Origin of the sequence: Brevundimonas sp. (genome assembly GCF_046293315.1) — a bacterium.
GTDB lineage: Bacteria > Pseudomonadota > Alphaproteobacteria > Caulobacterales > Caulobacteraceae > Brevundimonas.
The window spans coordinates 1-56,510 of record NZ_JBKBPF010000013.1; the positions used below are offsets into that span (position 1 = coordinate 1).

Sequence of the window (56,510 nt, forward strand, 5' to 3'; positions counted from 1 at the left end):
CCCCCCCCCCCCCCCCCCCCCCCCCCCCCCCCCCCCCCCCCCCCCCCCCCCCCCCCCCCCCCCCCCCCCCCCCCCACCCCGGACCCGGTGGATGGAGTGGCCCCCTCCACCATCCTTCGGATGGTCCCCCTCCCCCGCAAGCGGGGGAGGATGTTCAAACCGGCCGTCATTCGTCCCCCTCCGCCGCCGTGGACCATTCGGCCACCCGGGCCAGATGGTCGTAGTCTGACACCCGCGCCTGGGCGAACTGGGGCGCGATGCGCGAGCGATAGGGCTGGTCCGGGCTGGCGTACTGCCGGACCCGTTTCCTCAAGCCCTCCACCGCCTCGTCGGCCAGGGCCGCCGCCCCCGCCTCCCCGTTGCGGTCCATGATCTCGCCCGCCGGGTCGCGCCCGGTCAGGCGCACATACAGCAGGTCGTCGGGCTCGGCCTTCAGCACGGCGCCGAACCCGCCCTCGCGGGCGATGGCGGCGGTCAGGGACAGCTGCGAACTGAAGCCGCTCTCCACCTGCTTCTTCGTCGGCGGGGCGCCGGTCTTGTAGTCCATCACCGACAGCCGGCCCTCGGCCACCTCCATGCGGTCGGCGCGGGCGGTCAGCAGGAAGCCCTCGATGGGCGACCACTCGCCATAGGCCTCCAGCGCCACATGGGGCCGCCCGGCCCGGCGGTCGCGCTCGAACCCGGTCACCCAGTCCGCCATGCGCGCGCCCAGCGCCTTCTCCCGCGCCAGTGCGGCCGGGGTCATGCCCGCCGCCTCCAGCTCGGCCAGATAGCGGTTCAGGAACCGGTCCTGCGCCCCGGCCTCGCCCAGGGTCTCCCACTCGCGGGCGAACACCTCCAGGGCATTGTGGATGGCCGTGCCGCGCAGGCGGGCGTCGACCCGTTCGTCGGGCCGCTCCATCTGGTGCAGGTTCAGCACGAAGCGGGCGTAGGTGGCGTAGGGATCGCGCACCCACTCCTCCACCCGCGTCACCGACATCTTGTCAGGCCGCGCCTCGACCGGGGGCGTGGGGGCCGGGCGCGCGGCGGGCTTCAGGCTCTGGGGCGGATCGGCGTCGGGCGCGTCCAGCCGCCGGGCCAGCCCGTGCAGGTCCGCCCGCTGCGGCAGGCGTGGCGCGTCGGGGAATGCCCCGCGCACCAGGGTCTCCAGCCGCCACAGCCAGCGCGACTTCACCGACGGCTGATTGTCCCGCCGCTCGGTGTGCAGCAGATAGACCTCGGGCGCACAGGCGATCTGGGCGAAGTCGTGGGCCGACAGGCCGATGCCGCGCTCGGGCGGCGGCAGGCCCAGGGTCTTGCGCATGGGCCGCGACAGGAACGGATCGGTCCCCCCGCCGCGCGGCCAAACGCCTTCCTCCAGTCCGGCCAGAATGACCCGGTCGGCCCGCACCAGCCGCGCCTCGATGGCCCCCAGAATTCTCAGGCGCGGGTGGGCGTCGCCGCCCGTGCGCACCACCTCGGCGCCCATCAACCGCCCCAGCAGTTCGGCGAAGGCCGAGGCGATCAGCTTCCCCGCCTCCGCGCCCTCGGTCATCAGGGCGGCCATCAGCCGCGCCGCGCTCGCCCCGTCCGGCCCGCGCCAGACCCCGGCGCCCTCGCCCAGCGCTTCCGCCGCCTCGCAGAGGACCCGCGCCCACTCGGCGGGCGTCGCCTCGTCCATGCCGGTCAGGGCCGACAGCACGCCTTCCAGCCGGTCCACGATACCGTGGGCCGTGTCGATGCGCGCCTGATCCTCGTCCTTGCGGCGCTTGCCCGCCCGATACCGGTTGGTCTCCAGCCGCCGCCGCACCGCGTCCCAGTCAGCGGGTCCCGCCCCGCGCAGCCCCTCGCGCTCCAGCGCCTCGATCTCTTCGGGCCCCGCCAGGGTCGTCCACGGATGCTTCAGAATGCCCAGTAGCGGAACCGCCCCGAAGGCCTTGGCCAGTTGCGCCAGCTGGGCCAGCCGCACGCCCGCCGGTGTCTCCGACAGGGGCGAGCCCGCCGAGGAGTCGGCCATCAGCCCCCACCGCCCCAGCCGCGCCTGCACCCGCCGCGCGAACAGCGGATCGGGCGTCACCAGCGCCACAGTCCTTTTTTGTTGTCCTACCGCTTCGCTGCTTGAGGACGCGTCGGCCGTCTCCAGCCCTTCCCGCATCAGCACCGCAGCCAGCGCGGCGGCGGCCTCCTCGGTGCGGGCGGTGACGGCGGTCAGACCCTCCAGCCCCTCGGCGATGGGATCGCCCCCGCCCTTGCGCATCTCGTCGATGGCTTTCGTCCAGTCGGCGGTGGAGGCCGGCGGCTTCAGGGCCTCGGCGATCAGCCGGCGCCGCGCCCGGCCCAGCCGCGCGCTCTCGCCCGTGTCCCGCGCCGGCCACGCCCGCACCTCGGCCCGGTCGATCCCGTGTCGCCCGATCAGGCGCTTCAGCGCGCCCTGCGGATGCTGCTCGCCGTCGTCGTCGGCGATCTGGTCCCACGCCGTCTGGGACAGGTCCCGGTCCAGCCCCGGCAGCACCACGCAGCCCGACGGCGCCCGGGCCACGGCCCCCAGCACCGCTGCGGCTGCGGGCACCGTGCCTGTCGATCCCGCCGCGATCACCGGGAAGGCCGGCGGCTTTTCATCCCACGCCTCGGCCAGCCGCTTCAGCAGGGTCACCCGCCGCGCCGCCGGGTCGCTCAGGCCCAGTTCGTCCAGCCGCCGGGGCCATTCCTCCACCGCCACGGCGAGGAAGGCGGCGGTGGAGCGCCAGTGCTCGGCCAGATCGGCCTCCACCAGATCGGCCACCCGGCCCGGATCGGCCACCTCCTCGATCTGGCAGGAGTCCAGAAACGCCGCCAGCGCCTCGGCCATCTCAAGCGCGCGCAGAGGCTCCACCGTCCCGCCGTGGTGGGCGGCCACCAGACGCGCCAGCTCGAACCGGCGCTTCAGCGGCGAGATGGCAGGCTTCAGGTCGAGCTCCAGTTCGCCCGGCGCGAACGGCGGCTCGTCCTCCTCCAGATCGCCCAGCGGCCGCACCTGCGGCAGCAGCACCGGCCGGTCCCCCGACAGCAGGGTCAGGGCCTCGGTGAAGGCCCGCGCCGCGCGCCGGTTGGGCAGCAGGATGACCGCATCGCTCAGGGTCTCGGGCGCGTCCTCGCCCAGCCAGTCCAGCACCCCCGCCGCCAGATCCTCCAGAAACGGCCGGTGCGCCTCGATGGACCACCAGCGCGGCCCGGCGCCCGCAAAGGGATCGAACCGGCTCATGCGGTCGTCAGCCGGGCCTCGGCCTCATCCCGCGCGCCCGGGTCGCCCACATGCATCCAGTCCCCGTCCAGCACGCAGCCGAACAGGCGGCCCTCGGACGCCGACTGTCGCCACAGCCCGCTCAGGGAGAACGGACCCTCCGGCCCCTGACTGGCGTAATCCGGTCGGGTGATATGCACGCCCATGTAGGCAAACGGCGCGCTGGGCCTGTCGCCCCGGAACGTCAGCCGCCCGTCGTCGCCCAGAAGGAAATCCCCGTCGCCCTCGAAACCGATGGAGCCCTCGCGCCGCGCCAGCAGCAGGGCCGCGTCCATCCGCGCCGGGTCCCACAGCCGGACCAGGTCGCCCAGCGCATCCCCCCGGTCGATCCAGACGCTGTCGATATTGGCCACGAACACCGGGTCGTCGCCCAGCAGGCCTCGCGCCTTCTTCAGGCCCCCGCCCGTCTCCAGCAGCTCGGCGCGCTCGTCGGAAATGACGATCTCCGGCCCGCCCGTGCGCGCGGCCAGATGGACCTCCAGCCGCTCGGCGAACCAGTGCACATTGACCACCGCCCGCTCGACCCCCGCAGCGCCCAGCCGGTCCAGCACATGGTCGATCAGGGCCTTGCCGCCCACCTCCACCAGCGCCTTGGGCCGGTCGTCGGTCAGCGGCCGCATGCGGGTGCCCAGCCCCGCCGCCAGCACCATGGCTGTCTTGATTGATGTCATGCGGCGACACCTCGAATTCCTTCTCCCGTTGGGAGAAGGGGGAACCCGCGCACCGAAGCGCGCAGCGCGGAGGTTCTTGCGCGGGGGATGAGGGTCCGGTGCTTCAGCAGCGAACGCCCGACCCTCACCCTGCGCGCGAAGGACGGATGCTGACGCATCCGTGCGCGCAGCCCTCTCCCACAGGGAGAGGGAAGAGTTTGGCTCCATCTCATGTCCGCGCCTCCACGGGCACATGCCGCTCGAACCAGCGGCGCACCGCCTCCATGCCGGGCTTCTGCAGATTGGCTTCCAGATGCCGCCACATGCGCGGCATGAAGGCCCGGTAGCGGGGCTTGCCGTCCCGCGCGATCAGCCGGGCGAAAATGCCAAGGATGCGCGCCTCGTTGAGGGCGGCCAGGGCGGCGTAGTCGGCCAGGAACGGCTCCCGATCCACGCCCGGCATGCACTCGAAATAATGGTTCAGCGCCACCGCCTCGAGCTCGGGCGCCACGTCCCGGCGGGCGTCCTGCAGCAGCGAGTGCAGGTCCCACGACGGATGGGCCAGCACCGCGTCCTGGAAGTCTATCATCCCCACCCGCCGGTCGCCGGACCGCTGCGGCAACCAGATCAGGTTCTCGGCGTGATAATCCCGGTGCGCCACCGACCAGGCCTTCGCCTCGCCCATGGCCGCGATGGGCGCCCACGCCGCGTCCCACTCCGCCAGCGCCGCTTCGCCGAAATCCAGCGCCGGGTTCAGCTTCGGCATCCACTGCACGAACAGGTCCGCCCCGCCCTGCAGCGCCACGGCGTCATAGGTCAGCAGCGGCCAGTCCCCGCCCGGCCCGCTCAGCACATCGGGCAGCACCGCGTTCAGATGCAGCTTCGCCAGCGCCTCCACCGCCGCCAGATACAGCGGTGCGGCCGGCTCCCCGTCCTCGATCACCCGCGCGAACAGGTCGTCGCCAAAGTCCTCGATCACCGCAAAGCCCGACCCCGCGTCCACCGCGATGATCTCCGGCGTCGACAGGCCCGCGCCGCGAAACAGGTTGGACACTGCTGCGAAGGCCGCGATGCGCCCCGCCGACAGGCGCGCCGTGGCGTTCCAACCCGCCGCCCGCCTCTGCTCCGGCGTCCAGGCGGGATCGCACGGCGGGCTTTCCGCCGTCGGGGCCTGGTCCATCAGCATCAGGCTGGCCCCGGCCCCTGTGGTCAGGCGCTCATAGCGGCGGGTGGAGGCGTCGCCGGGCAAGGGGTCGCGCCGGGCGTCGGCCAGGCCCGCGCCCTTGAGAAATTCGATCCGTTCCGCCTCACGATCCGACATGCTAGATCCTGTCCTTCCACGCGCCTGCGCCGGAAACGGTCGCAACCCGGCCATTCCCATCTTCGGCGATCTCTATGACGAGTCGGTCCGGCCCGAGGAATCCCGTCGGGTCGTCCCCCAGCCGCTCGGGCCATTCGATGACCACGCAGCCCACGTCCAGGGCGTCGTCCAGCCCGATCTCCAGCGCCTCCTCGGGCCGGGTCAGGCGGTACAGGTCGAAGTGCGCCACCGGCGGGTCGCTCTCATAGAACTGCACCAGGGTGAAGGTGGGGCTGGGCACGTCCTCGTCCGGCGTGGTCAGGGCGCGGATCAGGCCCCGCGCCAGCGTCGACTTGCCCATGCCCAGCGGCCCGTACAGCAGCACCGCCTCGCCCGGCCTCAGCAGCGGCGCGATGGCCGCACCCAGACGCGTCGTGGCCTCCGCGTCGTCCAGCAGGATGCGGCGGGCCTCAGGCAAAATCCGCGTCCGGCTGGCTGGCCAGGGTCCGTTCGGTGAACGCCTTCAGGGCGTAGGTCGCCCGCGCCGCATCCGTATCCAGCCGCCGGGCATCCACCGGCTTGCCCACGACCAGGCGATAGGCCTTGCCGCGCTTGTTCAGCATCTCGTGGAACAGGGTGATGTCGCGCATCTCCGTGGAATAGCGGTCGAACAGGTGGAACAGCTTGGAATAGGGCCCCGACACATGGATCGGCACGATCGGCGCCTCATACTTGCGCGCCAGCGACACCGCCGTGGCCGCCCATTGGGGATCGGTCAGCGAGCCGTTCTTGCTGACCCGCGCGAGCCTCCCGGCCGGGAACATGACCACGCACCGCTCTTCCTCGAAGGCCCGCCGTGCGGCCTCCAGGGTGGCCCGGGTCTTTTCGCGGGTGCGCTTGGTCTCCACCCACTCCACCGGAATCACCACCTCGCCCAGACGCGGCGAGACCCGCAGGGCGTCGGCGTTGGCGAAATAGATGGCGTCGTCCCGCACCCGCCGCACCGCCTCGTGCACCGCCAGCCCGTCGGCGATGCCGGTGGGGTGGTTGGCCACCACGATGCAGCGGCCCGTCTGCGGCAGCCGCTCCAGCAGCAGGGCCGACACCTCCAGATCCAGCAGGTCCGCCACATAGCCCAGCGCATCGGCGCCCGAGCGCACCGCCACCGCATCGGCCATGCTGCGCGCGGGGGCATAGCTGAGCAGGCTGTACAGGACCGGCCTGACCACCGGCCAGACAAGCGACCGGGTCAGCCGCGGCGCACGCTCGGCGATCAGCTGGTCAACGATGTGAGGGGCGGCGGGGCCGGCCACAGCCGGGGCCGCCGGGGCGTCGGCGAGTACCATCGCGTGGAAGTCTCGCCTTTGCCGTGCGCCGGAGCAAGCGGGCGCCCGCACGATTTCCGCTCATCCCCGCGAACACGGGGACCCAGTCCTGTCCAGCTTGACGTCGGCGTTTCAGGACGGGCGAGCCCTGGATGAACTTGAGCCGCTGCAACACCCAAAGCACTGGGTCCCCGCGTTCGCGGGGATGAGCGGAGGGTGGACAGGGCGAGTCCAGTTTCCGCTGAGAGTACCAGCGTGCTAACCGTGGCCGCAAAGCTGGTCATGGGGAACCTGTCATGCGTCCAACCGCCCTCGTCTGCGCCGCCGCCCTCGCGGCCCTCGTCCTGCCCGCGGCCGCCGCCGCGCAGCAGCAGCCCTTCACCTACGAGCACATGCTGAACGCCAACCGCCTGTCCGATCCGCGCGTGTCGCCGGACGGGTCTCAGGTGGTCTACGCCCTGCGCTCCACCCCGCTGGCCGGGGGCTCCACCAGCCTCTACATGCTGGATCTGGAGGGCGAGGCCGAACCGCGCCGCCTGGCCATTTCCGGCGAGGGCGCCAACACCGCCCGCTGGAGCGCCGACGGCCAGCTGTATTTCCTGTCCAGCCGCTCGGGCTCGTCGCAGGTCTGGCGCACCGACGCCGACGGAAGCTTCGCGGTCCAGGTCACCGACCTGCCCGTGGACGTCCAGACCTATCGCCTCAGCCCTGCGGGCGACCGCATCGCCGTGGCCGCCGCCGTCTTCCCCGACTGCCCCGACCTGACCTGCACCGCCGCCCGCCTGACCGAGGAGCCTGACAACTCCGGAACGCTCTACACCCAGCTGTTCGTGCGCCACTGGGACCAGTGGAGCGACGGCACGCGCAACCACGTCTTCGTGCTGGACCTGAGCGGGCAGGGCGTCGCCGTCGGCGAGCCCATCTGGGCCACCCGCGACTTCGACGGCGACACCCCCTCGCGCCCCTTCGGCGACGAGAGCGCCTTCACCTTCACCCCGGACGGCAACGGCGTGGTCTTCGCCGCCCGCGAGGCCGGGACCAGCGAGCCCTGGTCCACCAATTTCGACATCTACCTGCAGCCCATCGAGGCCGAGGGCCTGGGCGAGCGGATCAATCTGACCGACAACAACCCCGCCTGGGACGACGGCCCGGTGTTCTCGCCGGACGGCCGGACCATGGCTTACCGCGCCATGAGCCGCCCGGGCTTCGAGGCCGACCAGTGGAAGATCATGCTGCGCGACGTGGCGACCGGTCAGGTGCGCCAGATCGCCGCCAACTGGGACCGCTCGCCCGACAGCCTGCAGTGGTCCGCCAACGGCCGCAGCCTGTACGCCACCGCCTATGACACCGGTCAGGTCCGCCTGTTCGAGATCGACGTCACCTCCGGCTCGGTAGTCCCGATCACCGGCGAGGGCCATGTGGCCGCCGTCCAGCAGACGCCGTCGGGCTTCATCCTGGCCCTGGACAGCCTGACCCACCCCAACGCCCTGTACGCCAAGACCTACCGGGGCCGCGAAATGCCCCGGCTGGTGCTGGACCCCAATCCGCAGCTGTCCGACCTGGCCTTCGGCGAGGCCGAGCAGTTCACCTTCGAGGGCTGGAACGGCAATACGGTCCACGGCTACCTGATCAAGCCGGCCAACTATGTGGAGGGCGGGACCTATCCGGTCGCCTTCCTGATCCACGGCGGGCCCCAGGGCTCCTTCGGCAACTACTGGTCTTACCGCTGGAACCCCCAGACCTATGCGGGCGCGGGCTATGCGGTGGTGATGATCGATTTCCACGGCTCGGTCGGCTACGGCCAGGACTTCACCGACGCCATCTCCGGCCACTGGGGCGACCGCCCGCTGGAGGACCTGCAGCGGGGCTGGGCCCACGCGCTCCAGACCTGGGACTTCCTCGACGGCGACCGCGCCTGTGCGCTGGGCGCCTCCTACGGCGGCTACATGATCAACTGGATTGCGGGCAACTGGGCCGACGCCTTCCAGTGCATGGTCAACCACGACGGCGTCTTCGACACCCGCTTCATGGGCTATTCCACCGAGGAGCTTTGGTTCACCGAATGGGAGAACCGGGGAACGCCGTGGGAGCGCGGCACGACCTATGAGGCCTTCAACCCGGTCAACCACGTGCAGAACTGGCGCACGCCCATGATGGTGATCCAGGGCGGCCGCGACTACCGGGTGCCCACGGACCAGTCCATCGCCGCCTTCACCGCCCTGCAGCGTCGGGGCATCGAGAGCCAGTTCCTCTACTTCCCCGACGAGAACCACTGGGTGCTCCAGCCGCGCAACAGCCTGCGCTGGCACACCGAAGTGTTCGGCTGGCTGGACCGCCACCTCGGCGAGGACGCGGAGTAGAACCCCTCTCCCGATGGGAGAGGGCTGCGCGCAGCGGGATGCGAAGCAGACCGCTTCTTCGTGCGCAGGGTGAGGGTCGGATGCGTCCTGGCGGCCCAGCGGACCCTCATCCCCCGCGCCAGAACGAAGCCGATGACGCGCCTCCGTGCGCGGGTTCCCCCTTCTCCCATCGGGAGAAGGGGAATGCCCCCGTTAATCCCGCATTTTCCACGCCCAATCCCTTGCCGCACAAGGCCTCACCGCTCCGGACACCCCCTTTTCCGCTCCCTGTCCGCCGGCGCTCGTAAACTGCCCCTTCAGCGACACCGCGCTGCGATGAACAGGAGAGGGCCTGAGATTAGACTCCCCACCCCCGCAAATTTCGCCTGGTTTGATTTCGCTGAACAATTCCGGCCGCATTAGACTCTCATTGCACTGTTTTTTCGTATCGGAGTCTCAAACCCCGGCCAAAGCCGGGGGCCAGATGGTGGACGTGGGGGGCCGGAAACCAGCGCCGCCCTCCCGTCCAGCCGCCGGCGCGATCGCCGGGCGCCCAGCCTTCGCCGGGAGCGGCTTTCGGGTCGGGGGGTGAGACTCCCCAAAACCGGCGCCTCTGTTTTTGCTGACCAATTCCGAAACGTTAGACTCCAATTGCACTGTTTTTCCGTCCCGGAGTCTAACGAAGCCCTTACCCCGCTCCGCTGGCCACGGGCGCCCGGCGGGTTTAAGACGGCGGCCAAACAACCAGATCAGGGAACACTCAGGACATGCGCGACATTCGCCACTTCATCGACGGCGCTTCCTTCGAGGGCGCCTCGGGCCGCTTCGGGGACGTCTTCAACCCCAACACCGGCGAGGTGCAGGCGCGGGTCCAGCTGGCCACCGAGGGCGAGGTCGACAGGGCCGTGCAGGCCGCCCAGAACGCCTTCGAGGCCTGGTCCTCCACCAACCCCCAGCGCCGCGCGCGGGTCATGTTCGAGTTCAAGCGCCTGGTCGAGGCCAACATGGACGACCTGGCCGAAATGCTGTCGGCCGAGCACGGCAAGGTCATCGCCGACTCGAAGGGCGACATCCAGCGCGGCCTGGAGGTCATCGAGTTCGCCTGCGGCATCCCCCACGCCCTGAAGGGTGAGTACACGCAAGGGGCCGGCCCCGGCATCGACGTCTATTCCATGCGCCAGCCGCTGGGCGTGGTGGCGGGCATCACCCCGTTCAACTTCCCGGCCATGATCCCCATGTGGATGTTCGGCGTGGCCATCGCGGTGGGCAACACCTTCATCCTCAAGCCGTCCGAGCGCGATCCGTCGGTGCCCGTCCGTCTGGGCGAACTGATGATGGAGGCGGGCGCGCCCGCCGGGGTGCTGAACGTGGTCCACGGCGACAAGACGGCGGTGGACGCCATCCTGACCCATCCGCTGGTCCACGCGGTCAGCTTCGTCGGCTCGTCCGACATCGCCCACTATGTCTACCAGACCGGCGCCGCCAACCATAAGCGGGTCCAGGCCATGGGCGGGGCCAAGAACCACGGCGTCATCCTGCCCGACGCCGACATGGACCAGGTGGTCAAGGACCTGACCGGCGCCGCCTTCGGTTCCGCTGGCGAACGCTGCATGGCCCTGCCCGTGGTGGTGCCCGTGGGCGAGAAGACCGCCGACGACCTTCGTGAACGGCTGGTCGCCGAGATTCCGAAACTGAGGATCGGCGTCTCCACCGACGCCGAGGCCCACTACGGTCCCGTGGTCAACGCCGCCCACAAGGCCCGCGTCGAGGGCTGGATCGACCAGGGCGTCAAGGACGGCGCCGAACTGGTCATCGACGGCCGCGGCTTCTCCCTGCAGGGCCACGAGAAGGGCTATTTCATCGGCCCGTCCCTGTTCGACCACGTCAAGCCGGGCATGGAATCCTACAAGGAGGAAATCTTCGGCCCGGTCCTTCAGATCGTTCGCGCCGGGACGTTCGAGGAGGCGCTGTCGCTGGCCTCGAAGCACCAGTACGGCAACGGCGTGGCCATCTTCACCCAGAACGGCCGCGCGGCCCGCGACTTCGCCGCCCGCGTCAATGTGGGCATGGTGGGCATCAATGTGCCGATCCCGGTGCCGGTGGCCTATCACACCTTCGGCGGCTGGAAGCGCTCGGCCTTCGGCGACACCAACCAGCACGGCATGGAAGGCGTCCGCTTCTGGACCAAGACCAAGACCGTCACCGCCCGCTGGCCTGACTCCGAGCTGGAGCACGCGGACTCCAGCTTCGTCATTCCGACGATGCGGTAAGACGGATCAGGCCGCGTCCGGGTCGGATGCGGCCTCGTCCTTGCCCGGCAGGGCGGTGAGGGTGCGGACGAAATCGTCCCGCCATATGGCCACGTCCGAGGCCCGCACCGCCGCCATCAGGGCGGTCCAGCGTTCGATGCGCTCGTCCCTCGGCATGGTCACCGCCCGGTGGATGGCCTGGGCCACCTCCTCGCGGGCGAAGGGATTGACGATCAAGGCGTCTCGCAGCTCTTCCGCCGCCCCGGCGAAGCGCGACAGGATCAGCACGCCGGGATCATCCGGGTTCTGGGCCGCCACATATTCTTTGGCCACCAGGTTCATGCCGTCGCGCAGGGGCGTCACCAGCCCCACCTTGGCCGCCCTGTAGATGCCGGCCAGCTGGTCCCGGCGATAGGTGCGGTTCAGATAGCGCACGGGCGCCCAGTCCATGTCCGCATAGGCGCCGTTCACATGGCCCGCCAGGGCGTCCAGCCGCGCCCGCAGATCCTGGTAGGTGTCCACCTCGTCGCGCGAGATCGGCGTCACCTGCAGCAGGAACACCTCGCCGCGCATGGAGGGGTTGTCCTCAAGGAACTGCTGGAACCCAAGCAGCCGCTGTTCCAGCCCCTTGGAGTAATCCAGCCGGTCCACCCCCACGATCATCGAACGGAACGCCGAGGACGCCGCCATGCGGTCATAGGTGCGCTGGCCCAGCGCCGAGTCCCGCGCCGCGACGAAGCCGTCCACGTCGATGCCGATGGGGAACACCCCGCCCTGCACCGTCTTGCCGAAGGCCTCCATGCCGTTGTCGCCCACCAGCTTGCCGTCGGCTTCGGACGTCACATAGTCGCGGAACAGGTCCAGCCATTCCTGGGTGTGGAACCCCAGAAGGTCGTAATCGAACAGGGACTCCACCAGCCTGCGGTGGAACGGCAACGTCACCAGCAGCTGGCGCACCGGCCAGGGCGTGTGCAGGAAGAAACCGATCCGGTTCCTGATCCCCAGCCGCCGCAAATCGCGGGCCAGAGGGATCATGTGGTAGTCGTGGATCCAGACGATATCGTCGTCCTGGATCAGGGGCGCCAGCACCTCGGCGAAACGGGCGTTGGTCCGCTCATAGCCCTGACCATAGGACCGCTCATAGGCGGTCAGATCGACCCGGTGGTGGAACAGCGGCCACAGGGTCTTGTTGGCGTAGCCGTTATAATATTCCTCGACGTCCTGGCCTTCCAGGTCCACCAGGGCCACGGTGACCCCGGCCCGGTCCTCCATCTTCAGCTCGCCCGTGAAGGTCTCGGTGGTCTCGCCGGACCAGCCGAACCAGATGCCGTCATACCGCCGCAGCGCCGCCGAGAGGGCCGCAGCCAGTCCGCCGGTCGAGCTTTCACCGGCGTCCTTCGGCGCGGAGACACGGTTCGATACGACGATCAGTCGGCTCATCTCACATCCGTCCAGGAACGGCTCAGCAACACCGCGCAGTTGATGATCCCCACAAGGGAATAGGTCTGCGGGTAGTTCCCCCACAGTTCGTCATCGCCCAGGGATATGTCCTCTGACAGCAGGCCCGCGTTGGTGCGGCGGCTCAGCATCTGCTCGAACATCTCGCGCGCCTCGTCCACGCGCCCGTTGATGTGCAGGGCTTCGATGAACCAGAAGGTGCAGAAGTTGAACGCCGTCTCCGGCTCGCCGAAATCATCGGGCTCCACATAGCGGAACAGATAGGGCCCCTTCTTCAGGTCCCGCTCGATGGCGGCGAAGGTGGCCAGTTGGCGAGGATCCTGCGGATCAAGGAAGCCCAGTTCCACCATCTGCAGCAGCGAGGCGTCCAGCTCGGTCCCGCCGAAGCTGGCGGCGAAACGGCCCTCCTCGGGCACGAAGGCTTCCTTCTCGATGCGGGCGCGGATGATCCCGGCGCGCTCGCGCCAGACTTCGGCCCGGTCGTTCAGCTTCAGCTGGTCCGCCGCCTTGGCCAGGCGGTCGCAGGCGGCCCAGCACATCATGGAGGAATAGGTGTGCACCCGCGCGATGGTGCGGAACTCCCACAGGCCCGCGTCGGTCTGGTCGTGCACGGCGAAGGCGCGCTCGCCCACGGTCTCAAGGGCGCGGAAATCCTCCACCGAACCGGGGCGCAGCAGGCGCTGGTCGTAGAAGGACTGCACCAGCGGCAGCACGATCTGTCCGTACACATCATGCTGCAGATGCTCGTGTGCCTGGTTGCCCACCCGCACCGGCTTCATGCCGCGATAGCCCTCGACCGTATCGACGATGCGCTCGGTGATCGCGCCTTCCAGCCCGACGCCGTAGACAGGCTGCACGTGCCCCCCGGCGGCGTTGTCCACCAGGTTGCGCAGATAGGCGAGATAGTTCTCCAGGATGTCGATGGCGCCGAGCCGGGTCAGCACACGCACCGTGTAATAGGCGTCGCGGATCCAGCAGAACCGGTAATCCCAGTTGCGTCCGCTCTCGGGAAACTCCGGCACCGAGGTGGTCAGGGCCGCCACGATGGCGCCCGTCTCCTCGTGGGCGCACAGCTTCAGGGTGATGGCCGCGCGGATCACCGCCTCCTGCCAGTCCAGCGGCAGATAGAGGGTCCGCACCCACTGCCTCCAGTAATCCTCGGTCCGCTCCAGCGCCGCGGCGACCCCTGCCCCCACTGCCTGATCATAGCCCTCGTCCGGCCCGAAGAAGAATGACAGGGTCCGTTCGACCCGGAAGGTGCGCTCGTCCAGCACATGGGACACCGGACAGTCCGTGGTCAGACGGAAGGTCAGGTCCGTGCAGTGATAGCGGATGTGGTTCGACCCCGAGGTGGTGGGCGCGCGCTGCGCGCCCCAGTCGCGAGCGGGCCTCATGCGGATCGTGACGCGGGGCACGCCGTGCAGGGGCCGGATGATCCGGGCCAAGGCGATGGGGCGGTAGGTGCGGCTGTGCTTGGCGTGGCGGGGCGCGAAGTCGATGATCTCCAGCGCCGCCCCGTCCTCGGCCGTCAGCACCGTGCGCAGCACCGGGGTGTTGCGCACATAGGCCTGTTCCACATGCTTCTGGCCTTCCAGGTCGATGGCCCAGAAGCCGTGTTGCGGATCATCCCCGTCCATCAGGGCCGAGAACACCGGGTCCCCGTCCACGCGCGGCGCGCACGACCACACATGGCGGCCCTGCCGGTCGATCAGGCTGGAGATGGCGCAGTTGCCGACCGGGGCCAGGTCCAGATTGGGTCGCTTGCCGTTCATGGGCGCTCCGTCAGGGTTTCGAGCCAGTTCATCACTGCCTCCGGGCCGGTCAGGCCGTACAGGGCCGCCGTCTCGCGCGGCGGGCCCACCAGCACCCCGAACCCGCCCAGTCCGGCGGCGGCGGTGAAGGCGAACTCATCGGTCAGGTCGTCGCCGGTCATCACCGGCACCGCGCCCTTGAAGGGCGCCTCCTCCATGAAGGCGGTCAGGGCCCGGCCCTTGTCGGCGCCGGGCGTCTTCAGCTCCTGCACCATGTCGCCGGGCTGCAGGGTCAGGCCGTGGGTCTCGGCCAGGGCGCGCGCAAATTCACCCGCCGCGCCCGCCTGTTCCGGCGTCTGACGGTAATGCAGGGTCACGCCCAACCCCTTGTCCTCGATCAGAATCCCCGGCCGGTCGCGCGCGAATTCCAGCAACGCGTCAAGCACCTGCGCCATGTCGGGATGGGGCGCCAGCCGCTGCACCTGCCCGTCGGCGCCGCGTCGCTCAAGCCCGTGGATTCCGGCTACGCACGGCACGACGCCTTCGCAGATCCGGTCGATCTCGGCGATGGTCCGTCCGCTGACCACCGCCAGCCGACCGTCAAACCGCTCCAGCAATCGGCTTAGCACACGGGTGCGGCGGCCATCGGGGCCGACCCCGCCGGGCGTGGCCGTGATCGGCGCCAGCACCCCGTCCATGTCCAGAAACAGAGCCGGGCGCTCCGGCAAGGCGAGCGGCGGCGACAGGGGTGGCACGGCAAGAGCGGCGTTTGTCGGCATGATCCTCATGAACGGTCTGGCTTGTCCCCCGCATCCTAACGCGTGACCGCCCCCGAAGTTGACCCCTTGCGGGGCATTTTTCTTCGCACCTGCGAAATCGCGCGCATCGGCGCCTGTTAAGAATTGTGTGGGGAGGCGCCGGGCTAGACTGACCCAAGGCGATTCGCGGTCCGGGGCGTAATTCACATGGTCGATCCCATCGCTTCCCTGAAGGGCAAGCGGGTGCTGGTCACCGGCGGCGGCGGCTTCATCGGCAGCCGCGTCTGCGAGCGGCTGGTCGAGGCCGGGGCGGAAACGCGCGCCCTCGTGCTCTACACCTCATCCGGCACGGCCGAGTGGCTGGACGGGTCGCCCGTGCGCGACCAGGTCGACATCCGGCGCGGTGATCTGGCTGACCGGGACTCGGTCATGGACGCGGTCCGGGACTGCGAGATCGTCCTGCACCTGGGCGCCCTGATCGCCATTCCCTATTCCTACGCCGCCCCCGAAAGCTATGTGCGGGTCAACACCCTGGGCACCCTGAACGTGCTTCAGGCGGTGCGCGACTGCGGCGTCGCCCGCATGGTCAACACCTCCACCAGCGAGGTCTACGGCACCGCCCGCTTCGCCCCCATGACCGAGGAGCATCCGCTTCAGGCCCAGTCCCCCTATGCGGCATCCAAGATCGCGGCGGACAAGCTGGTGGAGTCCTTCCATCTGTCGTTCGGCGTCCCGGCCGTGACCCTGCGCCCCTTCAACACCTTCGGCCCGCGCCAGAGCGCCCGTGCGGTGATCCCGGCGGTGGCGGTGCAGGCCATCAACGGGAACACCGTCAATCTGGGCGCTGCGCGCCCCACCCGCGACTTCGTCTTCGTGGACGACACCGCCGACGCCTTCCTGCGCGCCGCGGCCACGCCCGGGATCGAGGGCCGGACCCTGCACTTCGGCGGCGGACGCGAGGTGTCCATCGGCGACCTGGCCCTGATGATCGGCCGCGCGGCGGGCCGCGACATCGAGATCGTCACCGACCAGCAACGCCTGCGCCCCGAGGGCAGCGAGGTGGACCGGTTGATCGCCGACGCCTCGAAGGCCCGCGAGGCCCTGGGCTGGGCGCCGCGCGTGTCGCTGGAGGACGGGCTTGAGCGCACAGTCGCCTTCATCCGCGACAACCTGCATCTGTACCGGCCGCAGGACTACGCCACATGATGCGCGCCGCGCCCGGAAACGCCCCTTGGGACGACCGCGTCTTCATCATCGCCGAGGCGGGGGTGAACCACGACGGCGACATGGACAAGGCCTTCGCCCTGATCGAGGCCGCCGCGGCGGCGGGCGCCGATGCGGTCAAGTTCCAGACCTGGCTGCCCGGCGAGATCGTCGGGCGGTTCAGCCACAAGGTGGACTATCTGGAGCGCACCACCGGGGTTCAGGAAAGCTTCTACGACCTGCTCGAGCGCCTTCGCATCGGGCTGGAGGACACCGCCCGGCTCAAGGCCGCCTGCGAGGCGGCGGGCGTGATGTTCATGTCCACGCCCGAAGGGTTCGACACCCTGGCCCACCTGACCGGCGATCTGGACATGGCCGTGGTCAAGATCGGCTCCAGCGAGGTCAACCATTCCGCCTTCCTGACCGCCGCCGGCAGGACGGGCCGTCCCGTCATCCTGTCCACCGGCGCCAGCACCCTGAACGAAGCCCGCCATGCCCTGGCCGCCGTGCGCGCCGAGGGCCATCCGCCGGTCTGCGTGCTGCACTGCGTGTCGGAGTATCCGGCCCCGGACGCTGAGATGAACCTGCGCGCCCTGACCACCCTGACCGACGAGCTCGGCGTCGTGGTCGGGCTGTCGGACCATTCCCTCGGCGCCGAGGCCGCCGTGGCCGCCACGGCGCTGGGCGCGCGGGTGATCGAAAAGCACCTGACGCTGGACACCGCCGCTCCCGGTCCCGACCACGCGGCCTCCATGGCGCCCGACGATTTCGGCGCCCTGGTGCGCGCCGTGCGCCGGATCGAGGCCATGCTGGGGGACGGGATCAAGCGCCCCCGCCCGTCGGAGGCCGCCAATATCCCGGGCATCCGGCGCAGCGTTGTGGCGCTGGACGCCCTGCCCGCCGGAACCGTCCTGACCGCCGCCCATCTGGGCTGCAAGCGTCCCGGCACCGGCGCCCCGCCCGACGATCTGCCCCGCCTGATCGGCCATCGCCTGACGCGCGCGCTGCAGCCCGACGAGCCCGTGACCTGGGCCGATGTGGAGCCCGCAGGGACATGACGCGAACGGTCTGCGTGGTCTCCGTCTCCCGCGCCGACCGCGCCATGGCGGCGGTCGTGGGCCGCGCGCTGGACGAGGCCGGGGTTTCGACCCTGGCGATGGTGGTGGACGATCCGCTCGGCCCCGACAGCCTGATCGAGGACCACGGCGTGCGCACCTGCCGCCTCCCCGCCCACATGGAGGGCGACGATACTGCCGGTCTGGGACGCCGCATGGGCGCCCTGACCGCAGCCTTCGCCGGGGTGCTGGCGGACGAGCGACCGGACGTGGTCGTGCTGACCGGCGATCGCTACGAGACCCTGGCGGCGGCGGGCGCGGCCTCCCTGGCGGGCACGGTCATCGCCCACCTGCACGGCGGAGAACTGACCCTCGGCGCCATGGACGACGCCTTCCGCCACGCCATCACCAAGCTGGCCCACCTGCACTTCCCGGCCACCGGGGCCGCCGCCGCGCGCCTGATCCGCATGGGCGAGGAAGGCTGGCGCATCACCCTCGCCGGAGCGCCGGGGCTGGACCTGCTGATGCAGGCGCCGCACAGGCCGCGCGCCGACTTCTTCCGCGCCCTGAACATGGCAGATCCCGGCGACTTCATCCTCGCCACCTGGCACCCGGAGACCCTGACCACCGACGGCGGCGCGGCGGGGCTTGAGGCCCTGCTGACGGCCTTGGCGGAAACTGGCCGCCCGGTCCTGTTCACAGGCGTCAACGCCGACCCCGGCGGGGCGGGACAGGGGGCGCGCATCCGCAGCTGGGCCGAGGAGCAGGCGCCCATTCACCTGATCCCCAGCCTCGGCCCTCTCTACGCCCCGGCCCTCGCCCATGCGGCGGTGATGGCGGGCAATTCGTCCAGCGGCATTATCGAGGCGGCGGCCTTCGCCCTGCCCGTGGTCAATGTGGGCGACCGCCAGAAGGGTCGCGACCGGGGCGCCAACGTCATCGACGCCGCCGCCGATCCCGCCGCCGTGCGTCGGGCCATGACCCGCGCGCTTGACCCCGCCTTCCGATCCAGCCTGACCGGCATGGCCAATCTCTACGGCGACGGCTGCGCAGGCCCGCGCATCGCCACCCGACTGGCCGCCGAACCCATCGACGACCGCCTCAGGCGCAAGACCCTTCAGGGTGAGGAGCTCACAGCATGACCCGTCGTGAACAGGCCCCCTGGCTGCTGTCCGACCAGGCCACCCTGCGCGAGGCTATAGAGCGGCTGGACGCCGTGCGCGGCCAGCTGGTAGTGGTCATCGACGAGAACGGGCGGCTGCGCGGCTCCCTGACCGACGGCGACGTGCGCCGGGCCCTGCTGCGCATGACGCCCATGGAGGCCGGCGTCGAGACGGCCATGAACGCCGAGCCGGTTGCCGTGCGCCGGGGCCAGAACCCCGCCGAAATCCAGGCCGAGCTGGACGTGCGCGGCGCGACCCAGGCGCCCGTGATCGACCGGGCGGGCCGGGTGGTGGGCCTGTATCCCGAGCACTACGGCGAGGCGGGCCGGCGAGACAATCTGGTGGTCATCATGGCCGGCGGACGCGGCGCTCGTCTGGCTCCCCTGACCCGCCACACCCCCAAGCCCATGCTGACCATCTCGGGGCGGCCCCTGCTGGAGACCATCATCGAGCGCCTCCGTGATCAGGGGTTCGGGCGCTTCCGTCTGGCGGTCAACTATCTGGCCGAGGTGATCGAGGGCCACTTCGGCGACGGCTCGGCCTTCGACGTCGAAATCTCCTACCTTCGCGAGACCGAGCCGCGCGGCACCGCCGGGGCCCTGGCCCTGCTGGACGAGCCCATCGAGGAGCCCTTCCTGGTCATGAACGGCGACGTCCTGACCCGGCTGGATTTCGGCCAGCTTCTGGACTTCCACGGCGATCACGAGGCCGCCGCCACAGTCTGCGTGCGGGAGCATCGGTTCGAGGCCCCCTTCGGCGTGGTCGAGACCGAAGGCCACCGCCTGGTCTCCATCCGCGAAAAGCCCACCTTCCGCTGGTTCGCCAACGCCGGGATCTATGTGCTGGGCCCTGACGCCCTGAAGCAGGTGCCGGACAGCGGCCACTACGACATGCCCACCCTGCTGGCCGCTCTGGCGGACCGGGGCGACACGGTCGGCGCCTTCCCCATCCACGAATACTGGATCGACATCGGCCGCCCGCCGGACTTCGAGCTGGCGCGCAGCGACTATGAGGCGGTATTCGCCGCCGCAGCAGCCACATGAGCCGAAGCCGCGTCCTCGGCCTGATCCCCGCGCGCGGCGGTTCAAAGCGCCTGCCCGGCAAGAACCTGGCCGACCTGCACGGCCGCAGCCTGCTTCAGCGGGCCATCGACGCGGGGCTTGAGGCGCGCGGCATCGACCGCCTGATCGTCTCCACCGACGACCCCGCGATAGCCGAGGCCGCCCGCGCGGGCGGCGCCGAGGTTCCTTTCCTGCGTCCCGCGGAACTGGCCACGGACGAGGCGTCCTCGCTGGACGTGGTGCGTCACGCCATGGCCTGGGCGGATGAGGATGAGCCCAACGCCTTCTCCCACCTCGTCCTGCTCCAGCCCACCTCGCCCCTGCGCACCGCCGCAGACATCGACCAGACCCTGACCCTGTGCCGTAACAGGGGCGGCTCCACAGCCGTCAGTGTCGCCCCGGCTCCCAAGGCGGATCTTCTCATGATCTGCCGGAACGGGGTGCTCACCCGTGCTTGCGCGTATGGACAACCCCTTGTCCTCAACGGCGCGGTTTATGTCCTGACATGGGATCACCTGATGTCAGGGGGCGGTTTCATCGCGCCGGACACAGCCTGCCACGTCATGGATGAGCGTCGTTCAGTGGACATCGACACCCTCGGCGACCTCGAGCGAGCCGGGAAGACGCTGAAATCATGATTTCCAGACTGGCTGCCTGACGAAGACTTGCATCACCGGGATAAATGCTTGCGCCCCACTTCGGGATCAATACAGTCTCGCCGATCAAACCCGGGGCAAGAAGGGGCGGTCATGGTGATGGAAACGAGCCAGGACTTCCACAGGTCTGGGGCAGACGATCGGCCCGGCCGGGACAAACCGGCCGGGGATCGCCGCTCCGGGCCGCGCAGGCGGGGAGCAGGCCTTTACGCCGAGGTGAAGCCGCCGGTCGAGAGCCGCGCCCTCGCGCGAGACGCCCTCAAAGATTCAGGATGAAATTTGAAGGTTAGTCTGAGGAACCTTTTTGAATTCTCTGACCACAGCAGCTTTTGCTGTGGAGGGCGTGGCCGTTGCGGCACAGCTCTGGTCGCAATGCCCCTCCGGGACGCCATGCCGGTGGCCAATCACGCGCTCGTGTGACAGAAACGATCCATTAGGGACCTTCCTGCGAGGCACGGTTTGCCCGATAGCATCCACCGTTCGGCATCCACCCCGACAAATCGGTTACTTCAGGCGGGACCAAGGCCTCCGGCTGGCCCATCCGCTGAGGCCTCCGACGAACGGATGATGAAGCTTGCGGCCGAAGCGGCCCAGCTTCGCGTGAAGGTGATGACCCTGTCGGCCGAGAACGAACGGCTGAAGGAGACTATCTCGTTTCAACTCGGCAATCTGCTGGTGCGGGCCAAAACCTGGCGGGGCCTGGTCGATCTTCCGGCGGGGCTGGCGCGTCTGCGTCGGCAGTCGCTGGAACGTCGCGGACGGACAGCGGCTCGCGACCCCCACCTGAACCCGCAGACGGCGGCGCGAATTCAGGATCTGAGCCTGCGCGCCTTCGACATGCGCACGGATGAGATCGTAGAAGCCGCCCTGGCGGAATGCAGGGACCCGACGCTGGCGATGCGGGTGGTCGCCGACCTGTCCATGTCGCTGCAGCTGGTTGATTTCGACAAGAGCATCGCTCTGGCGCGCAAGACGGTCGAGCACGACCCGAGTTCGCACCGAATTCTCTGGCTGGCCACCGTGCTCTACAACGCCGGCATGATCGACGAGCCGCTGGCGCTGTACCGGCGGCTCGACAAGAGCCACGCCGCCATTCCCGCGAACGCCAGATTGCGCCGGGACATCATCGAGGGGCTGGCCCGGATCCAGCGGTCAGGCCTGACAGTCCCGCCCAGACGATCGCTCAAGCCGGTGAAGGAGCGGTCCCTGCTGTATGTGGCGGCCAGTTCCTTCCCGCACCACGTCACAGGCTATGCCGCGCGGACCCACTCGTTGATCAAGGCGATCAGCCGACAGGGATGGCGCGTGGAAGCCGTGACCAGGCCCGGCTACCCTGCTGACCGCAACGACGCCCAGCATGTGACCGGACGTCTTGGGGCCCACGATGTGGACGGCGTCGTCTACTCCCGTCTGGGGGGGCCTCCGTCCAACGCCACGCCCTTTGATCGATATTGCGACGAAGCCGGGCAGGCCCTTCTGGAACACATCCACAAGGTCCGGCCGGCCGTGGTCCAGGCGGCGTCGAACCATGTGAACGCCGCCCCAGCCCTCATGGCGGCGCGCAAGGCGGGCCTGCCTTTCGTCTACGAGGTCCGCGGGCTGTGGGAGCTGACCAGCGCAGCGCGCACGCCGCATTGGGAAGGCTCGGAGCGTTTCGAATTCCAGCGGCGTCAGGAGACCCGCGTGGCGCAGGAAGCCGACTCAGTGGTGGCGATTTCCAACGGCCTCAAGAACGAGTTGATCTCGCGCGGGGTCGATGGCCGAAAGATCATCGTGGTTCCCAACAGTGTCGACCCCCAGGTGTTCAGCCCCCGCCCGCGTGACCAGGCCTTGGCCAGCGAGATCGGCCTGGACGACCGGCGCGTGCTCGGCTTCCTGGGTTCCATGACCGGCTATGAAGGTCTGGTCGATCTGATCACTGCCCTGTCCCACCTTCGCAGTGACGGCCTGGATGTCTGCGCCCTTCTCGTGGGCGACGGACCGGCCTTCCGCGAGATCCGCGAGGCCGCCCGGCAACTGGGCGTCCTGGACCACCTGATCATGCCCGGTCGCGTGCCCCATAAGGAAGCGCCCCGTTGGTACTCCCTGATGAACGTCGCGGTTTACCCCCGGCGGCCGGCGCAGGTCACCGAACTGGTGCCTCCGCTCAAGCCGCTTGAGGCCATGGCCATGGAGCTCCCGGTGGTGGCCTCCAATGTGTCGGCCATCTCTGAAACCCTGATCCACCGGGAAAACGGTTTCCTTTTCAACAAGGGCGACGTGAGCGAGCTCACCGACCTTCTGGGGGAAGTCATGGGGGCCCCTGATCGGTCCATGGCGGTCGCGCGCAACGCCCGGCGCGATGTGGAGCGGCGTTTCACCTGGTCGCGGGCCGCGGCGAGCCTGGATGATCTTTACGGCCAGTGGGCGCTGAAGGCGGCTTGACGCGGTCTCGCCGCATTGACCCATGATCAAGCCCTCGATATCGGCATGGGGCGCATATGTACCGAGCGCTGAGCGACTTCAGCGCCAGCCCGCCCAGGAGCCGGCCGTTTGAAAACCATTCGCCGCCGCGCCGCGAGCCCCGCTCTGCGCTGGAAGCCCGCCGGGCCGAAGGTGCAGTATCGCGTGCTTGTGCGGAACCAGGATACGGGCGAGCGCCGCATCATCTACGAGGGCTTTCGTCCCGAATGCCGCCTGCCGCCCGAATTCCGGCTGGTGCCTGACCAGCTGGCGTTTCGGGTAATGGCGCGGATTTCCGACGACCCGGAATCCCGCTTCGAGCAGCTTTACGCCTACACGCCCATCCCCCGACTTGGGGACGACTACAAGACTCCCGCCGACGATCTGTTGATCGGGGAAGCTGCTGCAGGTGCGGACCAGTACCGCTTCCTTGTGAGAGCGCCCGGGGCCGACCGTCCGGTGATCGATATGGTGCGGCGCAGGCCCAGCTTCCTTCTGCCTCCCGGCCAGCTGAGAGACGGCGCATTCGAGTACGACATTCTCGCCCGGGTTCGCGGCCGCTGGCGAAACCGCAAGGGCCTTCCTGTCACCGCAGCCATGGTCGCCGCGGCCGACGCTCGCGCGGAGCGGCCTGTTCCCGTGGCTCAGGACAAGGTCAAGCAGCCCATAGGCGCTCAGGCCCGGCATGCGCCCGGCATGCCCCAGCGACTCGCCGTCGAGACGCGCGAGACGGGTCCCGTGCTTCTGGTGGCGGTTAATGTCACCGCGCGCCCGGATCTGTCGCCGATTGCAGACCCCCAAGACGTCGCTTCGCGCCAGTGGTGGGCCGGCGACGGAAGCGGCGCGGTCGAGAGTATCGCCCTGGCCCTTGAGGCCAGTAGCCTGAAGGGCTTGTTCTTCATAGACGTCCTGGCTGGCGAAGCGCTCGGCGACGATCTCGTCGCACGTCTGGGCGACACCCTGATACGGCGGGGTCATGGATTGGCCCTGCTGGTGAATCCCGAACCCTGGCGCGGCCTGTCCCAGGCCATGGCGGACATGGATGACGTGACCGCCACCGCGCTCGCCTTCACCCGCTATGCGTCGATCATGGGCCAGGCTCCGTCCATTCTTGCCTTCGCAGCGGGCGGACTGACCGATGACACCCTGGCCGAGGCCAGGCGGCTGGGCGTCCGTGCGGTTCTCAGCGACCGCATCGATGACGCCGGCCTGTCCGCCTGGATGCGGTGGCGGACTCGCCCCTTCGCCGCCTGGGACGATCTTGCAATCATCCCGTCGGCCATGGCGCTGTCGACTCCGGCCCACGCGCAGGATCGCGTGGTGCGCCACGCCCTCAGCGCCACGGACGCCATGGCGGCGGACTCGGCTGCAGCCTTGGTTGAGGCCATGGCGGAAGCCGGCGGCAACGCCCCCATCGTCGTGCGCGTCGACGCCCTCAGCCTGTTGCGCAAATCCACAGTGCGCTCCCGCGTTCTGGCCGAGGACTGGAATACGGCCCTGACCGACCGCCTGCCCGCATGGGCCGAGGCCGGATGGACCCGCAGCCCGCATGGATATCCGGTCCTGGTCGACCGGGATGAAATCAAGGTCGAAATGGCGACCGGCCTGATCGCCGGCCTCGGCCGGTCCGGTCTGCCGACCCCGGACACACAATCCCTGTTCACACCCGACACGCTCCGGGGGTGGGCGCAGACGGACGGAGCCCTCGAGCCCCTGATCGAGCAAAGGCGGGGACCGCGCAGACTGCGGCGTTCAGCCATTCGGCGCTATGACGCCGCCTTTCTTCAGGCCCTGAAGGCGGACCCCGCATGAGCCCGGCGCTGTCTCCGGCCAGAAAACTCCTCCGAACCTGGAAAAACCTGGGCGCGCCGATCCATGCGGGAACCGTGCTGGCGTTGGGACCGGGAGGTTTCGACCTCGCCCGAGCGGCCCAGGACGTCCTTGAGCCGGGCGCTCTGACCCTTGTTCATCCTGATCCTGCGCCCCCGCGCGCACGGTTCAAAACCACATCAGACTCTCTGACCGAACTGGCGGCGACCCGGCCGGGCGCCTTTGATCTGGTGCTTGCGGCCGGGGGGCTGGGTGCGGCCAGCATTGGCGGGGTCCGTGACGACCTGGGCCACATGGTCGCGCTTCTGGCGCCGGAGGGCGTGCTGGCGCTGGTCATAGACACCCTGGGCGCTCCCGACGCCGGCGGGGGCATCGATACCCTGCTGTTTCCCCATCTGCACCGTCAGGGGGACCTGGGCGATGAGCCTCGCACCCTCTTGCCGGCGGCCGCATGGATGCTCCTGTTTAAGGCCATGGGTCTGGATGTTCAGGCGGCTGAGGGTCTGGGTACGCAGGAAATTGCGCCTGAAACGTTCGCGCGCCACGCAGCGCGTCTTGAGATCTATGACTCCGTTGAACTCGCCACCGGGCGTCTGCATGTGATTGCCCGCCAACGGGGAGACAGGCCATGAACCTGCTGGATCGCGCGCGAAAGGCGCTTCGAGCCGGACGAAAGGCCGTGTTGCCTGAACCGGAGGTGCGCGCCCCTTCAGACCAGGCCGCGTGGGAAGACGCGGTGGCTCTGTGGAATGCCCTTTTCGCTCCGTTCTCTCCCGTTCTGGAGAACGCGGACGTGGTCGAGGTGGGGTGTGGCGACGGCCGTCTGCTCGGCGCCCTGATGGCGACTGGCGGGATACGATCCGCCGTGGGGGTCGAACGTCGCGCCTGGTGGGACGGCGAGGGCGGCGGCCCAGCCTGGCGCCCCCGTGACACCGCCGGCCTTGACCTGCGGGTTGGACTTGATGCGGTCGGCGGGCTGGATGAGGGCGCGGCGGACCTGATCCTGGCCCGTGAACTGGACGGCTTTCTGCCGCTCGACGGCCTCGAGACCTGGCTGACCGACTTGTATGGCCTGCTGCGCCCGGGCGGTGAGCTGATGGTGCGCGTGCGCTGTGGAGACGGAAGCGGCGAGCCAGAGGCGCCGGGCTATGGCTTCATGACGCCCACGGCCTGGACGGCGCTGATGCTGGGCGCCGGATTCGAGATTCTGGACCGCCGCCGCACATGGCGCCGTTCCACCGAACAGAGCGCAGCGGCGGACCGCCTGCCCCACGCCTCGGAAGACGAGCGTCTGACCGCCGAGCTGCACCTGCATCTGATCCGCCCGTGGGAGTCCTGGGAGCTGGACGACTTGCGTGCTTTCGGCGACCAACGCCGCACCGGCAAACCTCAGAAAACCTGAGGCGGGCGGGGCCAGACCCCGCCCCGTTGTTCAATCGCTGAACCGGTCCACGGCCACCAGAACGCCCGCCATCTGGAAGATGGTCTGGGTCAGGTCGCGCAAGAAGGGCAGCAGGGTGGAGTCCGGCTTGGACATGACGAGAATGCGGTCGCCCGGCGAGGCTCGCCCGCCCTCGCGCAACTGCCCGTCCTGACGGAACACCAGCACATTGCGACGGTCCGCGCGCGGCGTGAAGCCGCCTGCGGCGCGCACATAGCCGGATACCGGTTGGCTGGACTGGACTAGGATGGACTGGGGCGCGTTCACCTCGCCGGCGATGGTCACCACCTGCGAACGGCGGGGGATGACGATCACGTCGCCGGTCTCCAGCCGCACCTGGCTCAGGTCCTGACCGGACAGGGCGAGGATACCCAAGGGCTCCACCTGACGGGCGCGTTCGATGTACTCCGTCACAAAGGCGAGAGAAACGGCCCGCGATTGAGCCTCGGCAGGCGAGCGCGCGGGCGACAGCAGTACTGTGCGCTCCAGACGCTCCAGTCCTTCGTTCAGGGTCTGGCGCTGGGCTTGACGCACGCTCTGTCGGCGCAGGTGGATAGCTTCCATGTCGGCGTCTGCGTCGACCGCCAGCTGTGAAAGTATCTGGGCCACCGTGGTCCCGCGGGTCTCGGTGAAGACAGAGGGGCCCCCGTGTGCGCCCTCCACCCGGACCAGGACGTTTGCCGGCCGGGTGTCGGATTCAAACTGGACCCGGTCGCCGTCCATGAGGGTGAAGGCGGAGAACTGGTTCAATGGAATATAGGCGCTGATGGGCTGGCCGTCGCGCACGCCGAACACCGCCGCGTGGGTGGCGCCGGGCTGGGGCCTGGCGAACTGCATCAGTTCGCCGCCCTGTCCGGTCTGGCCGGCCAGTTCGAAGGTGAAGGGGGCGCGCACGTCGCCGCTGACCGACACGATGGAGCCCTGTTCCTCCACCACGATGGCGTCGCCGGTGCGGAAGCTGACACGGGGCAGAACGCCTTCGCGCAGGAAGTCATAAAGGTCAGCGCGGGCGATGATCTCGCCGTTGCGCAGCACCCGGACCCGTCGATAGCTGCCGCGCACCGGGTCGATGCCGCCGGCGCGCTGCAGATAGACGATGAGCGCATCGTCGGAAGCCCCCGGGAAGGCCCCCGGCTGCTCAACCGGACCGGTGACCAGCACCCGCGTGGACGCAGTCGCCGTAGGCGTCGCATAGACCTGAACGCCTTCATTGTAGATCCGGCGACTGGCTTGTTCGACGACGGCGGGCGCCTGCGATGCGGCGACGCCGGCCAGCCGGATGGGCCCGACGCCGGGAACGACCACGTTGCCCTGGGCGTCGATGGTCAGATCATGACTGCCCTCGACCATGCCCCAGAGGGTTACCTGAACGGCGTCGCCCGGCTGCAGAATGTAGCCCGGATCCACCACGTCAGAAGACGCCTGGGGGGCCTGTCCGCCGAACATGTCGGCGCCAAGCGGCGGCGGGCGAACCCCCTGCCGGTCCTGGATGACGAGCGCTTCGGGCCCCTGCGGCGCGGCCTGCTCCGGGGCGGTCTGGGTCGGCGCACCCGCGCCGGTCTGGGCCTGTGCCGCCCCGGCCGACGCCGTCAGGGCGAAAGCGAGGGCCGCGATCTTCAGCAAGCGAGAACCGGTCATTCCATGTGATCCCGAATGATCGAATAGATGAGAGCGCCGACGCCCCACAACAGGGCCGAGCCAATCAGCACGGCGAAGACATTGCCCAGACGCCGCCACCAGTTGGACTGTTCCGGCTCGCGAGGCGGCACATAGGCAACCACGTATTTGCGGTCGTTGATGGACTGGCGACGCACGCTTTCAGCGGCCTGCAGCGCCGTCGTGTAAGCCTGCTGGGCGAACTCGTAGTCCATCAGCACGGCCTGGGCCTCGATCTGACGGCCCGAAGCCTGTTCGCCGGGCGTGGACATGGCGCGCTGCACGGCGCGGGCGCGCTCCGCTTCCAGGGCGGCGATCTCGCGGCGCAGGCCGGTCAACTGGGGCGCGTCCGGCTGATAGGTCTGGCTCATGGTCGCCAGCTCTGTGCGCTTCTGCGCCAGTTGACCGTCCAGGCTGCCGACCAGGGCCATGGCCTGCTGGGCCGGGGTGGCCACATCGACGCCCGAGAAGCGCTGACCCTGATATTCCGCCAGTCGGTCGCGGGCGGCTTCATACTCTTCCCGCTTGCGCTCGATTTCCCGGTCCGCCGCCGCGCTCAGATCGGTCACGGCCCGATCCGACATGCGATTGACCAGCTCCTCGCTGAGCGTCAGCACGCCCTGGCTGAGACGCAGGGAGTCCTCGGGCGTGTAGGCGCTGACCTGCACGTGAGCGGACTGGGACGCCGGGTCATGGCGCACCTGCACCCGGTCCCGCCAGAAGCGGGTGGCCTGTTCACGGTTGGCGCCGGGCCGCAGAATGGACAGCGGGTCCAGGGAGAAGCGCGAGTAAGCCTCGTTGAACCCATACCGCTCGCGCAGCTCCTCCACGATGGCGTCCGAGCGGATGTATTCCTCCACGATCCGGGCATCGAGCGTGTTCGAGGTCGGCGCCGAAATCCCCAGGGCGCCCAAGGCGTCCATGGGCGCCGCCTCGGCCCCGCGAATGGCGAAGGACGTGGTCGTCTGGTACTGGGCGGGAGCCAGCAGGATCAGGTAGAGCGCATAAAGGATCGTCGGCCCAAGGATCAGGACGATGGCCGAGCGGGCCAGGATCATCCGCCGGCGCCGGACCCTGTCCAGACCGCCGGTTGCCGGAACATCGATGGTTGTCATGCGGCGCGCCCTCTGGCCACGATTTCCATATAGTAATCCTCCGCCGCATCCAGGCTTTCGAAAGGCACCGCCTGGCCCTGATCCATAACCACCGCCCGGGAACAGAATTCGCGGATCGTCGACGTGCTGTGCGAGGTCATGATGATATCGGACCGCGCCCGCCGCTCCGCGAACGCCTCCTGCGCCTTGTTGCGGAAGGCCGCGTCGCCCACGCTCAATCCTTCATCGATCACATAGACCTGAAAGTCCACCGCGAGACTCAGGGCGAACGCCAGGCGCGACTTCATGCCGGACGAATAGTTTTCGATGGGTTCATGAAAATAGGCCCCGAGCTCGGCGAAATCGCGGACAAAGTCTGTGACTGCGTCGACGTCCTTGCGATAAATCCGGCAAACGAACTTCAGGTTCTCTGCTCCGGTCATCGTGGCATGGAAAGCCCCTGTCAGACCCAGCGGCGACGACACGGTGACGGACCGCCGGATCTCTCCGCGGTCCGGTCTTTCCACGCCCGAGATCAGGCGGAGCAGGGTCGATTTCCCGGCGCCGTTGAGGCCGAGCACGGCGGTGGACGCGCCGCGATAGAAGGCGAGGTTCGTCGGCCGGATCACCGGCCGTAGGCCGAGGCGGGTGCGATAGGATTTCTCGACGTCTATGAGTTCGATCATGGGGCGGGCTCAGGGCTGCAGGTCATAGCCGCTGATGCGGTACAGCCAGTCAATGAACAGGCCGAGAAAGAGAAAGATCACACCGAGGGTCAGCGGATACCATGGATTGTAGAGATCGCTTTGAAAGTCGCTGATAGAGGCGTCGCGGATCCACTCGATGACGTGAGCGAGCGGATTGTACTGCACGAAATTCAGGAACTCCGGCGGAAGGCTGCCCATGGTGAACCAGAGCCCGGAGGTCAGCAGAATGATACGCCCCATGGGGCCCGTCAGTTCGTTCCATGGATCGAATGCGCGGCCGATCTGGGAACTGAGGAAACACGCGCCATAGCAGAGCAGAAACAAGGCTCCGCCCGCCTGCAGCATGGGCAGGGGACGATCAATCCAGGCGAGCAGTGGTAGACCGAAGAAGGCGTACATGATCAGGGCGAACAGGATCAGCACGATGAAATAGGTCAAGGCCTCCAGCAGCAGGCGTGATGTAATGACTTCGAAGGCGTTCACCTGCGGGTACTGCATCAACACCCGATTTCCCCGGATGGCGTTGCCACCACGTGTGATGGAGCCGCGGAACAGATAGATGGGCAGGATCGCTGACAGGAAGAAGACAACCAGGCTTTCGCCGGCTCCCGCGGGACGTGCGATCGCGGTGAACACCGCCATCATGACCACGAGCAGGATCATGGGCGAGATCAGCGCCCAGACGTAGCCCGCCGACCGACGGCCATAACGCGTGCGGGAATCCCGGAGAAACAGCGCGTGAATGGTCCGCAAGCTGGACAGCGCGGCGTCCTGCGTCTGCCTGAGGTCATCCCGGAATCGGTCGGTCAGCACCATTCGGCGTCGCTCACCGTATTCAGATCAGGTTGCACGTGCCGGCTCATGCGAACTCAGCGAGCGCTGGCGAACTTCGACGTCACCGCGTCGTAGGCGTCAATGACCCGCACATTGCGCGTCATGTTCTTCTCCCCCGCGCTGTAGCCGAAACTGATGACGGTGCCCCGCAGATCATCCCCGCCAAGGGGGGAGAAGGAGACGACCAAATCCACATTGACGGAAAGCTTGGTGCCATTTTCGTGAGTCATTTCGACGAAACGCGACATGAAACCCTCCTGGGGATTGCCACACAGTTCGGCATACAAGGTAAACCCCATCAACGCGAGGCGAATTAGGGCAGGCGGCGGGTCTGGGCGTCGCCCATCCTTGACGGGCGACAAAGGACTAAAATACAGCTTTCACACGGCTTGGCGACCTTGCCAGATACGCGGCCGTGCCTCTGATCGACGTCGATCGGCGCGGCCCGATCCCCGCCTCACCGCACCTGGAGACGATCTTGACTGAAGCACTCGACACGGCGCCGGAGCCCCAGGTCAAGCCAACGCCCGCGCCCTCGGCAGCCCCCAGGGGAAGAACAAAAAAGAGCCAGGGTACGGCATGGCAAAAGATCGCCGACAGGATCGATCAGTTCGTCACCAGACGCCCCGACGACCAGTTGGCGACGTTCCTGGCGGACCTGCGCGAGCTGGACATCGGCCGCAAGGACCCCAACCATTTCTACCGCACTCGCGAGCTTGTTCAGCCGCTCGGCACGGCGATCCTGGGCGCAATCGATCGGTCCTATGACGACAGTTTCCACTATCCAGACGTCATCGCCGGACGGTATTCCACGTCCACCATCAGCCCCATTCGCTATCTTCTGGGCTGCGTGAAGCCGGACACCACGGCGATCGTGGAACTGGGCAGCGGCTGGTCCGTCAATCTTTTCCAGATGTATGTGGGCCTGGGCCGGACCCGCTCCAGAACCATCGCCTATCACGGCGCTGAATACACCGACGAGGGGCAGGAGGCGGCGAAGCGCCTGGCGGTGCATGACGGGGTCATCGATTACCACGCCCACAGCTTCGACTATCGCAAGCCGGACCTTTCCTTCCTTAAGGACGCCACGGGCCACGTGCTTGTCTTCACGCGGCACTCCATCGAGCAGGTCGATCTGATCGATCCCAGGCTCTACGAGATGCTGTACAAGCTCGAGGCGAAGGTGACACTCGTTCACATCGAGCCCACCGGCTGGCAACGCGACCCCATCCTGATCACGCGCCGCAAGCGGAAGGACGACAGCTTCTTCGAGGACCTCGGCAAACTGGTCGCCCAGGACGTGTTCAGCGCCCGGCGTCAGCTCGAGAACGCGGCGTGGTGGTCCTGGCGGCTGGACTACAACATCAACCTGACCAGCATCATCAGTCAGGCCTACAGAAACAAGAAGATCCGTGTCGTCCGACGCGAGCACGACTTCGCCGCCATCGGCAACATCCTCAACCCGTCATCGCTCTACCACATCGAATTCATCAAGCCTGACGCCTGAGGCCCCGAACACCGCAGCGGACCCGCCGGTCGGGTTCAGGACGGGCGTCGGGTTGAAGACTTCAGGCCCCCCGCGCCAGTGCCCCCCGGTTGAACTCGACGATTTCGGCCGGGCTGAGGAAGACGTCGTTCGATCCCGAATTGTATTCGAAGCCCTGCTCGACCGGCTTGCCCTGCTCGCCCAGCCGGTTGAACGCGTAGTCCAGATTTCCCCGGTGGAAACGGATAGTGGGCGACAGGACATAGTGGTCGTCGAACTCGAAAGTCAGATGGCTGTCGTCTGCCGGGCACATGATCTCGTGCAGCTTCTCGCCGGGCCGAATGCCGATGACGTGCTGCTCCAGATTCGGCGCCATGGCCGTGGCCAGGTCCACCACCCGCACCGACGGAATCTTGGGCACGAAGATTTCGCCGCCGTGCATGCGCTGGAAATTCTTCAGCACGAAGTCCACGCCTTGCTGCAGCGAAATCCAGAACCGCGTCATGCGTGGATCTGTGATGGGCAGGGAGGTGGCGCCCTCGTTCATCAGCTTTTCGAAGAACGGCACCACCGACCCGCGCGAACCAACCACATTGCCGTAGCGAACCACGCCGAAGCTGGTCCTGTGGCTTCCCGCCATGTTGTTCGCTGCAACGAACAACTTGTCCGACGCCAGCTTGGTGGCGCCGTAGAGGTTGATCGGGTTGGCGGCCTTGTCGGTGGACAGGGCCATGACCTGTTCCACGTTGTTGGCCAAGGCGGCGTGAATGACGTTCTCCGCGCCGTGGATATTGGTGCGGATGCATTCCGTCGGATTGTACTCCGCCGCCGGCACCTGCTTCATGGCTGCCGCATGGATAACGAAGTCTACGTCACGCATGGCCTGGATCAGCCGATCACGGTCCCGGACATCGCCCAGGAAATAACGCATGCTGGGGTCGTTGAAGGCCTGACCCATCTCGAACTGCTTCAGCTCGTCTCGCGAGTACACGATCAGGCGCCGGGGCTTGTACCGCTCCAGGATGGTGCGGACATACATCTTGCCGAACGAACCGGAGCCGCCGGTGATCAGGATGGACTTGTTGTCGAACATGGACGTCTTTCGATTACTTCGGTTTCAGCCTGATCAAACGATCATTCAGCGAGAGGGATGGCCTTGCGTCGGGCCGGGACCGTTCGGGTGCGCGCCCGGGCAGGCGGCGACGCCGTCTTGGCGGCGGCGCGCCGTCGCGGCTTCGCAGCCCGTGAGGGCGTCGTGGGCGGGTCGATGATACGTCGAGCGAGCCGCTCCACATTGGGGTCGCCCCGGCGGAGATAGGCGGTGATGTCCTCCTCGAACCAGCGGGGAGGCGTCGTCACCTTGTTGGTCAGAGGCCGCGCATGATAGCGATAAGGGATCGTGACCTCGTCTCCGCTCATGTAGTGGATCCAGGCCGCCGCCCTTTGGGCCAGGTCGGGGGCCACCTTGGCCTCGACCTCAAACCGCACCAGTTGTCGATAGTGCCTCCGACTGGTCGGCGCCACGTGACCGATGGGGTAATCCGTCGCGGCGAAATCGGCGCACAGCACTGCGGGAATATTCATCAGACCAAGCTCGACTGCCGTGGTGCCGTTGTAGAGCAGGCCCAGATCAATGAGCTCTTCCAGCTCGGCGATATCGAACCAGTCCTGCCCGGTGATGATGACATTGTCGGGCAGATCGACCTCGATCAGATCGGTCATGTACTCGGTCAGGAAGGTGGCGATCTCGTTCCGCAACTCATGCGGATGCGGCTTGATCAGGAGCAGGGTATTGGAGTCCCGTACGGACTCAATGGTGTGGTTCAGCCAGTCCTTGAGGTTCTTGTGGGCCGGGCCGCCGTCGGTCGGTGCGGCCATGTCGCAGACCACCTTGCCGAAGGCGCAGGCGACCTTGCCGCCCTGCGCTTTCCATGCGTGCACACGCTCGATGCAGGCGATCGCGTCGGCCGGCGGCTCGGCCGTCGTGCGGGTCGAACGCCTCACGCGCGTGGTGTCGCGCACCCGATCCAGCATGCCAGGGCCCCCCAGCTTGCGACTGTCGTACCAGGCGCGGAATTCGGCAGGTATGGGGAAGCTGGCCGTTCTCAGCTCCGGGTTCGCCGTGACGTTTCGCATTCCGCACTTGGTCGAGAACGACCGGGAGAAGTTGGCGAAATAGTTCTCATAGCCGTTCGACGCATGCAGGCAGAAGAACATGTCCGGATCGCCCTTCTGCTCGCAATAGAAGCGCACGACGGCGTCCGGCAGTCTGGCCTGAAGCGGCACCATCGTCCCGGCCCTCATCTTCATGCGGCCCAGTGTCTTGTCCGCATTATGCAGGACGGTGCCGTAGAGACGGGTCCACTCGACGAGGCGGCCGAGGAATTTCTGCAGGCTGGGGCACGTGAAATCGACGTTGTAGCGACGCCGATTGATCGCGCCCTCCTCCCACAGCGGCTGGGACAGATCGATGTCTCCCCAGGTGAGCTCGCCCTTGTCGATGCGCGGGGAGAATCCTCTGATGGGCTTAAAGGCCTCTGACCGGGCCGGGTCCAGGCGCAGGTCCTGCAGCATGCAGCCGATGAACTGATCGATCCGCGGGTCGCCGGTGGGCTCGGCCGGCAGCACGCCCTCCACCAGGGGGATTACAGCCCAGCCCTGCTTCTTGAGCTCCAGCAAAACCGCCATCGGATATTTCGTCAGCTGGCCCGCATTGCGGGGCGCAAGCATCACAACCCCCTCCGGCTGCTGCGGTTGGGGGACCGTCCGGAACCATTTGGCGGACTCCGTCAGGAACTCCAGCTCCGCGATCCGGCGCATCAGCCCCCAGTGCCGGAAGGGGCAGAAAGCCTTGGGCGTGCCCAGAACTGTCCCGGCGACATTGCGGAGGAGTTGCAGGGCGCGATTGAACTGCCCTTCGCGCTGGAGAATCTTGGCGTAGTGGATGGCGGCATAAGACCGCCGCATGGGCTCCGGCGCCGTCTCGAAATAGGCCTGCGCCAGATCATGGCGACGCGCCCGCGCCGCCCACGCGAAGAGGTCGCGAACCTCGTGCGGCCTTTGCGGTGCGCCGGCGGCTTCCACGATCAGGGTCGTGGCCGCGAGGTGCTGGTCGGGATCGCCGTCCATCAGCACGGCCGCGATGGTCCAGGCCACCGTCCGGGCCTCCGGGACAGCGCCGTAGCGAAGCAGGCTGGCCTCCACCAGCGCCTGGTCCGGAGCCATGTCCAGTTCCCGCGCCAATTGCAGGACCTGGATCAGAAGACGGACGGTCCTGAGGCCCCCGTCCTCACCGATCCGGTCGGGGTCCACGTCTCCCTCCCCGACCAGCATCGGTGTCCACTCCTCCCGAACCGCCAGATAGGCCTTTCGCGCCGTGGCGTAGGCCTCGTGGTAGGCGGGCATGCGACGCAGCCCCTGCCGCAGCATGTCGCGTATGGCGACCAGCTTTTCGCGGGTGTCAGGAGCGGTCTGAAACCTCCGCCGGCAAGCCGCGAGATACCGGTTCTGCCGCCGTCCCTGCAGCAGGGCTTCCTGCTCGATCGGCGCATCGACCCCCCCCTCGTCATCGCTGTCGCTTTCGCCCTCCTTTTCCGCCTTGCCGTCCGTGCCGTCCGGCGCGTCAGCGGCGTCGCCCTCGCTTCCGCCGACGGCCCAGGCCATCTTGTCGCGAGCGATCGCATCCACCACCCGCCAGACGTTGGCCAGGTGCGTCAGCATGGCCCGCCTCGCGCGCTCCTGCGCCAGCGTCCCGGTCCGACGGGCGGTCACCCCGGCCGTGGCGGTCTGGACCAGCGCCGCCGCCTCATCAATGCGATCCGCCCTGGCCAGGGCCACGGCGCGCACATAGATCATCAGGATCGTGTCCGGATGCTCCGCGAAGACGATCTCCGAAGCCTCCAGAAGCGCGGCCTGCCCGTCCTCGTGGGCCATCAGCTCCGTCAGCCGCATGGTCGCCGCGAGAGGGGCGGCCATTTGCATCTCCTCAAGTCCGGCGAGCGCGCGAAGCAGGTTCTGGATCGGTCGATCCATCCCCCTGGCCTTGGCGGCGCGAGTAGCGCGTCCCCTGAGAATTTTGGCCCTGGACTCAGCGACCTCATTGACCATGCCGAGCTTGCCGTAGGTCCGGAACAGAGCCTCGATCACATCCACATTGGCATGGCCGTGCGCTTCAAGCGGCTTGAGCAGCGAAAGCGACACACGGCCAAGACCCCGTCGGTTAAGGGGCCCCACCGCCCTGAGCGCGAGCCGGCGATACAGCGCCCATGGGGACGCCGGAGCGGGCCGACCTTTCCTTGGCGTGCGGGCCTTCATCCAAGAAGATCCCAGTTCATGGGCGTGCCCGCCTTGACCGCCCTCGACACCCGCCGGCCCAGCAGCACATCATAGTGTTTTGGCTCCAGCCCGTAGCCGGGCCGCACGCGGCGCAGGTTCTGCGGCGTCAGTTCGTCACCCGCCTCCAGATCCGTCGCGATGTACAGGGACCGGCGTCGACGCCGCGCATTGCGCTCCACCTCGGTGGGTCCATAGCGGATGACGCCCAGCGCCTGGCGCGCCCGCGTGGCCTCGGTCACCAGGGCGGCCATCTCGGCCGGCTCGGCGGAGAACGCCGAATCCACCCCGCCGTCCTCGCGGTCCAGGGTCATGTGCTTCTCGATCACCGTGGCCCCCAGCGCGCAGGCGGCGACGGGCACCCCGATGCCCATGGTGTGGTCCGACAGGCCGACCTCGCAGCCGAACAGCTGCGCCATGTGCGGGATCGTCAGCAGGTTCGAATGCTCCGGCGGCGCCGGATAGTTGCTGGTGCACTTCAGCACCACCACGTGGGGCGCCCCGCCCTCGCGTGCGGTCTCCACCGCCTCGGCGATCTCGGCGATGGTGGCCATTCCGGTGGAGATGATCATCGGCTTCTTCGTCGCCGCCACCCGCCGGATCAGCGGCAGGTCGATGCACTCGAACGAGGCGATCTTATAGCAGGGCGCGCCCAGGCTCTCGAGCAGGTCCACAGCCGTCTCGTCGAAAGGCGACGAGAAGCACAGGATGCCCTTCTCCTTCGCCCGCGCCATGATCGGGGCGTGCCAGTCCCAGGGCGTGTGCGCCTCGCGGTACAGGTCGTACAAATTGCGCCCCTTCCACAGGGACTTGGGATCATTGATGACGAACTCGCCCTCGGCGATGTCCAGCGTCATGGTGTCGGCGGTGTAGGTCTGCAGCTTGACCGCATCGGCCCCGGCCCGGGCGGCGGCGTCCACGATGGCCAGGGCGTGGTCCAGCGAGCCGTTGTGGTTGCCCGACATCTCGGCGATCACGAAGGGCGAGCCGTCGTCCGCGGCGTTGGGGTTCAGCAGCTGTTTCAGACGGCTCATCAGGCATTCCCGTTCGGGCGCGTCTCAGCCGCGCGCCACGTCTCGCAAAAATCACTCAGGGCGCGCGCCAGGGGCCACCGGGGCTCCCACCCCAGGCCAGGACGCGCGGCCTCGATACTCATATGCGGCGCCGGGACTGGCCCGTCCTGGGGATCCTCGATCCTCAGATTGCCGTCATTGCCGAACGCGAGGTTCACGGCCTCCGCCATCTCCAGCAGGGTGAAGACGCGACCGGCCCCGACGTTGAAGACCCCGCCCGGCGCATCAGGCGCCAGCGCGGCGACGAACGCCCGGACCACATCTCTCACGTATATTTGATCAATCCCGATCCGTCCATTTCCCCGGATTATCAGGGGCTGACCACGCCATGCGGCGTCGGCGAACCTCATCAGCACCGCCGAAATCCGTTCGCCATAGCCATACGACGCCGCCAGCCGCAGAGAGGTGGTACGGACGCCCGTCTTGCCGCCCCACAGGGTCAGCAGGTGTTCCGATGTCAACTTCGAGAGCCCGTACGGGTTTAGCGGAACCGGCGTCTGCGCCTCGGTGTAGGGAACCGCATTGGCGCCGGAATAGACCGCGATGCTCGAGGCCTGCACAAAGCTCGCCGCGCCCGCGTCCCGCGCGGCGAAGAACAGGGTCTCAAGCAGATCGAGGTTCGTTTCCGCGAAGGGCCGGAAGCTGAGGGGATCGTCCTCACGTTGACTGCGCCGACCGGCCAGATGCACGACCGCCTCCGCACCCTTCAGCGCCTCGGCCAGGTCCCCGGCGCCGTAATCCGTCGCCCGCACGTCAACCCCGTCGCCCTGCAGCGGACGAAGGCCGTCGGCGTCACGGCCCAGGGCCACGACCTCGTGGCCCTCGCCGACCAGCGCCGGCAACAGGTACCGGCCGATGAAGCCCGACGCGCCGGTGACGGCGACCCTCATGCGTCCTGCCTCATGTCAGTTTGTTCGCCTGCGCACATAGTATCCCACCACCTCCATGCGGCCATTGATGGGCAGAACCGTCTCGCCGTCCTCGTAGCGGTACTCGTGATAGAGCGCGTCTTCGGGGACCGGGAAATCGGCGGCCGAGAAAGCGCCGCCCGGCGGCGTCTGCTGGAACATCAACTCATAGACCCCGTCGGCCCGGCGGCCCGTGGTCCGGGCCGAGATGCTCTCGCCCGTCAGCCGCCGCACCGCCAGGTCCAGATAGTCCAGATCCCGCGCATGCTTCATGAGCCGCCAGATGTGGCACCCGTCCAGTCGCGGCGCGATCTCGATGATCTTCGGCCCTTCCGGCGTGGCCTTCATCTGGAAATAGAGCGTGCCGTCGCGCACGCCCAGCGAGGCCACCACCGCCTCCACCAGCGCGGCGCCCTGACCCACCACCGCCTGATCCACCGCCACCGGCGGGATCAGATGCCCGCTGGGCACCCCCACCAGATGCTCGCCGTGCACCAGTCGTTCCGAGCATTCGTTGACCACCACCCGACCGTCGGCGACCAGCACATTGTAGGAGATTTCTACCCCCTCCAGCCACGCCTCGACGATGGCCGTGCCCGTGGGCGACAGATCGAGGGCGCGGCGCACCGCCTCCTCGAACTCCGTCACCCCGTTGACCTTTGCCACCCCCCGCTGGCCCTGGGAGTCCGCCGGCTTGACCATGCACGGGAACGCCGCCCAGTCGACGCAGTCCTCCAGCGTCTTGACCCGTCGATAGGGCACCACCGACAGCTCGCGGGCGTTCAGGTGGGCCCGCAACGCCGCCTTGTCGTCCAGCAGCGCGACCAGATCGTGATCAAAATAGTGGGGCAGGTTCAGCCGGCTCGACGCCTCCACCACCGCCGGCACCGCCAGATCGGACGAGACCGAATAGACCAGATCAGCCCCGATCGAGCGGGCCAGCTCAGTGACCCCGTCGCGGTCATTGATGTCCACAAGGGCAAAGTCGTGCGCCAGCTTTGAACCCGCCCCGCCCGGCCGGTGGGCGCAGGCGGTGACGCGCCAGCCCTGTGCGGCCAGATAGCGGATCAGGTCCGCCTGACCGGCGTTGGCGCCCAGCACCAGGGCCGTCTTGTCGCGCATGGCGTCGTCCATCAGTTCAGCGCTCCGATCAGCCGGTCCACGAGGCGCGCGCAGCCCTGCCCGTCCACATTGGCCTGTCCCGCCCGCGACATGGTCGTCCGCCGCCCGTCGTCGGCGGCAAGGGCGGCCACATGGGCGGCGATATCGAGGGGATTCACCTCCGGCGCGCGCCCCAGATAGATCGCCGCGCCCCGGTCCTGCCAGCCCAGACCTTGCCGGATCTGGTTGTCGGCCATGGCGGTGATCAGCATGGGAACACCCGCCGCCGCCGCCTCGAAGGTGCTGGTGCCCCCGGCGATCACGGCCAGATCTGCGTTCAGATACTCACCCGCCACGTCCTCGGGATTGACCGCCAGCATCGCGCGATCCGGCGCATGGTCGGCGATCCAGCTCTGGATCGACCCGTTGCCCGGATTGCCCGCACCCGACATGACCCGCAGGGAAAGGTCGTCCGGCCCCTCCATCAACGCCTCCAGCGTGCGCACCACCATGCCCCGGTCATCGCCGCCGCCGAACGAAATCAGCAGCCGCTTCAGCGGTCGACCCGCCTTGCGCGGCGGCAGATTGCAGAAGGCAGGTCTCAGGACGGCGAACTCCGGGCCCAGCAGGAATTCCAGTGCCGGGTTTCGCGCCAACGCGCGATAATGCTCCGGGGTTTCACGGGGACCGCCGTTCGCCACGAAATCGGCCCAGAACGGCGGTGGATTGGACGCATCGAATTGCTGCAGCCATGTCAGCCCTGCCGAGCGCAGCCGCAGCTGATAGGGCTCGTCCATGCGGTAGTCGTCCATCACCGCCACCCGCGCACCAAGCCGCTCGGCCAGGGCGATGAACGCTTCTGCGTCCGCCTCACCCGTGGTCCAGGTCAGGGGCGTCCAGCTCTGGAACAGGGCGTCGTCGCCGGGCAGCCGCCAGCTCTCCTCCGGCCCCGCCATGGCGCAGGCCACGCCCCGCTCCACCAGCATGGCGGCCAGGGTGCGGCAACGGGTCAGATGCCCTGCGCCCACCGAGGGCGAAACATTGCAGCGGAACAGGATCATGCGCCGGACGGCCCGCCTTGATTCAGGGCGCGGAACACCAACTCGGCCCGGACCCAGTCCTCGGGCGTGTCGATGTCATGCACCCGCCAGCGCGGCAGGACCACGGGCGCCGAGTGTGGCGCGAACACCGGCTGGTCGGAGAGGAAGGCGTCCGCCGTGCCCCAGTAGAACTGGCCCGCGTCGTGATACGCCTCCTCCAGATCCTGCGACCGGGCGTGGCGATGCTCGGGTTGGAGCATGCCCACCCCACCCTCCGGCAGGCGCTTCAAGGCGCGCTGCACGGGATAGGCGAAGCTGGTCACCGAGAACGCATAGCGGAACCGGCCGTCCGCAAGCAGGTCCAGACCGGTCTTCAGGTCGCCCGCATTCAGAAACGGCGCTGTCGGATAGATGCAGCAGGCCTGCGCCACCGCTGTGCCGGTCACATCCTGCATGGCGCGGATCGCGTGAGCGATGACCGGCCGCGTCGGGGTGTGATCGTCGGCCAGACCGGTGGGACGGCGAAAGGGTGCGGTCGCCCCGGCCGCCTCGGCCACTGCGGCGATCTCCTCGTCGTCGGTGGAGACCACAACATGGTCGAACAGGCCGCTTTCCAGCGCCACGCCCACGGACCAGGTGATCATCGGCCGTCCGGCGAATTCGCGGATGTTCTTGCGCGGAATGCGTTTGGATCCGCCCCGGGCCGGAATGACCGCGATGCGCATCTCAGGCCCCCAAGGCGCGCACGGCGGCGATCACCTGCGCGACATCCGCATCGGTCATGGCCGGATAAAGGGGAATGCTCAGGGTGCGGTCGTAATACCGCTCCGCATGAGGAAAGTCACCCGACGCCGTGCCGCAGTGCTCGCGGTACCAGGGCTGGAGATGCACAGGGATATAGTGGACCTGCGTGCCCACGCCCGCCGCCTTCAGCCGGGCCATGACATCGGCCCGGCTCTGGCCGATGGCCTCAAAATCGATCTGCAGCACGAACAGGTGGTGGCACACCGTCTGGCTCGGCTGCACCGGCAGGTTCAGCCAGTTCAGGTCCGAAAACCCCGCGTGATAAGCCGCGATGATCTCCCGGCGGCGGTTGGCGAACCGGTCCAGCTTGGCCAGCTGGGTGGCGCCCAGCGCCGCCTGCATTTCGGTCATGCGGTAGTTGAAGCCCAGAAGCTGCTGCTCATAGAACCAGGGACCGGGGTTCTCGCCCATGCGCTCGGGCGCCCTTTCGATGCCGTGGGAGCGCAGCAGCGCCATGCGTTCGTAGAGCGCGTCGTCATTGGTTGTGATGGCCCCGCCCTCGCCCGTGGTCATGGTCTTGACCGGGTGGAAGGAGAACACCGTGGCGTCAGAGTAGCGGCAGTCGCCCACCCTCCCGCCGTCTGGATACTCGGACCCGATGGCGTGGGAGGCGTCCTCCACCAGCTTCAGCCCGCGCGCCTTCGCCAGCGCCGCGAACCGCGCCATATCGGCCGGAAGCCCGGCGAAATGCACCGGCGCGATCAGGGCGGTGTCGTCGGTCAGCGCCGCCTCCACCGCATCGGGATCGAGATTGAAGGTGGCCGGGTCGATGTCGGCGAAGCGCGGCCTGATCCCCGCATAGGCCATGGCGTTGGCCGTCGCCACGAAGGTGTTGGGGGTGGTGATGCCCTCGCGGCCTCCAAGCTCCATGGCCGCATAGACCACGTGTAGCGCCGCCGTGGCGCTGGACAGGACCAGACAGTGACGCGCGCCCACATAATCCGCCAGTTGTCGTTCGAAGGCCGGCACGCGCGGCCCCTGGGTCAGGAAATCCGAGCGCAGGGTGTCCAGAACAGCGGCTTCGTCATCCGCCTCTATCGTTTGCCGACCATAGGGAATCACGGTGCGTTCCTTCATTCCGCCGACGCGAACGCGCAAGCTCGAAGCCGTGATCGCGGGTGGCCGAACCGCTAACCTGTTGATCGATTGTCAGCAACCCCGGAACCCGCCGAGCCTGCGTCTCGCGTCACGCAAGCCTTCGGCTCCGCATCAAGGACGATGGCCCTGCTCCCTCCGCTTCTGATCCTGAGCGAAGGCGACCACCGGCGCGGGCTGGGGCACCTTGGGCGTTGCCTGGGGTACGCGGCCCACTGGCGGCGGGAAGGGCGGCCGGTCCGCTGGATCGTCGACGGGGACGAGGCCGCGCGCGTCGTGCTGCGAACCGAAGCCGTGCAGTGGCTGGCGTGGCAGAGCCAGGTCCAGGCAATCGCCGCCGAGGGCCACCTGGTGATCGTGGATTCCTACGAGGCGACGCCGCAGGCCCTGGCGCTCCTCGCCGCGTCCGCCGCCCTCGTCGTCTGCCTGGATGACCTGGAGCATGACCACTATCCGCCCGGCCTGGTGATCCACAGTTCGCCGGGCGATCTGGACCGGTCCGGCCGCGCCGCCCGCTGGCTGATCGGCCCCCGGTGGCAGCCCATGCCCCCGGCCTTCTGGCGAATCCCGGAGCGCGCGCCGTCTCCACCCCGCATAGGCCGGGCGCTGGTGCTGACCGGAGGTACGGACCTCCGCGGGCTGGGCGCCGGCGTCGCCGGCCTGATCCGCCGAACCCTGCCGGACTGCCAGGTGGATCTGGTGCTGGGCGCCGGAGCCAGGGACTCGGCGCCGCCCGACGGCGTGGTCGTGCACAGGAACCTCGCCGCTAAGGCCCTGCGGGATCTGATGCTGGCGTGTGACGTGGCGGTCAGCGCGGCGGGCCAGACCCTGTTCCAGCTTGCCCGCTGCGGCGCGCCCACCATCATGGTCGGCGTCGCCGACAATCAGGCCCGACACCTGCGCGAGTGGCCGCGCACCGACGCCATGGCGTCGGCTGGCGACTGGGACGCGCCCGGCCTGCACGACCGCATCGCGGCCCATATTGAAGCCCTGGCGTCTCCGGAGCGGCGTGAGGCCATGAGCCGATGCGGGCGCGCCGCCGTCGACGGCCAGGGCGTGGCCCGTCTGGCGCGAGCGGCGCGCGACTCTCTCGCCTGACGGGTTACATTTGCTCCCGGTTCGCCTTATTGACGCCGGCCACGGCGCCCGGGATGCTCCAGACGGTCCGCCAGTTGGAACAAAACCACCCATGCGCATCGCAGTGATCTTTGGAACCCGGCCGGAAGCCATCAAGATGGCGCCGGTCGTCCAGGCGCTGCGCGACACCCCCGGCGTGCAATGCCGCGTGTGGTCCACAGGCCAGCATCGGCAGATGCTGGACCAGGTCCTGGGCCTGTTCGATCTGGCCGTGGATGCCGACATGGCGCTGATGACCCCGGGCCAGAGCCTGAACGGCCTGTTCGCCGCCGCCGTAACCGGCGTGGACGCCATGCTGGGGGCCGAACGGCCCGATCTGGTGCTGGTGCACGGCGACACCTCCACGGCCGCCGCGGCGGCCACCGCCGCCTTCCATGCCGGTATCCCTGTGGCGCACGTGGAGGCCGGCTTGCGCAGCGGGCGCATGGACCAGCCCTGGCCCGAAGAGTTCAACCGCCGACTGGTGGACATGGTCAGCCGACTGATGTTCGCCCCCACCCCCCGCGCCCGCGACAATCTGCTTGCGGAGGGCGCGGCCCCAGAGCGGGTGCTGGTGACCGGCAATACGGTGGTGGACGCCCTGCTGCTCATGGTGGATCGCATCCGGACCCGTCCCGAAGTCAAGGATCGCCTCGACCAGACGTTTTCCTTCCTGGACCGCAGCAAGCGCCTCGTGCTGGTCACCGGTCATCGCCGGGAGAGTTTTGGCGGCGGCTTCCGGGACATCTGCGAAGCCCTCAGGCGTCTGGGTGAAGACGACACGATGGAAATCGTATACCCCCTTCACTTGAATCCGAATGTGCGTGGGCCTGTTCGTGAGCTATTGAGGGACTCGTCCCGGGTTCATCTTATCGAACCCGTCAACTACGAGAGCTTCGTCTATCTCATGGACCGGTGCGACGTCATTCTTACCGACTCCGGCGGCGTGCAGGAGGAGGCGCCGTCTCTGGCCAAGACCGTGCTGGTCATGCGAGAGGTGACCGAGCGCCCCGAGGCTGTGGAAGCGGGCGTATCATATTTGGTGGGTACCGACCCGAACCGTATCGTCTCGGGGGTGTTAGAGGCCTTGGCCCGTCCTGCGCGGGCCGGAAACGACAACCCATACGGCGACGGCCATGCCAGCCGGCGCATTGTTCAGGGACTGCTTGATGCCGCTGACCATCTACGCTGACTTCCAGGCTGAGTCCCAGGAACGCATGACCGTGGCCGTCGTCGGCCTCGGTTACATCGGCCTGCCCACCGCTGCGGTGATGGCGCGGGCCGGGCACCGGGTCATCGGCTACGACATTCAGCCAGCTGTGGTCGCCTCGGTGAACGCGGGGCGCAGCCATCTGGTCGAGCCGGGCCTTGATCTGCTTCTGGCCGCCGTCACGGCCGGCAAGGGGCTGACCGCGGTGAACGAGGCGCCCGAGGCCGACGCCTATCTGATCACCGTTCCCACGCCCACCAAGACGGGCGACTTCAATCACCCCGATCTGAGATCGGTCTTCAGCGCCGTCGAAGCCATCGCGCCCCGGCTCGTCAAGGGCTCCATGGTCGTTCTGGAATCCACTTCCCCCGTGGGCACCACCCGCCAGGTGGCCCAGCGCATCGCCGCGCTGCGCCCGGATCTGAAGGTCCCGCTCAGCAGCACCGACCGGGACGATGGCGACGTCGACGTGGCCTATTCGCCGGAACGGGTCATCCCGGGCCGCACCCTGCGCGAACTGGAAAGCAACGCCCGCGTGGTCGGGGGCATCACGCCCCGCGCCGCCCGCCGGGCCGCCGCCTTGTATCGCTCGATGACCTCGGGCGAGATCCTGCTGACCGACGACCGCTCCGCCGAATTCGTCAAGCTGGCCGAAAACGCCTTCCGCGACGTGAACATCGCCTACGCCAACGAGCTGTCGCTGGTCTGCGACGACCTTGGCCTGAACGTCTGGGAAGTCATCCAGCTGGCCAACCACCATCCCCGCGTCAGCATCCTGACCCCCGGCCCGGGCGTCGGGGGTCACTGCATCGCTGTGGATCCCTGGTTCATCGTGGCCCAGGCCCCCGAGTCGGCCCGGCTGATCCGCACCGCGCGCCTGGTCAACGACGGAAAGCCGCGCTTCGTCATCGAGAAGGTCTGCGAAGTCATGGACCTGGACCCCGGCCTGCGCCTGGGCTGTCTCGGGATGACGTTCAAGGCCGACGTGGACGACTTCCGCGAAAGTCCCTCTCTGAACATCGCCAAGGCCCTGTCGGCACTCTATCCGGGTCGCGTGGTCTGCGCCGATCCCTATGCCAGCGCCCTGCCGACCGATCACGGTCTGGCCATCGTGCCCCATGACGCCGCCTTGAAGGAGCCGGTCGTGCTGGCCCTCGTCCCGCACGCCGAGTTCAAGACCCTGCATCGCCCCGACGCCCGGGTGGTGGACGCGTGCGGCCTTTGGGCCTGATCAGATCTTTTCGCTGATCTTGATGGCGGCGCGGCAGCCCGCCTTGATCACCGCGCTGAGCACCGCATAGGCGGGCGCCTCGTGAGCCCCTTCCGCGATAGCGTGATCGTGGTGCGCCATTTCCTCGTCGCGGAACTGACGGAACTGGGCCGCCATCTCCGGGTCACGGTCGCCGACCTCGTCGGCCTGATCCGCGTAGTGCTCGCCGATCACGCTCTCCACCGCCTCGGTGCAGGCATGGGCGGCCTTCTCGCCCATCAGCGCCGTGCCGACCCCCAGCCCATAGGCGGCCAGTCGCCAGACCGGGGTCATCAGGGTGGGCCGCACCTGTTTCTCGGTCAGTAGCGCCTCGAAGCGCTTCAGGTGCACGTCTTCCTCGCCCTCCATGCGCGCCATGTCGGCGGCGATTCCTGACCGGCCCGCAGCCTCGAACACCCGCTTCTGGCCGCGATAGATCTGCACCGCCGCCATCTCGCCCGCATGATCCACCCGCAGCATCTCGGCCAGACGAGCCGCAGGGGCCCCGCGTCCGGGGCGCGGCAGGGGAATGCGTCGGGTCATCAGCGTCTCTCCGGCGTTATCCTGGGCGCCCGCGCATCCTTGGGACGTTTGGCCGCCAGCAGGCTGAACCCGGCCAACCCCGCCGAGAACAGGACGTTCCATCCTGCCATGGACAGCCCCAGGAAGCTCCATACCACCGCGTCGCACATGGCCGGGCGAGCCTCCGGCGCCGTGCCCATGGCCAGGGCGGTCAGCGCATCCAGGTCCACCATGCCGCCGCCAGCGCACAGGGCCGGCAGCGACCACCAGCCCAGCTCCCCGCCGGCATGGAACCCGGCCGTCACCGCCCCCGTGGCGAACACGGCCGCCAGCAGGAAGGCGGCGATGCGCGGCGTGCCCCGGCTGGCCCGGCTGAACACGGCCCACAGGGTGGCCGGCAGGGCGATGGCCACCGCGGCCCAGAACACCTCGCGCTGCTTCAGGCACAGGTTGCAGGGCGCCAGGCCCCCGTAACGCTCAAAGGCGTGGGCGGCGCCCAGCAAGGCCAGTGAGGCCGCAAGGGCGAAGGCGGTCCACCAGCGGGTGATCAGGCGATAGGCGCTCAGCATGGCGGTGTTCTAGCCCGGCTCCGCTTGCCCGTCGATGCGCCAGATCAGAGCAGCGCCGCCGCCGCGAAACCCGCCGCCATGAGGGCGGCGCCGATGACGGTGAACGTCAGCAGCCGCCGCTCCACCACCGCCAGCATCGCCGGGCCGAACGTCTTGACCACGAAGGCCACCATGAAGAAGCGCGCGCCCCGGGTCAGGACGGACAGCAAGATGAACAGGGGAAAGCTGAACCCGAAGATGCCCGAGGCGATCGTGACCACCTTGTAGGGCAGCGGTGTGAACCCGCCGATGGCCACGGCCCACACGCCATGTTCGTTGAACGTGGCCTCGCTGGCCGCGAAGACGTCGGCCTTTCCCATGGCGCCCAGCAACCATAGGCCCACAGGTTCGAGAAAATAGCCGATCAGATACCCGGCGACCCCGCCCAGCACCGAGCCGAAAGTGCAGATCGCCGCATAGATGTAGGCCCGATCCGGACGCGCCAGAACCATGGGCGCCAGCATCACGTCAGGGGGCACGGGAAAGAATGCGCTCTCGGCGAAAGACACGGCGGCCAGCGCCGGCACCGCCCGCCGATGACCGGCCAGGCGCAGGGTCCAGTGATACAATTTGCGCAGCATCGACTGGCCCTAGCACGGCTTGATTGAGGGCGTCTTACCCTGATCCTGGCCCTGATCCGGGGCGCAGCGCTTGGCGACCGGGGCGCAGATGATTAGGTTCCGACCCAAATTCCTGCGGCGAGCCGCCGTCAGGGCATTCGAATCCCAAGGGAGAAGACCCATGCACGACGCCCCTCAGACAGCCGCTTCCAAGGCTCTGGACGCCGAAAACCCGCTGGGCGTGGACGGTTTCGAATTCGTCGAGTTCACCGGCCCGGAGCCCGAGGCCATGATCGCACGGCTGGAACTGATGGGCTTCACCCGGACCCATGTGAACCCGGCCAATGACGTGGTCCGGATGAAACAGGGCGACATCACCATGCTGGTCAACCGCACGCCCAGGGGTCAGGCGGCCGCGTTCGCCACCGACCATGGCCCCTCGGCCAACGGCATGGCCTTCCGCGTCCGGGACGCCAAGGCAGCTTTCGAAGGCGCGGTGTCGCGCGGCGCCAAGCCCGCCGAGCGCCATGACGGCGGCGCCCTCGCCGGCGACTATCCCTATGTGCTGCAGGGCATCGGCGGCTCTCTGCTCTACATCGTCGACGCCTATGGCGAGGCGGGCTCGCTGTACGACGGCTGGACCGAGATCGAGGGCTGGCAGGACGCCGAGCGCAAGAACAGCGTCGGCCTGTTCAGCCTCGACCACCTGACCCACAACGTGCGTCGCGGCCAGATGCGCACCTGGTCGGGCTTCTACGGCGACGTCTTCGCCTTCGAGGAGCAGAAATATTTCAACATCAAGGGCAAGGCGACCGGCCTGCTGTCCCAGGCCATGATCGCCCCAGACCGCGCCATCCGCATCCCCCTGAACGAGAGCCAGGACGACAACTCCCAGATCGAGGAATTCCTGCGTCGCTACAACGGTGAGGGCATCCAGCACATCGCCCTGGCCACCGACAACATCTTCGAGACGGTCGAGGAGATGAAGCGGCGCGGCATCCCCTTCCAGGACACCATCGAGACCTATTTCGACCTGATCGACAAACGCCTGCCCAACCACGGCGAGGACGTCGCCCGCATGCGGCTGAACCGCATCCTGATCGACGGCTCCGACGAGGACGGCCTGCTGCTGCAGATCTTCACCCAGGACACCTTCGGCCCGATCTTCTTCGAGATCATCCAGCGCAAGGGCAACCAGGCCTTCGGCGAGGGCAATTTCCAGGCCCTGTTCGACTCCATCGAACTGGACCAGATCCGGCGCGGCGTCATCAAGGTGGACGCCTGACGGAGGGGGCGCGGTGAGCGGACCGCCCCGCTGGACCCCCTGGCTGGGCCCGCCTCTTGCGGGCCTGGCCGTTCTGGCCGCCTACGCCCAGTTGCCCCGAGCCGGGTACTGGCAGCTGGTGCTGATCGGACTGATCGTCGGCTTTCTGCCCTGGCTCGTCGTCCGTATCTGGCGCTGGCGCTCGGGTCGGCATCACTGATCGTTTCGAGGAACATCACATGACGTCCATCGCGAGAATCGCCCTTTCGGCCCTGGCCGCTGCCGCGGCTCTGTGCGCGGGGGCCACTCATGCCCAGGACGCCGGGGCCCGCTGGTCCCTGGCCATCCACGGCGGCGCGGGCGTCATCGAGCGGGCCGATCTCAGCCCCGAACAGGACGCGGCCTATCGCGCTGCCCTGTCCACGGCGCTGGACGCGGGCGCGGCGGTGCTTCGTAACGGCGGCTCGGCGCTGGACGCGGTGCAAGCGGCGGTACAGCTGATGGAGGACGACCCCCTGTTCAACGCCGGGCGCGGCGCGGTCTTCACCGCCGCCGGGGCCAATGAGCTGGACGCCGCCATCATGGACGGCACCGACCTGAACCTCGGCGCCGTGGCGGGCGTGACCCGCACCCGCCATCCGGTCGCCCTGGCCCGCGCGGTGATGGAGCAATCCCCCCACGTCATGCTGATCGGCCAGGGCGCCGACGCCTTCGCCGTCGAACGGAGTCTGGAGCAGGTGGACCCGTCCTGGTTCTTCACCGAGCGCCGCTGGCGCGGTCTGGTCAGCGCGCTTGAGGCGCAGGGTTTGCCGATCCCCGAACGCCCCGCCGGCGCACCCAACCCGGACGAACAGGCCAGCCTGCCCGCCCCGCCCCTGAACGAGCGCAAATTCGGCACGGTGGGCGCCGTGGCGCTGGACTCCGAAGGACGGCTGGCGGCGGCCACCTCCACCGGCGGCATGACCGCCAAGCGCTGGGGCCGGGTCGGCGACGTGCCGGTGATCGGCGCGGGCACCTACGCTTCCAACATCGACGGCTGCGCGGTCTCCGCCACCGGTTCGGGCGAGTATTTCATCCGCGCCACCGTGGCCCGGGACATCTGCGCGCGCACGGCTGTGGGCGCCGACCTCCAGTCCGCTGCGGACGCCGAGATCGCACAGGTCGGCGACCTCGGCGGCGATGGCGGCGTCATCGCTCTTGACGCGCAGGGCAACGCGGTCTTCAGCCTGAACACCTCGGGCATGTACCGGGGCGCCGTGTCCTCGGGCACAGACTTGCGGGTGGCCATCTACGGCGACGAGGACTGATCCGGGATTTATTTGATCCCGCTCCTTCCCGGCGCCTTACAATGGCCGGGACGCGTCAGGAGCAAGGCGGCGATTCGGACAATTCGTACAATTCGGACTCTGTTTTTTCGGCGCTGAATCCGAACTCAGGGTCTGATTTCGGACAATTCGTACAATTCGGACCCTGTTTTTCGCGCCCCGAGTCTGAAACTTCCTCCAACGCGAGCCGAGCGATATCCTGACGCCATGACCTCCGAACCCCGCGACATCCCCGGCGTCATCGCCCCGCCGCCCATCATCTTCCTGATCTTTCTGGCGGGGGGCTGGACCCTGGGCAATCTGATCGGCGAGCCCTCGCTTGGCTTGCCCGACCTGTGGCGGCGCGGGGCGGCGCTGGTGCTGGTCGCCCTGGGCCTGATCGTCGAGGGCGCCGCGGCGGGCCTGTTCCGGCGCGCGGGCACGGCGGTGGAGCCGTGGAAGCCCTCCACCGCCCTGATCACCACCGGGATCTACGCCCTGAGCCGCAACCCGATCTATGTGGGCTTCACCATCATCTACGCCGGCCTGGCCATAGGCCTCGACAGCCCGCTGGCGGCGGCCATGATCCTGCCCTGCCTGATCGTCGTCGACCGCTTCGTGATCGTCCGCGAGGAGGCCTATCTGGACCGCAAGTTCGGCGAGGCCTACCGCGCCTACAAGGGCAAGGTGCGCCGATGGCTGTGAACGACGACGAGCTCTCGGCCATGGCCATCGAGGAGCTGGACGCGGCCTGCGGCCTGTCCTGGCCCGAGCTGACCCGCATCACCCCCTGGGGCGACAGTTTCACGGGCTACGCCCCCTCGGGCCGCGAGGTGGAAATCGAGCGGCGCTACATCTGGGCTCACGACCCGCCCGGAGCCGTGCGGGTCGAGGTCGAGGTGCGCGATCCCGGGGCTGGCGAGGGCGCCGAGGCCGGCGCAACCCTCACCAGGGACGCCTCGGAGCCCTGAGATCCCCGTTCGACGACCTGCGTTAACCTTTTCGATTGCCACGCCGCTTCGCTTGGCCAAGATGGCGCTCCGCAGGGCAACAGGGGAAGCGCCATGTATCCGTTGGAGTTCGACACCCCCGCCGCCGCCTATCCCGCGGACACCGACCTGTTCCTCAGCGTCCCGCCGGTGATCCTGCTGCTGTTCCTGCTTCTCCTGCTGCTGGCCGTGGCCTGCGGCTGGTACGGGCGCGAACGCATGGGTCCGCGACAGCACGACCCCTGTGAGGCCATCTACGACGCCGTCCGCAAGGCGGCGGAGGACGCCTTGAAGGCCTCCCGCGACGACGTGCGCGGCAAGGCCCGCCGCTTGGTGGACGTGCTCGATCGGCGCCTCGGCGGCGTCCTGATCCTGGCCCACGGCGTCGACACGCCCTGGACCGAGATCAAGACCCTGCTCGATCCCGGTGATGACGGCGATGACGGCCACGACCACCCGCCGCATCCGGAAAAGGCGGACCGCGAGCGTCCTGATCTGGTGGTGGTCAACAACGGCCATATGACGGTGCACGCCGCGCCCGGCGAAGCCGATCACAAGCCGGGCGGCGGCCACGGGGCCCATGAACCCAAATCCCCCCAGCTAGATCCGCGAGACGAGGTCGCCCGCCTGCGCGCCGCCCTGCACGCCTTCGCCGATCACTGGCGTGACAAGCCCCGGCGCCTGGTCGAGCTGCGCCGCGCCCGGGCGAACCTGTGCTGATCGGCTTCCCAAGGCCGTCCATGACCGGTAAGCCTGAGGCATGAAACTCGCATCGCTCAAGCACGGCCGCGACGGCCGCCTCGTGGTCGTCTCCAACGACCTGAACTGGTTCACTGACGCCTTTCTGATCGCCCCCACGCTGCAGGCGGCGCTGGACGACTGGGACCGCTGTGAACCGCAGCTGCGCGCCCTGGCCGAAAGCCTGGAGCACGAAGCCGTGCCGCGTGGCCGGTTCCACGAGCGCGACGCCGCCGCCCCCCTGCCCCGCGCCTACCAGTGGGCCGACGGCTCGGCCTATGTGAACCACGTGGCTCTGGTGCGTCAGGCGCGCGGCGCCGAGATGCCCGACAGCTTCTGGACCGATCCCCTGATGTATCAGGGCGGCTCGGACTCCATGCTGGGCGCCCGCGACCCCATCCCGCTGGCCGACGAGGCCTGGGGCTGTGATCTGGAGGCCGAGATCGTGGTGGTCACCGGCGACGTGCCCCAGGGCGTGACCCTCGAAGAAGCCTTGGACCACATCCGCCTGATCGGCCTGGTCAACGACGTGTCCCTGCGCAACCTGATCCCCGGCGAACTGGCCAAGGGCTTCGGCTTCGTCCAGTCCAAGCCCGCCAGCGCCCTGTCGCCTGTCTTCGTCACGCCCGACGCGCTGGGAGATCGCTGGAAGGACGGCAAGCTGCACGGCGAGGTGACCGTCGCCCTGAACGGCCAGCCCTTCGGCAAGGCTGACGCGGGGGTCGACATGACCTTCGACTTCGGAACCCTGATCGCCCACCTGGCCAAGACAAGAACGCTGGTCGCCGGCTCCATCATCGGCTCGGGCACGGTGTCCAACCGCGACGCCGACGGCGGCCCCGGCAAGCCCGTCAGCGACGGCGGCCTGGGCTACTCCTGCATCGCCGAGGTCCGCACCGTCGAGACCATCCTGCGCGGCAAGGCCGAAACCCCCTTCCTCAAGCATGGCGACACCGTCCGCATCGAGATGCTGGACGACGAGCGCCATACGATCTTCGGCGCCATCGAGCAGGTAGTGGAGACGATGTGATGAAAGCCCTCGCGACGGTTGTGGCGCTCGTCGCCACCACGGCAGCCGCGCAAGACACCGCAGACTGGGACTTCGTCGTCGATCCCGAACAAGACCTGACTGCGGCCATCGTGGCCTATGAGGGCGGCCTAGGCGTGTTCGCCCGGTGCAAGGACGGGGCCTTTCATCTCATGGTGACCGGCCTCGCCCCCGAGGACGATGTCACCCGTCAGATCCATGTGCGTTTCGGAGATGAGGACTGGGGGGAAGAAGGCTGGTTCGTCGGCGAGGATCCGGCGACCGCCTTCAGCTACACCCCTGCCCTGTACGCCCGCAGTTTTCGGGAGGGAGGCACGCTCGACATGGTCGTGCGCGAGGCAGGGCCCAACGGCGAAAACCTCCGCTACGTCTTCGAGGTCCCGCAGTCAGCCTCAGCCGTGAACCAGACGCTGGAAGCTTGCGGCAAGCCGGTGGACGACCCGCGCGACGTGTTTCTGGCCGACCTCCCCGAGAGTGGCTTGCCCGCCAATCTCGAATGGGCCCGACAGCCTCGCGGCTTGTATCCCTCCGGTCGCACCTATGAGCGGGGGGTGGCTGTGGTCAGTTGCCTGACCGGGCCTGGCGGGGGATTGCGGGAATGCGTCGTCGAGACGGAGTGGCCCGCCGACGGCGGCTTCGGCGAGGCCGCCCTTCGCGCGACACGGAATGGCCGCCTGAGAAACGTCGACCGTTCCGTACCAGAGGTGCCTACGGTGATTGTCAGCTGGACGACGAACTTCCGGATGGAGTGATGGCGTCGGACGCCCGACGCCCGGTCGAACTTGAAGGTGCTGATGGGCGGATTTGTCGTTTGCAGCACCGTCGCCTCATCGTGTCGGCCGCTCAGGGTTCCGCCGCCACGCAGACGCCGTCATGGACGCCCGTGCCCGACACGCCGGGCTTTCGGCTCAATCCAGAGGACGTAACCCCGTTAGGGGACCAACTGGTCAGCATTCCCGTTGGTTGGCGGATGCAATGAGATTTTCACACTCGCGCTTGCGGCCTGATTTTTGCTTCATCCCGCGCTATAAGGCCCAGCTGAACCGGGGGAGCCATCCATGCGTCGATTTCTGGTCTGGAGCGCCCTTGCGCTGATCATCGGCCTTGGCCTGGCCGGGGGCGGGTACTGGGCGTACTGGAATTTCTACGCGCGGTTCCAGCCCGTGGTGATCCAGCGGGATCAGGCCGAGATCCAGCGGCTGCTGGATGAGGCCTCCTGGATTTCGGCGGGCGGCGGCGGCGAGCCTCTCTACATGGTCGCCTGGCGCGACAACCCGGCGGCCCAGCGCTATGAACGCGAGGAGTTCCCCAAGCTGCGCGCGGCAGGGGTCGAGCCCCGCGTGATCGTCTTCGCCCGACCCGACCGCGAGGGCCTGGCCCAGTCCACCGCCGCCGAGCGCGCCACGGTGGCCGAGATCTGGCTGAGCCGGGACTGGTCCCTGTACGAGCGCTGGACCGCCACGCCCGCCAGGAACTGGACCGCCGCGGGCATCCCCAGCGCCGACGGCAATCTCGCCCGGGGCGCCGTGGTCCAGGCCGGGCGCGACTTCATCGACAGGCTGAATGGCCTCCTGCGCGGCCAGGGCGTCGGGGCGGGCTATCCGCTTATCCTGTGGCGTGACCGGGAGGGATATCTGAAGGCCTGCACCTGTTCGGACCCCCGGTCCTGGGCCTTCATCCGCGACGATCTTGATGCGCCGGACCAGACGTCCGCCGCCCCGGGCGCTGCGCCTGCGACCGAGGATGACTTCGGCCCCGAGCCCCTGCCCTATCCGGAGCTGGGCGATCTGCCGGCCATTCCGCCGTCAGCCGAGCCGCCGACGAATGCCGCAGTCGATCCTGCGCCCCGCCCAGCGCCCGCCCAGGGCGCGACGCCGCTGCGTCCGGCGCCGTCCCGCCCCACGACCCCGCGTGAAGCGCCGCGTGCCGAGAAGCAGGAAGACGCCACGTTCTTCTAGGGCCTACAAGACGCGTCGACAGACCTCGATGAGGCGCGCCACATCGCTTTCGTCCTGGTAGAGCCCGAAGCCGAAGCGCAGAACGTCGTCGCGCACGTCCGTGATCACATCGACGTCCTGAAGCTGCGCCTTCCATGCCTGGGCATCCTTGTGACGGAAGGCCAGGAAGCGCGCCCGGGGCTCTTCGCCCCGCACCGGATTGAGCAGTTCGGCTTCCTTCAGGCGCCCGCAGAGGCCGATGCTTCCGGCCTCCGAGAACTGGACCTGCAGCGTCCGCGCGTGGGCGGAGATGTCGGCGGTGCCCAGACCCTCGTGGTCCAGCATGCGCCGCACGGCGTTGAAGCGGTACAGGGGTGTGGAGTCGAAGGTGGCGCCCCAGAAACGGCCCGCGTCGGCGGTGTAGCCCACCCCGCCCGGCGGTCCCTGCAGATCCCCGAACTCCGCGAACCAGCCGGTCACGACGGGCCGTACGCCGAAGCCGGACGGCGCATGCAAGATGCCGGCTCCCTCGCCGGACATGGCGTATTTGTAGCCGCCGGTGACGTAGAACACGCGGTCCGCCACCGCAGACAGGTCGGTCGGCGTGGCCATGAAGCCGTGGTAGCCGTCCACCACCACCCAGGGTCCCGCAGGATCGGCAAGGGCCGCCAGTTCGTCCAGCGCCTCGACCATCCAGCCGGTGCGGAAGAACACCTGACTGACCAGGATCAGGTCGTGACCGCCGGCCCGCGCCGCCTCGATGAAACGGACGGGGAAGGTGTCGAATGGGGCGATAGCCACGCGAGTGACGACCGCCTCGCCCGCCTCCTCCCAGCGCGCGGCCTGACGGCGGAAGGAGTGGAACTCGCCGTCGGTGGACAGGATGCGGACGGGCTTCTTCTCCACCGCCGAAACAATGCGGACAAGGAAGTCGTGGGTGTTCTGGGCGAACACCACGGTGTCGGTAGACGGCAGGTTCAGCTCGCGCGCCACGTGGCCCTGCGCCTGCGGGATCACCTCGTCAAAGATCAGGTCCCACTTGCGATCCGCATGGCGATTGGCGTCAGCCCACGCCCGCACCTGCCCGTCAAAGCTCGCGTCGGGCCACAGGTGATGGCTGTGGGCGGCGAAATGGAGCCGTTTTGGATCGGCGCCCAGGGCGCGGGAGAACAGGGGCTTGTAGCTCACGGAGCGCCTCGCGCGGGGGAATGGGCAGCGCCCTAGCCCTATCCCTCCGCCCGGCCCCGCTCAAGCCTCACCGCAGGCGCGCCTCCAGAGCGGCCATGCGCAGCTCCATGCGCTTGATCTCGCGCAGGATGGACAGGGTGTTCATCCGCGACCAGATCCACTGCTTGATCCCGATCTGCAGGGTCCATGCGGCCCAGGCGGCGGCGGCCCACAGGATGAGGTCCCGGGTGGAGGCCGCGCCGAACATCTTCCACACGGCCCAAAGGCCGACCGCCGTGGCGATCAGGACGACCACATTGGCGGCGACGGTCATGGTCCGCATGGGGCCGCGGAAGGTCTCGCCGATCTGGGCGAACAGGCCGCGCTCCTTGTCCAGTCTGTTCAGGAAGGCTTCGTCATCCGCCTCGAGGGCGGCGCGCAGGCGGTCAGCGTCTTGGGTCATCGGAGGTCTCCGGACAGGGCCGCCTTGAGCCGGCGGCGGGCGTGAAAGATGCGGGACTTGGCCGTGCCCACGGGCACGCCGACGGCGGCGGCGACCTCGGCCAGGGTCAGCCCCTCGCAGAAGTGCAGCACCGCAGCCGTGCGGTGATCGTGGTCCAGCCCGGCGAGGGCGCGGACGAGGTCGAGGCCTTCGGTTTCAGCCGGCGGCAGGGCGGGAACCTGATCCAGATCCACAACCGCCTCGGCGCGGCGGCTGTCGCCCCGGA

The 56,510-nt window shown here is 68.4% G+C and carries 51 protein-coding genes (1 of these 51 running past the window's edge); 24 read left to right on the top strand and 27 right to left on the bottom strand.

Annotated elements, in window-relative coordinates:
- Positions 1-166: 166 nt before the first annotated feature.
- The 5 genes from addB to ACK4SE_RS11865 all read right to left on the bottom strand — a co-directional run bounded on the left by addB (position 167) and on the right by ACK4SE_RS11865 (position 6,555).
- Positions 167-3,220, bottom strand: a complete 3,054-nt coding sequence (gene addB / locus ACK4SE_RS11845; protein ID WP_409692858.1) for a double-strand break repair protein AddB — start codon at positions 3,218-3,220, stop codon at positions 167-169.
- The gene (murU, locus tag ACK4SE_RS11850) at positions 3,217-3,930 is read right to left on the bottom strand and encodes an N-acetylmuramate alpha-1-phosphate uridylyltransferase MurU (RefSeq protein WP_409692861.1); all 714 of its coding nucleotides are present in this window, start codon (positions 3,928-3,930) and stop codon (positions 3,217-3,219) included. Before murU ends, addB begins: the two co-directional genes overlap by 4 nt.
- Before the next feature lie 208 nt (positions 3,931-4,138).
- Positions 4,139-5,230 carry an N-acetylmuramate/N-acetylglucosamine kinase AmgK gene (amgK, locus tag ACK4SE_RS11855; RefSeq protein WP_409692863.1) on the bottom strand — a complete coding sequence of 364 codons (1,092 nt, stop codon included), beginning with the start codon at positions 5,228-5,230 and terminating at the stop codon, positions 4,139-4,141.
- Position 5,231: 1 nt separating this feature from the next.
- Positions 5,232-5,687 carry a tRNA (adenosine(37)-N6)-threonylcarbamoyltransferase complex ATPase subunit type 1 TsaE gene (gene tsaE, locus ACK4SE_RS11860; protein WP_409692866.1) on the bottom strand — a complete coding sequence of 152 codons (456 nt, stop codon included), beginning with the start codon at positions 5,685-5,687 and terminating at the stop codon, positions 5,232-5,234.
- Positions 5,680-6,555 (bottom strand): 1-acyl-sn-glycerol-3-phosphate acyltransferase, encoded by an 876-nt coding sequence (locus ACK4SE_RS11865; RefSeq protein ID WP_409692868.1) that lies wholly within the window; start codon positions 6,553-6,555, stop codon positions 5,680-5,682. The genes tsaE and ACK4SE_RS11865 overlap by 8 nt, the downstream gene beginning before the upstream one ends.
- A 275-nt stretch (positions 6,556-6,830) precedes the next feature.
- Between ACK4SE_RS11865 and ACK4SE_RS11870 the strand changes: the two genes are divergently transcribed.
- Complete coding sequence (locus ACK4SE_RS11870) at positions 6,831-8,894, top strand: prolyl oligopeptidase family serine peptidase (RefSeq protein WP_409692870.1); 2,064 nt, start codon at positions 6,831-6,833, stop codon at positions 8,892-8,894.
- A 746-nt stretch (positions 8,895-9,640) separates the two neighbouring features.
- A complete protein-coding gene (locus ACK4SE_RS11875; protein ID WP_409692873.1) occupies positions 9,641-11,143 on the top strand; it encodes a CoA-acylating methylmalonate-semialdehyde dehydrogenase in 1,503 nt (500 codons plus the stop codon).
- Positions 11,144-11,149: 6 nt separating this feature from the next.
- Here ACK4SE_RS11875 and ACK4SE_RS11880 read toward each other — a convergent pair whose 3' ends face one another.
- From ACK4SE_RS11880 to otsB, 3 genes are read right to left on the bottom strand one after another with little or no spacing between them, the layout of a single operon-like run.
- Entirely contained in the window at positions 11,150-12,562 is a 1,413-nt protein-coding gene (locus tag ACK4SE_RS11880; RefSeq protein ID WP_409692875.1) for a trehalose-6-phosphate synthase, read from the bottom strand.
- Positions 12,559-14,352, bottom strand: coding sequence for a glycoside hydrolase family 15 protein (locus tag ACK4SE_RS11885; RefSeq protein ID WP_409692878.1), 1,794 nt, complete (start codon positions 14,350-14,352; stop codon positions 12,559-12,561). Before ACK4SE_RS11885 ends, ACK4SE_RS11880 begins: the two co-directional genes overlap by 4 nt.
- Positions 14,349-15,110, bottom strand: a complete 762-nt coding sequence (otsB, locus tag ACK4SE_RS11890; protein ID WP_409692880.1) for a trehalose-phosphatase — start codon at positions 15,108-15,110, stop codon at positions 14,349-14,351. Before otsB ends, ACK4SE_RS11885 begins: the two co-directional genes overlap by 4 nt.
- A 186-nt stretch (positions 15,111-15,296) precedes the next feature.
- Between otsB and ACK4SE_RS11895 the strand changes: the two genes are divergently transcribed.
- The 9 genes from ACK4SE_RS11895 (at position 15,297) to ACK4SE_RS11935 (ending at position 25,901) form a co-directional block, all read left to right on the top strand.
- Positions 15,297-16,295 carry an SDR family NAD(P)-dependent oxidoreductase gene (locus ACK4SE_RS11895; protein WP_409692882.1) on the top strand — a complete coding sequence of 333 codons (999 nt, stop codon included), beginning with the start codon at positions 15,297-15,299 and terminating at the stop codon, positions 16,293-16,295.
- Positions 16,292-17,350: an N-acetylneuraminate synthase family protein gene (locus ACK4SE_RS11900; protein ID WP_409692885.1), complete on the top strand. Its 1,059-nt coding sequence runs from the start codon at positions 16,292-16,294 to the stop codon at positions 17,348-17,350. The genes ACK4SE_RS11895 and ACK4SE_RS11900 overlap by 4 nt, the downstream gene beginning before the upstream one ends.
- Entirely contained in the window at positions 17,347-18,489 is a 1,143-nt protein-coding gene (gene neuC, locus ACK4SE_RS11905) for a UDP-N-acetylglucosamine 2-epimerase (RefSeq protein ID WP_409692888.1), read from the top strand. The genes ACK4SE_RS11900 and neuC overlap by 4 nt, the downstream gene beginning before the upstream one ends.
- Positions 18,486-19,553 carry a nucleotidyltransferase family protein gene (locus ACK4SE_RS11910; protein WP_409692891.1) on the top strand — a complete coding sequence of 356 codons (1,068 nt, stop codon included), beginning with the start codon at positions 18,486-18,488 and terminating at the stop codon, positions 19,551-19,553. The genes neuC and ACK4SE_RS11910 overlap by 4 nt, the downstream gene beginning before the upstream one ends.
- Positions 19,550-20,209 (top strand): cytidylyltransferase domain-containing protein, encoded by a 660-nt coding sequence (locus ACK4SE_RS11915; protein WP_409692893.1) that lies wholly within the window; start codon positions 19,550-19,552, stop codon positions 20,207-20,209. The genes ACK4SE_RS11910 and ACK4SE_RS11915 overlap by 4 nt, the downstream gene beginning before the upstream one ends.
- Positions 20,210-20,791: 582 nt before the next feature.
- Entirely contained in the window at positions 20,792-22,651 is a 1,860-nt protein-coding gene (locus ACK4SE_RS11920) for a glycosyltransferase (RefSeq protein WP_409692896.1), read from the top strand.
- Between the two features lie 108 nt (positions 22,652-22,759).
- Entirely contained in the window at positions 22,760-24,481 is a 1,722-nt protein-coding gene (locus tag ACK4SE_RS11925; RefSeq protein ID WP_409692898.1) for a hypothetical protein, read from the top strand.
- Positions 24,478-25,131 carry a hypothetical protein gene (locus ACK4SE_RS11930; RefSeq protein WP_409692901.1) on the top strand — a complete coding sequence of 218 codons (654 nt, stop codon included), beginning with the start codon at positions 24,478-24,480 and terminating at the stop codon, positions 25,129-25,131. Before ACK4SE_RS11925 ends, ACK4SE_RS11930 begins: the two co-directional genes overlap by 4 nt.
- On the top strand, positions 25,128-25,901 hold the full coding sequence (locus ACK4SE_RS11935; protein WP_409692904.1) for a hypothetical protein: 774 nt from the start codon (positions 25,128-25,130) through the stop codon (positions 25,899-25,901). Before ACK4SE_RS11930 ends, ACK4SE_RS11935 begins: the two co-directional genes overlap by 4 nt.
- A gap of 30 nt (positions 25,902-25,931) precedes the next feature.
- On the opposite strand, the gene ACK4SE_RS11940 is transcribed toward ACK4SE_RS11935, so the two are convergent.
- From ACK4SE_RS11940 to ACK4SE_RS11960, 5 genes are read right to left on the bottom strand one after another with little or no spacing between them, the layout of a single operon-like run.
- On the bottom strand, positions 25,932-27,578 hold the full coding sequence (locus ACK4SE_RS11940) for an SLBB domain-containing protein (protein ID WP_409692906.1): 1,647 nt from the start codon (positions 27,576-27,578) through the stop codon (positions 25,932-25,934).
- Positions 27,575-28,711 (bottom strand): hypothetical protein, encoded by a 1,137-nt coding sequence (locus tag ACK4SE_RS11945; protein WP_409692909.1) that lies wholly within the window; start codon positions 28,709-28,711, stop codon positions 27,575-27,577. Before ACK4SE_RS11945 ends, ACK4SE_RS11940 begins: the two co-directional genes overlap by 4 nt.
- Positions 28,708-29,376, bottom strand: a complete 669-nt coding sequence (locus tag ACK4SE_RS11950) for an ABC transporter ATP-binding protein (protein ID WP_409692912.1) — start codon at positions 29,374-29,376, stop codon at positions 28,708-28,710. Before ACK4SE_RS11950 ends, ACK4SE_RS11945 begins: the two co-directional genes overlap by 4 nt.
- Positions 29,377-29,385: 9 nt before the next feature.
- On the bottom strand, positions 29,386-30,213 hold the full coding sequence (locus ACK4SE_RS11955) for an ABC transporter permease (RefSeq protein ID WP_409692915.1): 828 nt from the start codon (positions 30,211-30,213) through the stop codon (positions 29,386-29,388).
- 53 nt (positions 30,214-30,266) lie between these two features.
- On the bottom strand, positions 30,267-30,479 hold the full coding sequence (locus tag ACK4SE_RS11960; RefSeq protein WP_409692917.1) for a hypothetical protein: 213 nt from the start codon (positions 30,477-30,479) through the stop codon (positions 30,267-30,269).
- A gap of 230 nt (positions 30,480-30,709) precedes the next feature.
- Here ACK4SE_RS11960 and ACK4SE_RS11965 point away from each other — a divergent pair, with 230 nt between their 5' ends.
- Positions 30,710-31,738 (top strand): hypothetical protein, encoded by a 1,029-nt coding sequence (locus ACK4SE_RS11965; protein WP_409692920.1) that lies wholly within the window; start codon positions 30,710-30,712, stop codon positions 31,736-31,738.
- A gap of 61 nt (positions 31,739-31,799) precedes the next feature.
- On the opposite strand, the gene pseB is transcribed toward ACK4SE_RS11965, so the two are convergent.
- From pseB to pseC, 8 genes are all read right to left on the bottom strand, one after another.
- The gene (pseB, locus tag ACK4SE_RS11970; RefSeq protein WP_409692923.1) at positions 31,800-32,810 is read right to left on the bottom strand and encodes a UDP-N-acetylglucosamine 4,6-dehydratase (inverting); all 1,011 of its coding nucleotides are present in this window, start codon (positions 32,808-32,810) and stop codon (positions 31,800-31,802) included.
- 41 nt (positions 32,811-32,851) lie between these two features.
- Positions 32,852-35,917, bottom strand: a complete 3,066-nt coding sequence (locus tag ACK4SE_RS11975) for a hypothetical protein (RefSeq protein ID WP_409692925.1) — start codon at positions 35,915-35,917, stop codon at positions 32,852-32,854.
- 110 nt (positions 35,918-36,027) lie between these two features.
- Positions 36,028-37,083, bottom strand: coding sequence for a pseudaminic acid synthase (gene pseI, locus ACK4SE_RS11980; RefSeq protein WP_409692929.1), 1,056 nt, complete (start codon positions 37,081-37,083; stop codon positions 36,028-36,030).
- On the bottom strand, positions 37,083-38,012 hold the full coding sequence (locus ACK4SE_RS11985) for an NAD-dependent epimerase/dehydratase family protein (protein ID WP_409692932.1): 930 nt from the start codon (positions 38,010-38,012) through the stop codon (positions 37,083-37,085). The genes pseI and ACK4SE_RS11985 overlap by 1 nt, the downstream gene beginning before the upstream one ends.
- A gap of 15 nt (positions 38,013-38,027) precedes the next feature.
- Entirely contained in the window at positions 38,028-39,152 is a 1,125-nt protein-coding gene (locus tag ACK4SE_RS11990) for an ATP-grasp domain-containing protein (RefSeq protein WP_409692934.1), read from the bottom strand.
- An 11-nt stretch (positions 39,153-39,163) separates the two neighbouring features.
- Positions 39,164-40,192, bottom strand: a complete 1,029-nt coding sequence (locus tag ACK4SE_RS11995; RefSeq protein ID WP_409692937.1) for a PseG/SpsG family protein — start codon at positions 40,190-40,192, stop codon at positions 39,164-39,166.
- The gene (pseF, locus tag ACK4SE_RS12000) at positions 40,189-40,896 is read right to left on the bottom strand and encodes a pseudaminic acid cytidylyltransferase (protein ID WP_409692939.1); all 708 of its coding nucleotides are present in this window, start codon (positions 40,894-40,896) and stop codon (positions 40,189-40,191) included. Before pseF ends, ACK4SE_RS11995 begins: the two co-directional genes overlap by 4 nt.
- Before the next feature lies 1 nt (position 40,897).
- Positions 40,898-42,037: a UDP-4-amino-4,6-dideoxy-N-acetyl-beta-L-altrosamine transaminase gene (gene pseC, locus ACK4SE_RS12005; protein ID WP_409692941.1), complete on the bottom strand. Its 1,140-nt coding sequence runs from the start codon at positions 42,035-42,037 to the stop codon at positions 40,898-40,900.
- 156 nt (positions 42,038-42,193) lie between these two features.
- Here pseC and ACK4SE_RS12010 point away from each other — a divergent pair, with 156 nt between their 5' ends.
- From ACK4SE_RS12010 to wecC, 3 genes are all read left to right on the top strand, one after another.
- Positions 42,194-43,168 (top strand): hypothetical protein, encoded by a 975-nt coding sequence (locus ACK4SE_RS12010; RefSeq protein WP_409692944.1) that lies wholly within the window; start codon positions 42,194-42,196, stop codon positions 43,166-43,168.
- Positions 43,169-43,259: 91 nt separating this feature from the next.
- Positions 43,260-44,378 carry a non-hydrolyzing UDP-N-acetylglucosamine 2-epimerase gene (wecB, locus tag ACK4SE_RS12015; protein WP_409692947.1) on the top strand — a complete coding sequence of 373 codons (1,119 nt, stop codon included), beginning with the start codon at positions 43,260-43,262 and terminating at the stop codon, positions 44,376-44,378.
- Positions 44,356-45,627, top strand: a complete 1,272-nt coding sequence (wecC, locus tag ACK4SE_RS12020) for a UDP-N-acetyl-D-mannosamine dehydrogenase (protein WP_409692949.1) — start codon at positions 44,356-44,358, stop codon at positions 45,625-45,627. The genes wecB and wecC overlap by 23 nt, the downstream gene beginning before the upstream one ends.
- On the opposite strand, the gene ACK4SE_RS12025 is transcribed toward wecC, so the two are convergent.
- Genes ACK4SE_RS12025 through ACK4SE_RS12035 form a run of 3 tightly spaced genes read right to left on the bottom strand, consistent with a single transcriptional unit; the run spans position 45,628 to position 47,356 of the window.
- Positions 45,628-46,188, bottom strand: coding sequence for a demethoxyubiquinone hydroxylase family protein (locus ACK4SE_RS12025; protein WP_409692952.1), 561 nt, complete (start codon positions 46,186-46,188; stop codon positions 45,628-45,630).
- Positions 46,188-46,736, bottom strand: a complete 549-nt coding sequence (locus ACK4SE_RS12030) for a disulfide bond formation protein B (RefSeq protein ID WP_409692955.1) — start codon at positions 46,734-46,736, stop codon at positions 46,188-46,190. Before ACK4SE_RS12030 ends, ACK4SE_RS12025 begins: the two co-directional genes overlap by 1 nt.
- Positions 46,737-46,780: 44 nt before the next feature.
- A complete protein-coding gene (locus ACK4SE_RS12035) occupies positions 46,781-47,356 on the bottom strand; it encodes a YqaA family protein (protein ID WP_409692958.1) in 576 nt (191 codons plus the stop codon).
- 160 nt (positions 47,357-47,516) lie between these two features.
- On the opposite strand from ACK4SE_RS12035, the gene hppD reads away from it, so the two are divergent.
- The 9 genes from hppD (at position 47,517) to ACK4SE_RS12080 (ending at position 54,636) form a co-directional block, all read left to right on the top strand.
- Positions 47,517-48,620: a 4-hydroxyphenylpyruvate dioxygenase gene (gene hppD / locus ACK4SE_RS12040; protein WP_409692961.1), complete on the top strand. Its 1,104-nt coding sequence runs from the start codon at positions 47,517-47,519 to the stop codon at positions 48,618-48,620.
- Between the two features lie 13 nt (positions 48,621-48,633).
- The gene (locus tag ACK4SE_RS12045) at positions 48,634-48,819 is read left to right on the top strand and encodes a hypothetical protein (protein WP_409692963.1); all 186 of its coding nucleotides are present in this window, start codon (positions 48,634-48,636) and stop codon (positions 48,817-48,819) included.
- Between the two features lie 19 nt (positions 48,820-48,838).
- The gene (locus tag ACK4SE_RS12050; RefSeq protein ID WP_409692966.1) at positions 48,839-49,906 is read left to right on the top strand and encodes an isoaspartyl peptidase/L-asparaginase family protein; all 1,068 of its coding nucleotides are present in this window, start codon (positions 48,839-48,841) and stop codon (positions 49,904-49,906) included.
- 225 nt (positions 49,907-50,131) lie between these two features.
- Positions 50,132-50,608 (top strand): methyltransferase family protein, encoded by a 477-nt coding sequence (locus ACK4SE_RS12055; protein WP_409692968.1) that lies wholly within the window; start codon positions 50,132-50,134, stop codon positions 50,606-50,608.
- On the top strand, positions 50,599-50,874 hold the full coding sequence (locus ACK4SE_RS12060) for a hypothetical protein (RefSeq protein ID WP_409692971.1): 276 nt from the start codon (positions 50,599-50,601) through the stop codon (positions 50,872-50,874). Before ACK4SE_RS12055 ends, ACK4SE_RS12060 begins: the two co-directional genes overlap by 10 nt.
- Positions 50,875-50,967: 93 nt before the next feature.
- Positions 50,968-51,612 (top strand): hypothetical protein, encoded by a 645-nt coding sequence (locus tag ACK4SE_RS12065; RefSeq protein WP_409692974.1) that lies wholly within the window; start codon positions 50,968-50,970, stop codon positions 51,610-51,612.
- A gap of 40 nt (positions 51,613-51,652) precedes the next feature.
- Positions 51,653-52,660, top strand: a complete 1,008-nt coding sequence (locus ACK4SE_RS12070; RefSeq protein ID WP_409692977.1) for a fumarylacetoacetate hydrolase family protein — start codon at positions 51,653-51,655, stop codon at positions 52,658-52,660.
- Entirely contained in the window at positions 52,660-53,430 is a 771-nt protein-coding gene (locus tag ACK4SE_RS12075; RefSeq protein WP_409692980.1) for a hypothetical protein, read from the top strand. The genes ACK4SE_RS12070 and ACK4SE_RS12075 overlap by 1 nt, the downstream gene beginning before the upstream one ends.
- A gap of 306 nt (positions 53,431-53,736) precedes the next feature.
- A complete protein-coding gene (locus tag ACK4SE_RS12080; protein ID WP_409692982.1) occupies positions 53,737-54,636 on the top strand; it encodes a hypothetical protein in 900 nt (299 codons plus the stop codon).
- 3 nt (positions 54,637-54,639) lie between these two features.
- Here the strand turns inward: ACK4SE_RS12080 and ACK4SE_RS12085 are convergent, their stop codons facing one another.
- The 3 genes from ACK4SE_RS12085 to ACK4SE_RS12095 form a co-directional block, all read right to left on the bottom strand.
- Complete coding sequence (locus tag ACK4SE_RS12085) at positions 54,640-55,803, bottom strand: aminotransferase class V-fold PLP-dependent enzyme (RefSeq protein WP_409692985.1); 1,164 nt, start codon at positions 55,801-55,803, stop codon at positions 54,640-54,642.
- Between the two features lie 67 nt (positions 55,804-55,870).
- Entirely contained in the window at positions 55,871-56,245 is a 375-nt protein-coding gene (locus ACK4SE_RS12090) for a DUF6768 family protein (protein WP_409692987.1), read from the bottom strand.
- Positions 56,242-56,510: the 3' portion of an RNA polymerase sigma factor gene (locus ACK4SE_RS12095; protein ID WP_409692990.1), read on the bottom strand. The gene runs 271 nt beyond the window's last position; only the last 269 of its 540 coding nucleotides appear in the window; its start codon lies off the right edge, out of view; its stop codon occupies positions 56,242-56,244. Before ACK4SE_RS12095 ends, ACK4SE_RS12090 begins: the two co-directional genes overlap by 4 nt.

Excerpts from the sequence above, each read along its gene's own strand:
- ACK4SE_RS11960 (WP_409692917.1), bottom strand. The coding sequence starts at position 30,479 with ATGTCGCGTTTCGTCGAAATGACTCACGAAAATGGCACCAAGCTTTCC.
- ACK4SE_RS11990 (WP_409692934.1), bottom strand. The coding sequence starts at position 39,152 with ATGCGCGACAAGACGGCCCTGGTGCTGGGCGCCAACGCCGGTCAGGCG.
- ACK4SE_RS11910 (WP_409692891.1), top strand. The coding sequence starts at position 18,486 with ATGACCCGTCGTGAACAGGCCCCCTGGCTGCTGTCCGACCAGGCCACC.
- ACK4SE_RS11870 (WP_409692870.1), top strand. The coding sequence starts at position 6,831 with ATGCGTCCAACCGCCCTCGTCTGCGCCGCCGCCCTCGCGGCCCTCGTC.
- wecB (WP_409692947.1), top strand. The coding sequence starts at position 43,260 with ATGCGCATCGCAGTGATCTTTGGAACCCGGCCGGAAGCCATCAAGATG.
- wecC (WP_409692949.1), top strand. The coding sequence starts at position 44,356 with ATGCCGCTGACCATCTACGCTGACTTCCAGGCTGAGTCCCAGGAACGC.
- ACK4SE_RS11955 (WP_409692915.1), bottom strand. The coding sequence starts at position 30,213 with ATGGTGCTGACCGACCGATTCCGGGATGACCTCAGGCAGACGCAGGAC.
- ACK4SE_RS11920 (WP_409692896.1), top strand. The coding sequence starts at position 20,792 with ATGATGAAGCTTGCGGCCGAAGCGGCCCAGCTTCGCGTGAAGGTGATG.
- neuC (WP_409692888.1), top strand. The coding sequence starts at position 17,347 with ATGACGCGAACGGTCTGCGTGGTCTCCGTCTCCCGCGCCGACCGCGCC.
- ACK4SE_RS12030 (WP_409692955.1), bottom strand. The coding sequence starts at position 46,736 with ATGCTGAGCGCCTATCGCCTGATCACCCGCTGGTGGACCGCCTTCGCC.
- ACK4SE_RS12025 (WP_409692952.1), bottom strand. The coding sequence starts at position 46,188 with ATGACCCGACGCATTCCCCTGCCGCGCCCCGGACGCGGGGCCCCTGCG.
- ACK4SE_RS12075 (WP_409692980.1), top strand. The coding sequence starts at position 52,660 with ATGAAAGCCCTCGCGACGGTTGTGGCGCTCGTCGCCACCACGGCAGCC.
- ACK4SE_RS12065 (WP_409692974.1), top strand. The coding sequence starts at position 50,968 with ATGTATCCGTTGGAGTTCGACACCCCCGCCGCCGCCTATCCCGCGGAC.
- ACK4SE_RS11945 (WP_409692909.1), bottom strand. The coding sequence starts at position 28,711 with ATGACAACCATCGATGTTCCGGCAACCGGCGGTCTGGACAGGGTCCGG.
- hppD (WP_409692961.1), top strand. The coding sequence starts at position 47,517 with ATGCACGACGCCCCTCAGACAGCCGCTTCCAAGGCTCTGGACGCCGAA.
- ACK4SE_RS11930 (WP_409692901.1), top strand. The coding sequence starts at position 24,478 with ATGAGCCCGGCGCTGTCTCCGGCCAGAAAACTCCTCCGAACCTGGAAA.
- ACK4SE_RS11915 (WP_409692893.1), top strand. The coding sequence starts at position 19,550 with ATGAGCCGAAGCCGCGTCCTCGGCCTGATCCCCGCGCGCGGCGGTTCA.
- ACK4SE_RS12055 (WP_409692968.1), top strand. The coding sequence starts at position 50,132 with ATGACCTCCGAACCCCGCGACATCCCCGGCGTCATCGCCCCGCCGCCC.
- murU (WP_409692861.1), bottom strand. The coding sequence starts at position 3,930 with ATGACATCAATCAAGACAGCCATGGTGCTGGCGGCGGGGCTGGGCACC.
- ACK4SE_RS12060 (WP_409692971.1), top strand. The coding sequence starts at position 50,599 with ATGGCTGTGAACGACGACGAGCTCTCGGCCATGGCCATCGAGGAGCTG.
- ACK4SE_RS11865 (WP_409692868.1), bottom strand. The coding sequence starts at position 6,555 with ATGGTACTCGCCGACGCCCCGGCGGCCCCGGCTGTGGCCGGCCCCGCC.
- ACK4SE_RS11950 (WP_409692912.1), bottom strand. The coding sequence starts at position 29,376 with ATGATCGAACTCATAGACGTCGAGAAATCCTATCGCACCCGCCTCGGC.
- ACK4SE_RS12090 (WP_409692987.1), bottom strand. The coding sequence starts at position 56,245 with ATGACCCAAGACGCTGACCGCCTGCGCGCCGCCCTCGAGGCGGATGAC.
- otsB (WP_409692880.1), bottom strand. The coding sequence starts at position 15,110 with ATGCCGACAAACGCCGCTCTTGCCGTGCCACCCCTGTCGCCGCCGCTC.
- ACK4SE_RS11940 (WP_409692906.1), bottom strand. The coding sequence starts at position 27,578 with ATGACCGGTTCTCGCTTGCTGAAGATCGCGGCCCTCGCTTTCGCCCTG.
- pseB (WP_409692923.1), bottom strand. The coding sequence starts at position 32,810 with ATGTTCGACAACAAGTCCATCCTGATCACCGGCGGCTCCGGTTCGTTC.
- ACK4SE_RS11880 (WP_409692875.1), bottom strand. The coding sequence starts at position 12,562 with ATGAGCCGACTGATCGTCGTATCGAACCGTGTCTCCGCGCCGAAGGAC.
- pseF (WP_409692939.1), bottom strand. The coding sequence starts at position 40,896 with ATGCGCATCGCGGTCATTCCGGCCCGGGGCGGATCCAAACGCATTCCG.
- ACK4SE_RS12010 (WP_409692944.1), top strand. The coding sequence starts at position 42,194 with ATGGCCCTGCTCCCTCCGCTTCTGATCCTGAGCGAAGGCGACCACCGG.
- ACK4SE_RS12050 (WP_409692966.1), top strand. The coding sequence starts at position 48,839 with ATGACGTCCATCGCGAGAATCGCCCTTTCGGCCCTGGCCGCTGCCGCG.
- ACK4SE_RS12080 (WP_409692982.1), top strand. The coding sequence starts at position 53,737 with ATGCGTCGATTTCTGGTCTGGAGCGCCCTTGCGCTGATCATCGGCCTT.
- ACK4SE_RS11995 (WP_409692937.1), bottom strand. The coding sequence starts at position 40,192 with ATGATCCTGTTCCGCTGCAATGTTTCGCCCTCGGTGGGCGCAGGGCAT.
- ACK4SE_RS11895 (WP_409692882.1), top strand. The coding sequence starts at position 15,297 with ATGGTCGATCCCATCGCTTCCCTGAAGGGCAAGCGGGTGCTGGTCACC.
- amgK (WP_409692863.1), bottom strand. The coding sequence starts at position 5,230 with ATGTCGGATCGTGAGGCGGAACGGATCGAATTTCTCAAGGGCGCGGGC.
- ACK4SE_RS12035 (WP_409692958.1), bottom strand. The coding sequence starts at position 47,356 with ATGCTGCGCAAATTGTATCACTGGACCCTGCGCCTGGCCGGTCATCGG.
- ACK4SE_RS11900 (WP_409692885.1), top strand. The coding sequence starts at position 16,292 with ATGATGCGCGCCGCGCCCGGAAACGCCCCTTGGGACGACCGCGTCTTC.
- ACK4SE_RS11985 (WP_409692932.1), bottom strand. The coding sequence starts at position 38,012 with ATGAGGGTCGCCGTCACCGGCGCGTCGGGCTTCATCGGCCGGTACCTG.
- addB (WP_409692858.1), bottom strand. The coding sequence starts at position 3,220 with ATGAGCCGGTTCGATCCCTTTGCGGGCGCCGGGCCGCGCTGGTGGTCC.
- pseI (WP_409692929.1), bottom strand. The coding sequence starts at position 37,083 with ATGAGCCGTCTGAAACAGCTGCTGAACCCCAACGCCGCGGACGACGGC.
- ACK4SE_RS11875 (WP_409692873.1), top strand. The coding sequence starts at position 9,641 with ATGCGCGACATTCGCCACTTCATCGACGGCGCTTCCTTCGAGGGCGCC.
- ACK4SE_RS11935 (WP_409692904.1), top strand. The coding sequence starts at position 25,128 with ATGAACCTGCTGGATCGCGCGCGAAAGGCGCTTCGAGCCGGACGAAAG.
- ACK4SE_RS11885 (WP_409692878.1), bottom strand. The coding sequence starts at position 14,352 with ATGAACGGCAAGCGACCCAATCTGGACCTGGCCCCGGTCGGCAACTGC.
- ACK4SE_RS12070 (WP_409692977.1), top strand. The coding sequence starts at position 51,653 with ATGAAACTCGCATCGCTCAAGCACGGCCGCGACGGCCGCCTCGTGGTC.